This window comes from Serratia sp. PGPR-27 (assembly GCF_022678525.1).
GTDB classification, from domain to species: domain Bacteria; phylum Pseudomonadota; class Gammaproteobacteria; order Enterobacterales; family Enterobacteriaceae; genus Serratia; species Serratia nematodiphila.
The window spans coordinates 1-57,671 of the sequence record NZ_JALBYS010000009.1 but is presented as its reverse complement, the minus strand read 5'-3'; the positions used below and the strand labels follow the sequence as shown (position 1 = coordinate 57,671).

Annotated in this window: 43 protein-coding genes and 1 tRNA gene (1 of these 44 running past the window's edge); 36 read left to right on the top strand and 8 right to left on the bottom strand. The window is 60.5% G+C overall.

Features of this window, described 5'->3' with window-relative positions:
- Positions 1-484 carry the 3' end of an MFS transporter gene (locus MMS95_RS07250; RefSeq protein WP_004934092.1) on the top strand. It extends 683 nt beyond the left edge of the window, so the window shows 484 of its 1,167 coding nt (coding positions 684-1,167); the start codon falls outside the window, past its left edge; its stop codon occupies positions 482-484.
- Positions 485-518: 34 nt separating this feature from the next.
- Here MMS95_RS07250 and MMS95_RS07245 read toward each other — a convergent pair whose 3' ends face one another.
- Positions 519-1,268, bottom strand: coding sequence for an NAD(P)-dependent oxidoreductase (locus MMS95_RS07245; protein ID WP_033631453.1), 750 nt, complete (start codon positions 1,266-1,268; stop codon positions 519-521).
- 663 nt (positions 1,269-1,931) lie between these two features.
- On the opposite strand from MMS95_RS07245, the gene bglF reads away from it, so the two are divergent.
- The 3 genes from bglF (at position 1,932) to MMS95_RS07230 (ending at position 6,740) form a co-directional block, all read left to right on the top strand.
- On the top strand, positions 1,932-3,794 hold the full coding sequence (bglF, locus tag MMS95_RS07240) for a PTS beta-glucoside transporter subunit IIABC (protein ID WP_082997377.1): 1,863 nt from the start codon (positions 1,932-1,934) through the stop codon (positions 3,792-3,794).
- A gap of 14 nt (positions 3,795-3,808) precedes the next feature.
- Positions 3,809-5,212 (top strand): 6-phospho-beta-glucosidase, encoded by a 1,404-nt coding sequence (ascB, locus tag MMS95_RS07235; RefSeq protein WP_242141519.1) that lies wholly within the window; start codon positions 3,809-3,811, stop codon positions 5,210-5,212.
- Positions 5,213-5,339: 127 nt separating this feature from the next.
- Complete coding sequence (locus MMS95_RS07230; protein WP_242141543.1) at positions 5,340-6,740, top strand: carbohydrate porin; 1,401 nt, start codon at positions 5,340-5,342, stop codon at positions 6,738-6,740.
- On the opposite strand, the gene MMS95_RS07225 is transcribed toward MMS95_RS07230, so the two are convergent.
- On the bottom strand, positions 6,741-7,340 hold the full coding sequence (locus MMS95_RS07225; protein ID WP_015376230.1) for an HD domain-containing protein: 600 nt from the start codon (positions 7,338-7,340) through the stop codon (positions 6,741-6,743).
- A gap of 97 nt (positions 7,341-7,437) precedes the next feature.
- On the opposite strand from MMS95_RS07225, the gene MMS95_RS07220 reads away from it, so the two are divergent.
- The 13 genes from MMS95_RS07220 (at position 7,438) to dppF (ending at position 22,699) form a co-directional block, all read left to right on the top strand.
- A complete protein-coding gene (locus MMS95_RS07220) occupies positions 7,438-7,902 on the top strand; it encodes a MarR family transcriptional regulator (RefSeq protein WP_004934111.1) in 465 nt (154 codons plus the stop codon).
- 160 nt (positions 7,903-8,062) lie between these two features.
- The gene (locus MMS95_RS07215) at positions 8,063-8,488 is read left to right on the top strand and encodes an organic hydroperoxide resistance protein (protein WP_004934114.1); all 426 of its coding nucleotides are present in this window, start codon (positions 8,063-8,065) and stop codon (positions 8,486-8,488) included.
- A 225-nt stretch (positions 8,489-8,713) separates the two neighbouring features.
- Complete coding sequence (eptB, locus tag MMS95_RS07210; RefSeq protein WP_033631458.1) at positions 8,714-10,408, top strand: kdo(2)-lipid A phosphoethanolamine 7''-transferase; 1,695 nt, start codon at positions 8,714-8,716, stop codon at positions 10,406-10,408.
- 123 nt (positions 10,409-10,531) lie between these two features.
- Positions 10,532-11,122, top strand: a complete 591-nt coding sequence (gene uhpA / locus MMS95_RS07205; protein ID WP_004934117.1) for a transcriptional regulator UhpA — start codon at positions 10,532-10,534, stop codon at positions 11,120-11,122.
- Positions 11,119-12,663: a signal transduction histidine-protein kinase/phosphatase UhpB gene (uhpB, locus tag MMS95_RS07200; RefSeq protein WP_004934119.1), complete on the top strand. Its 1,545-nt coding sequence runs from the start codon at positions 11,119-11,121 to the stop codon at positions 12,661-12,663. Before uhpA ends, uhpB begins: the two co-directional genes overlap by 4 nt.
- A 96-nt stretch (positions 12,664-12,759) precedes the next feature.
- The gene (locus MMS95_RS07195; protein WP_015376232.1) at positions 12,760-14,091 is read left to right on the top strand and encodes an MFS transporter; all 1,332 of its coding nucleotides are present in this window, start codon (positions 12,760-12,762) and stop codon (positions 14,089-14,091) included.
- Positions 14,092-14,211: 120 nt separating this feature from the next.
- A tRNA-Pro gene (locus MMS95_RS07190) sits at positions 14,212-14,288 on the top strand.
- A 424-nt stretch (positions 14,289-14,712) separates the two neighbouring features.
- Complete coding sequence (locus tag MMS95_RS07185) at positions 14,713-16,404, top strand: glycosyl hydrolase family 18 protein (protein WP_004934124.1); 1,692 nt, start codon at positions 14,713-14,715, stop codon at positions 16,402-16,404.
- Positions 16,405-17,005: 601 nt separating this feature from the next.
- A complete protein-coding gene (gene dppA / locus MMS95_RS07180) occupies positions 17,006-18,613 on the top strand; it encodes a dipeptide ABC transporter periplasmic-binding protein DppA (RefSeq protein ID WP_004934126.1) in 1,608 nt (535 codons plus the stop codon).
- 170 nt (positions 18,614-18,783) lie between these two features.
- The gene (gene dppB, locus MMS95_RS07175) at positions 18,784-19,803 is read left to right on the top strand and encodes a dipeptide ABC transporter permease DppB (protein ID WP_004934128.1); all 1,020 of its coding nucleotides are present in this window, start codon (positions 18,784-18,786) and stop codon (positions 19,801-19,803) included.
- An 11-nt stretch (positions 19,804-19,814) separates the two neighbouring features.
- Positions 19,815-20,717 (top strand): dipeptide ABC transporter permease DppC, encoded by a 903-nt coding sequence (dppC, locus tag MMS95_RS07170; RefSeq protein ID WP_004934130.1) that lies wholly within the window; start codon positions 19,815-19,817, stop codon positions 20,715-20,717.
- A gap of 15 nt (positions 20,718-20,732) precedes the next feature.
- Positions 20,733-21,713, top strand: a complete 981-nt coding sequence (gene dppD, locus MMS95_RS07165) for a dipeptide ABC transporter ATP-binding protein (RefSeq protein ID WP_004934132.1) — start codon at positions 20,733-20,735, stop codon at positions 21,711-21,713.
- Positions 21,710-22,699 (top strand): dipeptide ABC transporter ATP-binding subunit DppF, encoded by a 990-nt coding sequence (gene dppF, locus MMS95_RS07160; protein WP_004934133.1) that lies wholly within the window; start codon positions 21,710-21,712, stop codon positions 22,697-22,699. Before dppD ends, dppF begins: the two co-directional genes overlap by 4 nt.
- 295 nt (positions 22,700-22,994) lie before the next feature.
- Here the strand turns inward: dppF and bcsG are convergent, their stop codons facing one another.
- Genes bcsG through bcsE form a run of 3 tightly spaced genes read right to left on the bottom strand, consistent with a single transcriptional unit; the run spans position 22,995 to position 26,405 of the window.
- Positions 22,995-24,650, bottom strand: a complete 1,656-nt coding sequence (gene bcsG / locus MMS95_RS07155) for a cellulose biosynthesis protein BcsG (protein WP_242141518.1) — start codon at positions 24,648-24,650, stop codon at positions 22,995-22,997.
- Positions 24,647-24,850 carry a cellulose biosynthesis protein BcsF gene (gene bcsF, locus MMS95_RS07150; protein ID WP_004934139.1) on the bottom strand — a complete coding sequence of 68 codons (204 nt, stop codon included), beginning with the start codon at positions 24,848-24,850 and terminating at the stop codon, positions 24,647-24,649. Before bcsF ends, bcsG begins: the two co-directional genes overlap by 4 nt.
- Positions 24,837-26,405: a cellulose biosynthesis protein BcsE gene (bcsE, locus tag MMS95_RS07145; protein WP_099982137.1), complete on the bottom strand. Its 1,569-nt coding sequence runs from the start codon at positions 26,403-26,405 to the stop codon at positions 24,837-24,839. The genes bcsF and bcsE overlap by 14 nt, the downstream gene beginning before the upstream one ends.
- Before the next feature lie 189 nt (positions 26,406-26,594).
- Between bcsE and bcsR the strand changes: the two genes are divergently transcribed.
- The 9 genes from bcsR (at position 26,595) to MMS95_RS07100 (ending at position 42,611) form a co-directional block, all read left to right on the top strand.
- Positions 26,595-26,786 carry a cellulose biosynthesis protein BcsR gene (gene bcsR, locus MMS95_RS07140; protein ID WP_004934148.1) on the top strand — a complete coding sequence of 64 codons (192 nt, stop codon included), beginning with the start codon at positions 26,595-26,597 and terminating at the stop codon, positions 26,784-26,786.
- A 3-nt stretch (positions 26,787-26,789) separates the two neighbouring features.
- Positions 26,790-27,530 (top strand): cellulose biosynthesis protein BcsQ, encoded by a 741-nt coding sequence (gene bcsQ, locus MMS95_RS07135; protein WP_171453137.1) that lies wholly within the window; start codon positions 26,790-26,792, stop codon positions 27,528-27,530.
- Positions 27,527-30,130, top strand: coding sequence for a UDP-forming cellulose synthase catalytic subunit (gene bcsA / locus MMS95_RS07130; RefSeq protein WP_242141517.1), 2,604 nt, complete (start codon positions 27,527-27,529; stop codon positions 30,128-30,130). Before bcsQ ends, bcsA begins: the two co-directional genes overlap by 4 nt.
- A 62-nt stretch (positions 30,131-30,192) precedes the next feature.
- The gene (bcsB, locus tag MMS95_RS07125) at positions 30,193-32,481 is read left to right on the top strand and encodes a cellulose biosynthesis cyclic di-GMP-binding regulatory protein BcsB (protein WP_166444731.1); all 2,289 of its coding nucleotides are present in this window, start codon (positions 30,193-30,195) and stop codon (positions 32,479-32,481) included.
- A 5-nt stretch (positions 32,482-32,486) separates the two neighbouring features.
- Complete coding sequence (gene bcsZ / locus MMS95_RS07120) at positions 32,487-33,599, top strand: cellulose synthase complex periplasmic endoglucanase BcsZ (protein WP_079007657.1); 1,113 nt, start codon at positions 32,487-32,489, stop codon at positions 33,597-33,599.
- Positions 33,581-37,054 carry a cellulose synthase complex outer membrane protein BcsC gene (gene bcsC, locus MMS95_RS07115; protein ID WP_242141516.1) on the top strand — a complete coding sequence of 1,158 codons (3,474 nt, stop codon included), beginning with the start codon at positions 33,581-33,583 and terminating at the stop codon, positions 37,052-37,054. The genes bcsZ and bcsC overlap by 19 nt, the downstream gene beginning before the upstream one ends.
- A 227-nt stretch (positions 37,055-37,281) precedes the next feature.
- Complete coding sequence (gene hmsP, locus MMS95_RS07110; RefSeq protein ID WP_242141515.1) at positions 37,282-39,288, top strand: biofilm formation regulator HmsP; 2,007 nt, start codon at positions 37,282-37,284, stop codon at positions 39,286-39,288.
- Between the two features lie 273 nt (positions 39,289-39,561).
- Positions 39,562-40,848 carry a dicarboxylate/amino acid:cation symporter gene (locus tag MMS95_RS07105; RefSeq protein WP_015376246.1) on the top strand — a complete coding sequence of 429 codons (1,287 nt, stop codon included), beginning with the start codon at positions 39,562-39,564 and terminating at the stop codon, positions 40,846-40,848.
- Between the two features lie 260 nt (positions 40,849-41,108).
- Positions 41,109-42,611 carry a pitrilysin family protein gene (locus tag MMS95_RS07100; RefSeq protein ID WP_031300297.1) on the top strand — a complete coding sequence of 501 codons (1,503 nt, stop codon included), beginning with the start codon at positions 41,109-41,111 and terminating at the stop codon, positions 42,609-42,611.
- A 25-nt stretch (positions 42,612-42,636) separates the two neighbouring features.
- On the opposite strand, the gene ppiC is transcribed toward MMS95_RS07100, so the two are convergent.
- A complete protein-coding gene (gene ppiC, locus MMS95_RS07095; RefSeq protein ID WP_004934175.1) occupies positions 42,637-42,918 on the bottom strand; it encodes a peptidylprolyl isomerase PpiC in 282 nt (93 codons plus the stop codon).
- Between the two features lie 109 nt (positions 42,919-43,027).
- Here ppiC and rep point away from each other — a divergent pair, with 109 nt between their 5' ends.
- Positions 43,028-45,052, top strand: a complete 2,025-nt coding sequence (gene rep, locus MMS95_RS07090) for a DNA helicase Rep (RefSeq protein ID WP_004934177.1) — start codon at positions 43,028-43,030, stop codon at positions 45,050-45,052.
- Between the two features lie 33 nt (positions 45,053-45,085).
- On the opposite strand, the gene ppx is transcribed toward rep, so the two are convergent.
- Positions 45,086-46,582 (bottom strand): exopolyphosphatase, encoded by a 1,497-nt coding sequence (gene ppx / locus MMS95_RS07085; RefSeq protein ID WP_242141514.1) that lies wholly within the window; start codon positions 46,580-46,582, stop codon positions 45,086-45,088.
- Between the two features lie 5 nt (positions 46,583-46,587).
- Entirely contained in the window at positions 46,588-47,874 is a 1,287-nt protein-coding gene (gene rhlB, locus MMS95_RS07080) for an ATP-dependent RNA helicase RhlB (RefSeq protein ID WP_015376249.1), read from the bottom strand.
- Between the two features lie 131 nt (positions 47,875-48,005).
- Here rhlB and trxA point away from each other — a divergent pair, with 131 nt between their 5' ends.
- From trxA to rffC, 9 genes are all read left to right on the top strand, one after another.
- Positions 48,006-48,332 (top strand): thioredoxin TrxA, encoded by a 327-nt coding sequence (trxA, locus tag MMS95_RS07075; protein WP_004934187.1) that lies wholly within the window; start codon positions 48,006-48,008, stop codon positions 48,330-48,332.
- 400 nt (positions 48,333-48,732) lie between these two features.
- Positions 48,733-49,992, top strand: coding sequence for a transcription termination factor Rho (rho, locus tag MMS95_RS07070; RefSeq protein ID WP_004934188.1), 1,260 nt, complete (start codon positions 48,733-48,735; stop codon positions 49,990-49,992).
- 296 nt (positions 49,993-50,288) lie between these two features.
- Entirely contained in the window at positions 50,289-51,386 is a 1,098-nt protein-coding gene (gene wecA / locus MMS95_RS07065; RefSeq protein WP_004934192.1) for a UDP-N-acetylglucosamine--undecaprenyl-phosphate N-acetylglucosaminephosphotransferase, read from the top strand.
- 20 nt (positions 51,387-51,406) lie between these two features.
- Entirely contained in the window at positions 51,407-52,459 is a 1,053-nt protein-coding gene (gene wzzE, locus MMS95_RS07060) for an ECA polysaccharide chain length modulation protein (RefSeq protein ID WP_021505188.1), read from the top strand.
- An 86-nt stretch (positions 52,460-52,545) separates the two neighbouring features.
- Positions 52,546-53,676, top strand: a complete 1,131-nt coding sequence (gene wecB / locus MMS95_RS07055) for a UDP-N-acetylglucosamine 2-epimerase (non-hydrolyzing) (protein WP_004934198.1) — start codon at positions 52,546-52,548, stop codon at positions 53,674-53,676.
- Positions 53,673-54,935 (top strand): UDP-N-acetyl-D-mannosamine dehydrogenase, encoded by a 1,263-nt coding sequence (gene wecC / locus MMS95_RS07050; RefSeq protein WP_015376252.1) that lies wholly within the window; start codon positions 53,673-53,675, stop codon positions 54,933-54,935. The genes wecB and wecC overlap by 4 nt, the downstream gene beginning before the upstream one ends.
- Entirely contained in the window at positions 54,932-55,999 is a 1,068-nt protein-coding gene (rffG, locus tag MMS95_RS07045; protein ID WP_015376253.1) for a dTDP-glucose 4,6-dehydratase, read from the top strand. Before wecC ends, rffG begins: the two co-directional genes overlap by 4 nt.
- Positions 56,000-56,047: 48 nt before the next feature.
- On the top strand, positions 56,048-56,929 hold the full coding sequence (rfbA, locus tag MMS95_RS07040) for a glucose-1-phosphate thymidylyltransferase RfbA (protein ID WP_242141513.1): 882 nt from the start codon (positions 56,048-56,050) through the stop codon (positions 56,927-56,929).
- Positions 56,907-57,635: a dTDP-4-amino-4,6-dideoxy-D-galactose acyltransferase gene (gene rffC / locus MMS95_RS07035; RefSeq protein ID WP_021505186.1), complete on the top strand. Its 729-nt coding sequence runs from the start codon at positions 56,907-56,909 to the stop codon at positions 57,633-57,635. The genes rfbA and rffC overlap by 23 nt, the downstream gene beginning before the upstream one ends.
- Positions 57,636-57,671: the final 36 nt, after the last annotated feature.

Here is a 57,671-nt window from a genome sequence, read left to right as displayed (position 1 = left end):
GCAGCACATCACCGATGCGACACCGCTGTTCGTGACGTCCATGCTGGTGTTGATCGGCGTCGGTTTCTCCATCGGCAACTACCTCGGCGGCAAGTTCGCCGACCGCTCCGAAAGCGCGACGCTGAAGGGTTTCCTGTTGCTGCTGGTGGTCATTATGCTGGTGATCCCGTTCCTGGCGCGTAGTGAAATCGGCGCCGCAGTCAGCATGGTGATTTGGGGCGCGGCGACCTTTGCCGTGGTGCCGCCGCTGCAGATGCGCGTGATGCGTGTCGCCAGTGAAGCGCCGGGGCTGTCGTCTTCGGTCAATATCGGTGCCTTTAACCTGGGCAATGCGCTGGGCGCCGCCGCCGGTGGCGCGGTAGTCTCCGCCGGGCTGGGATACAGCTTCGTACCGGTGATGGGGGCGATTATTGCCGGATTGGCGCTGCTGCTGGTGCTGTTCACCCACCGTCAGGCCGAAAAAGTGGCCTACGCCAACGGTTAAAAACGACAGCGTGCGGCGGGGTTCCCCGCCGCGCTCACTCAAAGCCGAGCAGGCTGAACGCATCGTCCTGCGGGGCGTAGCCGAGCAGGCGACGGGTCTCTTCCAGCGATAAACGCGTGTAGCGGTTATTGGAAACCCCGTGCACCACCGCATATTGCACCCCTTCGACACGAATGCAGCGCTCCAGCAGATCGGCGGCGTCGCGATGGCTGAGAAACGCGCTCATGTCGCGGGCGCTGAGCCGATCGCCCGGGCTGAGGGTGGTGAAGTTGGCGATGCGCACCGACAGGGCGGAAAGCCCTTCCTGATGGGCGAAGTAGGCGGCGATGCCTTCGCCGAACGCCTTGCTGGCGCCGTACAGGTTTTTCGGTTTCGGCGCGTCATCCGGGCGGATTTGGTAATCGAGCGGATAGCCTTCCACCGCCTGCGCGCTGCTGGCGAACACCACCCGGCGGCAGCCGGCGTCTTTCGCCGCGCGGAAGATATTGAAAGTGCCGAGAATGTTGTTGTCCATCAACGAACCGCAAAAGTCGGCATCGGGGGAGGGATCGGCCGCCAGGTGCAACACGGTGTCGATATTGGCGCAGGCCGCGCGGCAGGCGTCGAGATCGGCGATGTTGAAGCTGATGACTTCGTCGCCGGGCTGCAGATCGTGCAGCAGGCTGACATCCCTTTCCGCCAACCGCAGCGCGTAGCGATTGCCCATCGCCTGGCGAAACGCCGTGGCTACCCGGCCGCCGGCGCCGGTGATCAGAATCCGTCCCAACTCAGTCCGCAACGTCATGGTCGCTGTCATCCTTACAATCGATTACGCGTTGACCAGTAATAATCGCCCGCGTGACTTTTGTCCAGTCGTTTTAATTAGTCATTCTGATGTTTCTTTCACCATTATCAATTGCGCATGGTGATTTTTGCGCAGGTGAATATCGTGGAATGTTAACGATGTGCAATCAAGCTTGGCGATCTATTTGCCTTATTGATTGCCGATTGTGGCTAAAAAAGCGGGGATTGACAGTGGATGGACGAGCGCTTTGCTTTCGCTTGATAGTGAATTATTTGGTTAGTTAATCTTATGTTTTTTGGGCCTGAGGCGGGCGATATTCCGCCCCCTCTCTATTCCGCCTGCGCGATATATCACTGCTGTGCTGAAGCCGATAGAGGGCGACAGGCCTTATTTGATACCTCAGGTCGGTTTTGCCCGCCCGATCACAGTTCGGCAATTTGCCGACGCAAAGGCTTGCCCCGGCAAAATCCGCGGTGTTAACGTCATAACTCAACCGATTTAGGGTTGTTACTGCTACGGCAGGCAAAACCTAAACCTCGCGTTTCTGTTCCCCGATGGGGCAGAGGCCGCGAGGTTTAGGTTTTTTTTTGCGCCGAATTTCGCCTCAGCGCCAGGCCAGTGCGGGGCGGGGAGCGGCAGAACGCGAAGTCTAAGGATAACAGTATGAAATATGACACATTAGCCAGTGAGATTTTGGCCGGCGTCGGTGGCCGCGACAATGTGAAAAGCCTGGTGCATTGCGCTACCCGCCTGCGTTTCAAGCTGCGCGACGACAATCGCGCCAACGCGGCAGCGCTGAAGAAAAATCCGGGCGTTATCATGGTGGTGGAGAGCGGCGGTCAGTTCCAGGTGGTGGTGGGCAACCACGTGGCGGAGGTGTTCGACGCGGTCAATCGGGTCGGCGGGTTGGCCGAAGGCGCGCCGAGCGACGACGCGGGCGGCAAAAAAGACAACCTGCTCAGCCGCTTTATCGATCTGGTGTCCGGCATTTTTACCCCGCTGCTCGGGGTGATGGCCGCTTCGGGGATCCTGAAAGGCTTCCTGGCGCTGAGCCTGGCCTGCGGCTGGCTGCTGGAGAGCGGCGGCACCTTCAAAATGCTGTTCGCCGCCAGCGACGCGCTGTTCTACTTCTTCCCGATCATGCTCGGCTACACCGCCGGGAAAAAATTCGGCGGCAACCCGTTCGTCACCATGGCGATCGGCGGCGCGTTGACGCATCCGCTGATGATAGCGGCCTTCGAAGCGGCGCAGCAGCCGGGCGCGGTGCGCGAGTATTTCTTCGGCATTCCGCTGACCTTCATCAACTACAGCTCGTCGGTGATCCCGATCATCTTCGCGGCCTGGGTGTCCTGCCGCCTGGAGCCGCTGTTTAACCGGGTGATCCACAGCGCGCTGCGCAATTTCATCACGCCGCTGCTGTGCCTGGCGATCACCGTGCCGTTGACCTTCCTGCTGATCGGCCCGGCGGCAACCTGGCTCAGCCACCTGCTGGCCAACGGCTATCAGAGCATTTACGCCTTTAACCCGATCATCGCCGGCGCCTTTATGGGGGCGATGTGGCAGGTATGCGTGATCTTCGGCCTGCATTGGGGATTGGTGCCGTTGATGATCAACAACCTGAGCGTGCTGGGGCGCGACACCATGGTGCCGCTGCTGTTGCCGGCGGTGATGGGGCAGGTCGGCGCCACGCTGGGCGTGATGCTGCGCACCCGCGACGCCAAACTGCGGGCGCTGTCCGCTTCGGCCATCGGCGCCGGGATTTTCGGCATCACTGAGCCGGCGGTGTATGGCGTCACGCTGCCGAACAAACGCCCATTCATCTTCGGCTGCATCGGCGGCGCGCTGGGCGGCGCGGTGATCGGCTACTTCCATACTTCGGTTTACTCGTTCGGCCTGGTGAGCGTGTTCACCTTCGCGCAGATCATCCCCGGCGGCGGCATTGACGCCACGGTATGGGGCGCGATCGGTGGCACCCTGCTGTCGTTCGTGTTCGCCGCGCTGGCCAGCTATCTGTTCGGCGTTGCGCCGGCGGAAGACGCGGCGCAGCCTGAAGCCGCCGCGCCGCTTAACCGTAAGCAGGCCATCCTCAGCCCGATCGCCGGCGACATCGTGCCGCTGGATCAGGTGAACGACGCGACCTTCGCCAGCGGTCTGCTGGGGAAAGGCGTGGCGATCGCGCCGCAGCAGGGGCGCGTGGTGGCGCCGGTGAGCGGCAGCGTGGCGTCACTGTTCAAAACCAAACACGCCATCGGCATCGAATCGGACGACGGCGCGGAGATTCTTATTCACGTCGGCATCGATACCGTGAAGCTGGACGGGGCGCATTTCACCGCCCACGTGCGGGAAGGCGAGCGGGTCGCCCCGGGCGATCTGCTGATCGAGTTCGACCAGGCGGCGATCCAAGCCGCCGGCTATGACACCACCACGCCGATCATCATCAGCAACAGCGATGATTACGTGGACGTGTTGACCAGCGGCCTGTCTCCGGTGCAGGAACAGGCGCCGCTGCTGACTTTATTACGCTAATTGAGGAGCAAGCGATGAACGGCAAGTTTCCGCAACATTTTCTGTGGGGCGGCGCGGTAGCGGCGAACCAGGTTGAAGGCGCGTATCAGGCCGACGGCAAGGGGCTGTCGACTTCCGATCTGCAGCCGCAGGGCATCTTCGGCGCCATCACGCCGCGTACGGCGGGCGACAGCGGCATCAAGGACGTGGCGATCGATTTCTATCATCGCTATCCGGAAGACATCGCGCTGTTCGCCGAGATGGGCTTCAAATGCCTGCGCACCTCGATCGCCTGGACGCGCATTTTCCCGCAGGGCGACGAAGAGACGCCGAACGAAGCCGGGCTGGCGTTTTACGATCGGCTGTTCGACGAGATGGCGAAGTACGACATTCAGCCGCTGATCACGCTGTCGCACTATGAAATGCCTTACGGCCTGGTGAAACGCTACGGCGGCTGGGGCGATCGGCGCACCATCGACTTCTTCGAGCGCTACGCGCGCACGGTGTTCGAACGTTACAAGCACAAGGTCAAACACTGGCTGACCTTCAACGAGATCAACATGTCGCTGCACGCGCCTTTCACCGGCGTCGGTCTGCCGCCGGAGAGCGACAAGAGCGCCATCTATCAGGCGATCCACCATCAGCTGGTGGCCAGCGCCAAAGCGGTGAAGGCCTGTCACGAGATCGTGCCGGAGGGCAAAATCGGCAACATGCTGCTGGGCGGCATTCTGTATCCGCTGAGCTGCAAGCCGGAAGATCTGCTGGAAACCCAGCGGCAAAACCGCGACTGGCTGTTCTTCGGCGACGTGCAGGCGCGCGGCTATTACCCGGCCTATATGCAACGCTTCTTCCGTGAAAACGGCATTGAGGTGGCGATCACCGAGGAAGATCGGCGAACGCTGCGTGAAACCATCGATTTTATCTCGTTCAGCTATTACATGAGCGGCTGTGTCACCGCCGACCCGGAGCAGTATGAGACGGCGCGCGGCAACATTCTCGATATGGTGCCGAACCCGCATCTGGCCAGCTCGGAGTGGGGATGGCAAATCGACCCGATCGGGCTGCGCTACCTGCTCAACGTGCTGTACGACCGCTATCAGAAACCGCTGTTCATCGTCGAAAATGGGCTGGGCGCCAAAGACCGCGTCGAGGCCGACGGCAGCATCACCGACGATTACCGCATCAACTACCTCAATGATCATCTGGTGCAGGTGGCGGAAGCGATCGACGACGGCGTCGAGGTGATGGGCTACACCAGCTGGGGGCCGATCGATCTGGTCAGCGCTTCGAAGGCCGAAATGTCGAAGCGCTACGGCTTCATTCACGTCGACAGGGACGATGCCGGCAACGGTAGCCTCGAGCGCCGCCGCAAGAAGAGTTTCTATTGGTACCGCGATGTGATCCACAGCAACGGCGCCAGCCTGAAAGACCGACGCTAACCCTTCAGCCCGGCGGCAAGCGCCGGGCGTTAACCTAACGTTATTCGCTGCTGTTCATGATGGGAAATTCTCTCCCAGGGAATGCTGTTGCCCGCAGTCAGCCGTTATGCGGAGAAATATAATAATGATGAAAAGCTTATTACCTCGTTCCATGACCCTGGCGGCGCTGGCGCTGGCGCTGCTCTGTAGCCAGGCGCAGGCGGAAACGCTGCAAACCGGCAAGGACGTCGAAGCCCCCACCGCCAAATGGGAAGGGGTGGCGCTCGGCTTTGAGCCGCCGCAGCCCGGGCTGTTGGGGGATATGCTGGGGATCAGGCCGATCCTGGAGGATCACGGCTTCCACTATAATCTCGGCTACCTCAGCCAGCTGTCGTATAACGCCGGTGGCGGTTACAACCACGATAAACAGGCGTCGTATATCGACCAGTTTTCGCTGACCTTCAGCCAGGATTTGCAGGCGCTGACCGGCATTCCGGACGCGGCGATCGAAGGCAATATCGTCAACCGCAACCATGACAACAACCTGACCCGCGATCGCTTGCAGGATCCGCGCGTCGGCCTGACCGATCTGTCGCAGGAGAGCTTTGGCGGGCAGTCGATTACCCGGCTGGGTTGGTTGACCTTTAGCCGCTCCTTCCTCGATCGCCGGCTGCAGTGGCGCATCGGCATGATGAACAAGGTGCAGGATTTCGATCAGATCATCCCCTGCGATTTTCAGACGCTGACGCTGTGCGGCGGCAAGTCCGCCAACTCGTTGACCTGGTACAACTGGAACGTGCATTACTGGGGCACCACGCTGCAATACAAACTGACCGACGGCCTGACGCTCAAGGGCGGCGTGATGGAACAGAACCCGAGCGCCCCCAGCCGCAGCCACGCCTGGAGCTGGTCCACTAAGGGCAGCAAAGGCTTCCTGTTGCCGATGGAGCTGGAGCTGAAAACCCACGCCGTCAACCAGCTGCCGGGGGTGTATAACCTGGGCGTGCTGTTCACCAACGCGCGCCAGAGCGATCTTTATGAAGGGGTGTCCGGCGGGCCGGGCGCCAGCGATCCGCAGGGCTATCGCAGCCACGATCGCACCTGGTTCCTGTATACCGGTTTCAACCAGCAGGTGACGCGCCATGCGGACGACGTCAACCGCGGTCTGAGTGTGTTTTACAGCCTGGGGCTGGGAGATCAGCGCAGCAACTACCTGCATTGGTCTACCTCGACCGGCATCCGCTATCGCGGGCTGTTCGATGCGCGGCCGGACGACTGGCTGGGGCTCGGCGTCTCGGTGGTGAAGCTGAGCGACCGCTACAAAGACAATCAGCGTTATCTCAACCAGATGAGCAGCATCAGCGATTATCACGATCCGAACTATCGGCCGGTGCCGGGCCACTCGGTGACGGCGGAGCTCTATTATCGCGTTAACGTCACGCCGTGGCTGCAGCTGCAGCCGGGCCTGCAATACTGGCATCACCCGGCGGGCGTCAGCGAGACGCAGGACGCCTGGGTGACGGCGTTGAAAACGGTGGTGACCTTCTGATCAGGCCGCGTCGCTCTCGCGGTAGCGCCGGCGGGCGTGCTCAAACCAGCTGGCCGGCACGTTGTGCGGCGGCTGCTGCAATCTGAGCAGCCCCTGTTCGACGATATGGCTGGCCTGGCGCCACAGCGTCGGGTCGCCTTCGGTCAGCACTTCCAGCAGGCGCTGTTTCTCGATCAGATAGGTTTGGGCGAAGTGGCTGTCGTAGTCCAGCAGCGAGCGGGTGTTGTCGATCAGATCAGCCAGCTTGATGGTTTTGGCCTGCGGCGACGCGCCGGCGCTGTGGCGCCGATCGCGGTTTTTACGCTCGAAGCGGTTGCCGTCCTCGGCGCGGCTGACGTTGGTCAACATCCGCACCAGTTCCGCCACTTTTGGCCCAAAGTGGCTTTCGATATCGCCGAGGGTGGTGGGCGTATCTTCCACCGTGTCATGCAGCCAGGCGGCCGCCAGCATCTCTTCGGTGTGCGGCACGCTGCGCACCAGCTCCATCACCGCCTGTGGGTGGACGATGTACGGATCGTCGGTGTATTTGCGGCGCTGATCGATGGCCGCATGCGCCTTGGTGGCGTAGCGGCGCGCGCGTTCTGCAAGCGTATTCGTCATTTCCTTTCCCTCCGAGCATCCTCTGCATGAAAAAAAGGTAGCATATCTCACAAGAAATAGCTTGCGATTACATCGTGCGCTATCTATATTCACAATCATGAAAAGCACCGATACCGCACAACCCAACGCGAAGAATCTGCTGCAGCTCGATCAGCAGCTCTGTTTCGCGCTGTACTCCGCCAACCTGGCGCTGCACAAAGTCTACCGCAAGCTGTTGAATCAGCTCGAACTCACCTACCCGCAATACCTGGTGATGATGGTGCTGTGGGAGCGCGATCGGGTGACGGTATCGGATATCGGCGAACGGCTGTTCCTCGATTCCGCCACGCTGACGCCGCTGCTGAAGCGGCTGGAAACCGCCGGTTTGCTGGTGCGCTATCGCGCCACCACCGACGAGCGGCAGGTGATCATTGCCCTCACCGAAGCCGGCCGCGCGCTGCGTGAGCGGGCTCAATCGGTGCCCGAGGCGGTGATGTGCGCCACCGACTGCAGCCTGGACGAGATCGTCTCGCTCAAACAGCAGTTGGAAAAGCTGCGCGGCAGCCTGATCGATCAGATTTGATCCTCCAGCGCCGGACGCAAGAACGGCAGGGGTGGTCTACACTGGTTAATAAGCGTCAAAAATAAGTAGTGCGCGATTTAATCGCAAAAGATAAATATGTGACCGGCTTTACCTCGTGGAAGCCGTAGTCATCTCGCCAACCAGCAAGAAGGAATGAACGATGTCTATTGAGAAAGTGGTTTACCGCGCTCACGCCACCGCAACCGGCGGCCGCGACGGCCGTGCGACCTCCTCCGACGGCGTGTTGGACGTGAAACTGGGCGTGCCGAAAGAGATGGGCGGCGCCGGCGGCGAAGTCACCAACCCCGAACAGCTGTTCGCCGCCGGTTACTCGGCCTGCTTCCTCGGCGCGTTGAAGTTTGTCGCGGCGAAAGAAAAGGTCAAAATTCCGGCCGAAGCCAAGATCGACGGCACCGTCGGCATCGGTGAAATCCCGAATGGCTTCGGCATCGAAGTGCAGCTGGATATCTCGCTGCCGGGCATCGAGCGCAGCGTGGCGGAAGATCTGGTGAAAAAGGCGCATGTGGTGTGCCCATACTCCAACGCCACCCGTGGAAATATCGATGTAACTCTGAACGTTAAGTAAGATTTTTGCCGATATCTGGAAAAAATGGAGGGTTTATCCCTCCATTTTCTTGCGTGCCCTGTCTGAAAACCGCTCAAAAAAACGGTAAATTTTGTCCGTTTTGTGAGAATTCTCTTGATTATTACCCGCAAAATAACGCTTATTGCCGGTTGGCTGAACCAGAAGCCGCAATCAGTGTCTGACTGAGTCAGAACCGCTACACCGTCCCCGGAGCCACCGCGTTACATGAACAAAGTTAAATCGCTATCACAGCAGAATTTATCGTTATTGTTAGCGATCTATATCGGCATCTTTCTAAACCTGTCCGTTTTTTATCGCCGTTTTGATTCGCTGGCGCACGGCATTCAGGGAATTAAGCTTATTTCGGCGGTGACGGAAGTCATCGCTATCGTCCTGTTTACGTTCTTCATTATGCGGCTGGTATCGCTCGGCGGCCGGCTGTTTTATCGCATCGTCGCCTCGCTGCTGGTGTTGATTTCGGTTGCCGCCAGCTACTACATGACGTTTTTCAACGTGGTGATCGGCTACGGCATCGTGGTGTCGGTGATGACCACCGATATCGATCTGTCGAAAGAGGTGGTTGGCCTGCACTTCGTGCTGTGGATGGTGGCGCTCAGCGCCTTGCCGCTGCTGTTGATCTGGAAAAACAACCTGCGCTATACCCTGATAGAACAGCTGAAAACCCCTGGTCATCGCATCAAGCCGCTGCTGGTATTGCTGGCGGTGGTGGCGCTGGTCTGGCTGCCGCTGCGCATGCTGGACGACGAGCAGAGCGTGCAAGAGAAGCTTTCCAACGTCGATTTGCCGAGCTACGGCGGCGTGGTGGCGCACTCGTATCTGCCGTCCAACTGGCTGTCGGCGCTGGGGCTGTTTGCTTACACCCGCTATGACGAAAGCCAGGATCAGAGCACGATGTTCGATCCGGGCAAACACTTCACCTACGTACCGCCGGCGGACATCGACGACACCTACGTGGTGTTCATCATCGGCGAGACCACGCGCTGGGATCACATGGGCATGCTGGGCTACGAGCGCGATACCACGCCGCGGCTGTCTAAAGAGAAGAATCTGGTGGCGTTCCGCGGCGAGTCGTGCGATACCGCCACCAAGCTGTCGCTGCGCTGCATGTTCGTGCGTGAAGGCGGCACCGAAGACAATCCGCAGCGCACGCTGAAAGAGCAGAACGTGTTCGCGGTGCTGAAGGATCTGGGCTTCTCTTCCGAGCTGTTCGCCATGCAGAGCGAGGTGTGGTTCTACAACAACACCGAGGTGAACAACTATTCGTTCCGCGAGATGATCGCGTCCGAGAAGCGCAACGACGGCAAGGCGGTCGACGATATGCTGCTGGTGGACGAAATGAAGGAGTCGCTGGCGCGCTATCCGAAGGGCAAGCACCTGGTGATCCTGCATACCAAAGGCTCGCACTACCTGTACTCGCAGCGTTATCCGCGCAGCTATGCGCGTTATCAGCCGGAGTGCATGGGGGTGGACGATTCCTGCACCAAGGCGCAACTGATCAATGCGTTCGACAATACGGTGCTGTATACCGACAGCTTTATCGCCAATGTGATAGACCAGGTGCGCGACAAGAAAGCTATCGTGTTCTATGCCGCCGATCACGGCGAATCGATCGGCGAGAATACGCACCTGCATGGCACGCCGCGCGAAATGGCGCCGCCGGAGCAATTCCGCGTGCCGATGATCGTGTGGGCGTCGGACAAGTTCCTCGAAAACCCGCAGCACCTCAGCGCCTTTGAGCAGCTGCAGGCGCAGCAGCGCATCGGCAAAACGCATCGCCACGTCGAGCTGTTTGACACCATCCTCGGCTGCCTCGGCTACACCTCTCCTGATGGCGGCATCGTGGATAAAAACAACTGGTGCCATCTGCCGCAGGATAAAACGGCGCCTGCCCGCCTGTGATCCCTCTCGCCGGGTGCCTGCCTTGCGCACCCGGTAATTTCATCCAATACATTCTCTTCATCAATTATTCCGGTGTGCGCATACGGTATACTTGCGCACTTCCCCTGCTAACCGGAGATTTCCATGACCCTGCGCGTGGCGTTTATCGACGATCATGACATTGTGCGTTCGGGCTTTGTGCAACTGCTGTCGCTGGAGGCCGATATCCAGGTGGTGGGCGAGTTCAGCAGCGCGGCGCAGGCGCGCGCCGGCCTGCCGGGGCTGGAGGCGGAAATCTGCATTTGCGACATTTCGATGCCGGACGGCAGCGGGCTGGATCTGCTGGCGGACATTCCCTCCGGCATTCGCGTGGTGATGCTGTCGATGCACGATAACCCGGCGCTGGTGGAAATGGCGCTGGAACGCGGCGCCAGCGGCTTTCTCTCCAAGCGCTGCAAGCCGGAAGATCTGATCACCGCGGTGCGCACCGTCGCCGGCGGCGGCGTCTACCTGATGCCGGAAATCGCGCAGCAGCTGGCGCGGGTGAGGGTCGATCCGTTGACCCGCCGCGAGCGCGAGATCGCGCTATTGCTGGCGCAGGGCCAGGAGGTGCGTGAGATCGCCGCCGCCTTGGGGCTGTCGCCGAAAACGGTGCATGTGCACCGCGCCAACCTGTTCGCCAAGCTGGGCATCAACAACAACGTCGAACTGGCCAGACGGATGCTGAACCTGTGACGCAGCGCTTGATCACCCAGCTGGCGCTGTTTTTCATCTACGCCGCCAGCGCGTTTTGCCTGTGGGGCATCGGCACCGCGTTGATCGACCCCCCCTGGCAGGCGCTGCTGCTGTTTCCGTTCGGCCTGCGCATGGGCATTTTGCTGCAGAGCCCGTACCGTTTCTGGCCGGGGATCCTGCTGGCTGACCTGCTGCTGATGGCGTTGCTGGCGGATCAGTTCGGCTACGGCCCGGCGCTGTGGGCGTCGGTGGCGGTGCTGGTGTTGACGGTGCTGCTCAGCCTGCTGGCCTCGCCGTGGCTGTTGCGCCATCAGCAGAGCGACAGCGAATGGCGCTGGCCGCTGTTGCAGGGCGCGGTGGTCGCCATCGCCGCCTTGCTGCAGGCGTTGGTTTGGCAGCTGGTGAGCGGCGAAGGCGCCCGCGCGCTGCTGCTCGGCCTGACCGGCGGTTTCACCATCGCGCCAACCTGCCTGCTGTTGTGGCACTATCTGGCGCGCCAAATCTGGGTGCCGCTGGAGCCGGGGTTGATCCACAAGCCGGTGGAGCTGCGTCTGGGCCACCTGGCCAGCTATCTGTTGCTGTTTGCGTTCAGCATCTGGCTGCAGCAGCAGGTTAACGCCGCCGAGCTGCGCCGTTTCGCGCCGTTCTGTCTGGCGATCCCCATCGTGTTCATGTCTTATCGCTATGGCTGGCAGGGCGCGCTGTTGGCGACGCTGCTCAACGGCGTGGCGCTGATGGTCAACGAGCCGCCGCAGCCGGAGTCGCACCGCGATCTGCTGCTGTCGCTGCTGGCCCAAAGCCTGACCGGGCTGCTGCTGGGCGCCGGCATTCAGCGCCAGCGCGAACTGAATCAGCAACTGCGGCTGCGGCTGGCGGAGAATCGGCAGCTGGCGCGGGCGCTGGTGACGGCGGAAGAGCAAACCCGGCGCGAGGTGGCGCGCGAGCTGCACGATGAAGTGGGGCAGACCATCACCGTGATCCGCACTCAGGCCAGCATCGTCAAACGTCTGGCGCCGGAACCGGCGGTGATCGGCTGCGCCGACACCATCGATGCGCTGGCGCTGCGGGTCTACGACGGGGTGCACGATGTGCTGACCCAGCTGTGGCCGGCGGCGCTGAACAACCTGCCGCTGTCGGCGGCGGTGGCGGCGATGCTGCGGGAGTCGCTGCCGCAGGACGCGTCGCTGGTGAGCAGCATGCAGTGGCAGGTGCCCGACGAGCTGCTGGATGAAACGCTGAAAATCACGCTGTATCGGGTGTGTCAGGAAGGGGTGACCAATGTGTGCCGCCACGCCGGCGCCAGCCGCCTGGAGCTGGATGCGCGCCTGCAGCCGCGCAAAGGCGCCGCGCCGCAGATCGCCCTGACCATCCGCGACAACGGCGTGGGCTTCGATGCGGAAAACCATCAGCCGGGGTACGGCCTGCGCGGCATGCAGGAGCGCATCAGCGCCCTCGGCGGCAGCCTGCGGTTCACCGCTGAGCGGGGCGCCTGTTTGAGTGTGATCTTGCCCACAGTTTCACCGGCGCAAACGCAAAACTAGGAAAAACTCCTAACCGCCTCGAGAATCCGGCGTAAGCCCCCTGCGCGCGCGAGGAGCATCATAGCGGCACTTTAATTCAATCCTCTGAGGTTCCACATGTGGTCTTTCCTTAAAAGCCGCCCGGATGCGCCGCAGGTCACCGATCAACGGCAGATCGACGCCAGCTACAAATACTGGCGCATTCAGCTGATGTGCACCATGTACATCGGTTATGCCGCGTTTTACTTCACGCGCAAAAGCTTCAACTTCATCATGCCGGCGATGCTGAGCGATCTGGGTCTGACGATGTCCGACGTCGGCATCCTCGGCACGCTGTTCTACATCACCTACGGCTGCTCGAAATTCATTTCCGGCATGATCAGCGATCGCTCCAACCCGCGTTACTTTATGGGGCTGGGCCTGATCATGACCGGGGTGCTGAATATCTTCTTCGGTCTCAGCTCGTCGTTGATGATGCTGGGCACGCTGTGGATCCTCAACGCCTTCTTCCAGGGCTGGGGTTGGCCGCCGTGCTCCAAAATCCTCACCAGCTGGTATTCGCGCTCCGAGCGCGGCAGCTGGTGGGCGATCTGGAACACTTCGCACAACGTCGGCGGCGCGCTGATCCCGCTGCTGGTGGGCTTTATCTCGCTGCACTTCAGCTGGCGTTACGGCATGATCATTCCCGGCATCATCGGCGTGGTGCTCGGCCTGCTGATGTGCTGGCGCCTGCGTGACAAGCCATCCACCCTGGGGCTGCCGAGCGTCGGCAAATGGCGCAACGACGCCATGGAGCTGGTGCAGGAATCGGAAGGCCAGGGGCTGAGCAACCGCGAGATCATCAAGCGCTACGTGCTGACCAACAAGTACATCTGGCTGCTGGCGGTCTCTTACGTGCTGGTGTACATCGTGCGCACCGCGATCAACGACTGGGGCAACCTCTACCTGACGCAGGAAAAGGGCTATTCGCTGATGACCGCCAACTCGGCCATCTCGCTGTTTGAAGTGGGCGGCTTCATCGGTTCACTGGTGGCCGGTTGGGGTTCCGACAAGCTGTTCCGCGGCAACCGCGGCCCGATGAACCTGATCTTCGCCATCGGCATCTTCCTGTCGGTGGCGGCGCTGTGGCTGATGCCGGGCGTCACCTACCTGCTGCAGGCCTGCTGTTTCTTCGCCATCGGCTTCTTTATCTTCGGTCCGCAGATGCTGATCGGCATGGCGGCGGCGGAGTGCTCGCACAAGGATGCGGCGGGCGCCGCGACCGGTTTCGTCGGCCTGTTCGCCTACCTGGGCGCGGCGCTGTCCGGCTACCCGATCGCGCGGGTGATGGAGATCTGGCACTGGAACGGCTTCTTCGTGGTGATTTCCATCGCCGCCTGCCTGTCGGCGCTGTTCCTGCTGCCATTCCTGCGCGCGCAGACGCCGGCGCTGAAACCGGCCAACGCCTGAGTAAAATACGCTGCGCAACCCCCGGCGCAGCGTATTATGGCGCTTTTATCACCACTTGAAATGCAGGGGCAAAAAAGTGATTGACGCCTATAACCGCCAGCAGTAAGATGCGCCCCGCATCGGCGAGTAGCGCAGCTTGGTAGCGCAACTGGTTTGGGACCAGTGGGTCGGAGGTTCGAATCCTCTCTCGCCGACCACCATTCGAAAAACCTGCTTTTTAAAGCAGGTTTTTTTTTGTCTGCAGTTTATGAGGATGAGTACCTCCTCCGATACGGTCGGCTTCGCTTTATGGCGTGCGTCAATCCACCGTCCTCGTGAAATATATTTATCCTTTACGCTTAATTAATTCACACTCCTTATTCCCATTGGGCTCTTTTTCTCATATTTAAATAAATTCATGCTTGCCGAATAAAACCCGGTTTATAGCGCTCTTGTTTTCACATTTTTTTTACCTATAGTCTGAATGGACAACGCGGGATATGTTATTCCCGCTGCGTGGAAAATATCGTGATTATTTATTAACGTTAATCTTCGAGGATTATTGCGGGATTTTTCGCTTCGGCAATGCATCGCGACGATTAACTCTTTTATGTTTATCCTCTCGGAATAAAGGAATCAGTTATGCGCAAATTTAATAAACCGCTATTGGCGCTGTTGATCGGCAGCACGCTGTGTTCCGCGGCGCAGGCCGCCGCGCCGGGCAAGCCGACCATCGCCTGGGGCAACACCAAGTTCGCCATCGTTGAAGTTGACCAGGCGGCTACCGCTTATAATAATTTGGTGAAGGTAAAAAATGCCGCCGATGTTTCGGTCTCCTGGAATTTATGGAATGGCGACACCGGTACGACGGCAAAAGTTTTATTAAATGGCAAAGAGGCGTGGAGCGGCCCGTCAACCGGTTCTTCCGGTACGGCGAATTTTAAAGTCAATAAAGGCGGCCGTTATCAAATGCAGGTGGCATTGTGCAATGCCGACGGCTGCAGCGCCAGCGACGCCACCGAAATTGTGGTGGCCGACACCGACGGCAGCCATTTGGCGCCGTTGAAAGAGCCGCTGCTGGAAAAGAATAAACCGTATAAACAGAACTCCGGCAAAGTGGTGGGTTCTTATTTCGTCGAGTGGGGCGTTTACGGGCGCAATTTCACCGTCGACAAGATCCCGGCGCAGAACCTGACCCACCTGCTGTACGGCTTTATCCCGATCTGCGGCGGCAACGGCATCAACGACAGCCTGAAAGAGATCGAAGGCAGCTTCCAGGCGCTGCAGCGCTCCTGCCAGGGCCGCGAGGACTTCAAAGTCTCGATCCACGATCCGTTCGCCGCGCTGCAAAAAGCGCAGAAGGGCGTTACCGCCTGGGATGACCCCTACAAGGGCAACTTCGGCCAGCTGATGGCGCTGAAACAGGCGCATCCTGACCTGAAAATTCTGCCGTCGATCGGCGGCTGGACGCTGTCCGACCCGTTCTTCTTCATGGGCGATAAGGTGAAGCGCGATCGCTTCGTCGGTTCGGTGAAAGAGTTCCTGCAGACCTGGAAGTTCTTCGATGGCGTGGATATCGACTGGGAGTTCCCGGGCGGCAAAGGCGCCAACCCGAACCTGGGCAGCCCGCAGGACGGGGAAACCTATGTGCTGCTGATGAAGGAGCTGCGGGCGATGCTGGATCAGCTGTCGGCGGAAACCGGCCGCAAATATGAACTGACCTCCGCCATCAGCGCCGGCAAGGACAAGATCGACAAGGTGGCTTACAACGTTGCGCAGAACTCGATGGATCACATTTTCCTGATGAGCTACGACTTCTATGGCGCCTTCGATCTGAAGAACCTGGGGCATCAGACCGCGCTGAATGCGCCGGCCTGGAAGCCGGACACCGCTTACACCACGGTGAACGGCGTCAATGCGCTGCTGGCGCAGGGCGTCAAGCCGGGCAAAATCGTGGTCGGCACCGCCATGTATGGCCGCGGCTGGACCGGGGTGAACGGCTACCAGAACAACATTCCGTTCACCGGTACCGCCACCGGGCCGGTTAAAGGCACCTGGGAGAACGGCATCGTGGACTACCGCCAAATCGCCGGCCAGTTCATGAGCGGCGAGTGGCAGTACACCTACGACGCCACGGCAGAAGCGCCATACGTGTTCAAGCCTTCCACCGGCGATCTGATCACCTTCGACGATGCCCGCTCGGTGCAGGCCAAAGGCAAGTACGTGCTGGATAAGCAGCTGGGCGGCTTGTTCTCTTGGGAGATCGACGCGGATAACGGCGATATTCTCAACAGCATGAACGCCAGCCTGGGCAACAGCGCCGGCGTTCAATAATCGGTTGCAGTGCGTTGCCGGGGGATATCCTTTCGCCCCCGGCTTTTTCGCCGCCGAAAGTTTTTTTACGCCGCACAGATTGTGGCTCTGCCCGGTGCAAAACGCGCTCATCGGACTCACCCTTTTGGGTAATCCTTCAGCATTTCCTCCTGTCTTTAACGGCGATCACAAAAATAACCGTTCAGATATTCATCATTCAGCAACAAAGTTTTGGCGTTTTTTAACGGAGTTAAAAACCAGTAAGTTTGTGAGGGTCAGACCAATGCGCTAAAAATGGCCGCTTAGCATAAATTTTCATGCTGGAACTGTTAACAAAAGGTTTTTTTTATGTTTGTTTGCTGTTTCTCACAGTCTGCGTAAATCCCCACTGGTTATATTGACGACACCCCAAACAGTTGGCAACTTGATAGCCTCAGGGGTAAGAGCGAGAGTTGTTTGAGTGAATTCCACGCGCTCAGACGTCCCCGCCGCGATGCGTTCCATCCGGCATTCTCTCCTCGTACGCCTTCTGCCTTCGGGCGCCGATCGCACAGGCCACGCAATAAAAAATACAGGTCTGGCGGCAATTACACACATCACATCACACAATGGAGCACTAACGATGACACGTTCCTTGGGTAAATCGGGGATTCTGAAATTCGGTATTGGGCTGATCGCGCTGACCGTGGCGGCCAGCGTACAGGCCAAGACGTTGGTTTACTGTTCTGAAGGTTCCCCGGAAGGGTTCAACCCGCAGCTGTTTACCTCCGGCACCACCTATGACGCCAGCTCGGTACCAATCTACAACCGGCTGGTCGAATTCAAGACCGGCACCACCGAGCTGCAGCCGGGGCTGGCTGAGAAGTGGGACGTCAGCGAAGACGGCAAAACCTACACCTTCCACCTGCGCAAAGGCGTGAAGTGGCAGAGCAGCAAGGACTTCAAACCGACGCGCGATTTCAACGCCGACGACGTGGTGTTCTCCTTTGAACGCCAGTTGGATGCGAACAACGCCTATCACAAAGTGTCCGGCGGCAGTTACGAATACTTTGAAGGCATGGACATGCCAAAGCTGATCGCCAAGATCGAAAAAGTGGACGACAACACCGTGCGTTTCGTGCTGAACCGCCCGGAGGCGCCGTTCCTGGCTGACCTGGGCATGGACTTCGCGTCCATTCTGTCCGCCGAATACGCTGACGTGATGATGAAAGCCGGCACGCCGGAGAAAGTCGATCTGAATCCGATCGGCACCGGCCCATTCCAGCTGCTGCAATACCAGAAAGACTCCAAGATCCTGTACAAGGCGTTCGACGGTTTCTGGGGCACCAAGCCGAAGATCGATCGCCTGGTGTTTTCCATCACGCCTGACGCCTCCGTGCGCTACGCCAAACTGCAGAAAAACGAATGCCAGGTGATGCCGTATCCGAACCCGGCCGATATCGCCCGCATGAAGCAGGACAAGTCCATCAACCTGATGGAACAGCCGGGCCTGAATGTGGGCTATCTGTCGTTCAACGTCGAGAAAAAGCCGCTGGATAACCTGAAGGTGCGTCAGGCGTTGACCATGGCGGTCAACAAGCAGGCGATCATCGACGCGGTCTATCAGGGCGCGGGCCAGGCGGCCAAGAACCTGATCCCGCCGACCATGTGGGGCTATAACGACGCGGTGCAGGATTACGCTTACGATCCGGCCAAGGCGAAAGAGCTGCTGAAAGAAGCGGGCATGGCCGACGGTTTCAGCATCGATCTGTGGGCGATGCCGGTACAGCGTCCTTACAACCCGAACGCGCGCCGCATGGCGGAAATGATCCAGGCCGACTGGGCCAAGATCGGCGTGAAAGCCAAAATCGTGACCTATGAGTGGGGTGAATACCTCAAGCGCGCCAAAGCGGGCGAGCACCAGACGGTGATGATGGGCTGGACCGGCGACAACGGGGATCCGGACAACTTCTTCGCCACGCTGTTCAGCTGCGCGGCGGCGAAAGACGGCTCCAACTACTCCCGCTGGTGCTACAAGCCGTTTGAAGATCTGATTCAACCGGCGCGCGCCGAATCCAACCACGACAAGCGTATCGAACTGTACAAACAGGCGCAGGTGGTGATGCACGATCAGGCTCCGGCGCTGATTGTCGCACACTCCACCGTGTATGAGCCTGTGCGTAAGGAAGTGAAAGGCTACGTCGTGGATCCGCTCGGTAAGCATCACTTCGAGAATGTCTCTGTAGACTGATTTCGACCGCTTTACCGGAGACGCACGAATGGACTTGCAGGGGCGCAACAGGTTTGCGCCTCTGCTGACCAGTCTCCGGCGTATGGCCGTCGAATCGTTCAAAGGCATGTGAGCGTTAATAAGCCTGGCGGACGATGAGCTGCCGGGCATTGATACAGAGAGTTCGGGATATGTTGCAGTTCATACTCCGACGTTTGGGGTTAGTTATCCCAACGTTTATCGGCATTACGTTGCTGACTTTTGCATTCGTCCATATGATCCCCGGCGACCCGGTGACCATCATGGCCGGGGAACGCGGTATCTCCGCCGAGCGCCACGCGCAGCTGATGGCGGAAATGGGGCTGGACAAGCCGCTCTATCAACAATATTTCTCCTACGTGTCCAACGTGCTGCACGGCGATCTGGGCACCTCACTCAAAAGCCGCATCTCCGTCTGGAGCGAGTTCGTTCCGCGCTTCCAGGCCACGCTGGAGCTGGGTTTCTGCGCGATGCTGTTCGCGGTGCTGGTGGGCATCCCGGTCGGGGTGCTGGCGGCGGTCAAACGCGGTTCGGTCTTCGATCACACCGCGGTGGGCATCTCGCTGACCGGCTATTCGATGCCGATTTTCTGGTGGGGCATGATGCTGATCATGCTGGTGTCGGTGCAGCTTAACCTGACGCCGGTGTCGGGGCGCATCAGCGACACGGTATTCCTCGACGACAGCCAGCCGCTGACCGGCTTCATGCTGATAGACACCCTGATCTGGGGCGAGCCTGGCGACTTCGTCGACGCGGTGATGCACATGATCCTGCCGGCCATCGTACTGGGAACCATCCCGCTGGCGGTGATCGTGCGCATGACCCGTTCCTCGATGCTGGAAGTGTTGGGCGAAGACTATATCCGCACCGCGCGCGCCAAGGGCGTGAGCCGCATGCGAGTGATCGTCGTCCACGCGCTGCGCAACGCGCTGCTGCCGGTGGTGACGGTGATCGGGCTGCAGGTTGGCACCATGCTGGCCGGCGCTATTCTGACGGAAACCATCTTCTCCTGGCCGGGGCTGGGCCGCTGGCTGATCGACGCGCTGCAGCGCCGCGATTACCCGGTGGTGCAGGGCGGGGTATTGCTGGTCGCCTGTATGATCATTCTGGTTAACCTGCTGGTAGACGTGCTCTACGGCGTGGTCAACCCGCGTATTCGCCACAAGAAATAAGGGGCGCTCTCATGTCTCAAATCACTGAGTCTGCAGTTAAAGGTGCGCCGAAGCCGATGACCCCGTTTCAGGAGTTTTGGCACTATTTCAAGCGCAATAAAGGGGCCGTGGTCGGCCTGGTGTATATCGTTCTGATGCTTGTGATCGCGCTCGGCGCCGGCGTGCTGGCGCCGCATGCGCCGGCGGACCAGTTCCGCGACGCGCTGCTCAAGCCGCCGGTGTGGCAAGAAGGCGGCAGCTGGCAATATATCCTCGGCACCGACGACGTGGGTCGCGACGTGCTGTCGCGCCTGATGTACGGCGCGCGCCTGTCGCTGTTGGTCGGCTGTCTGGTGGTGGTGCTGTCGCTGATCATGGGCGTGATATTCGGCCTGCTGGCCGGTTACTTCGGCGGCGTGGTGGACGCGATTATCATGCGCATCGTCGACATCATGCTGGCTCTGCCGAGCCTGTTGCTGGCGCTGGTGCTGGTGGCGGTATTCGGGCCGTCGATCGTCAACGCCTCGCTGGCGCTGACCTTCGTCGCCCTGCCGCACTATGTGCGTCTGACGCGCGCGGCGGTGCTGGTGGAGGTCAACCGCGACTACGTCACCGCTTCGCGGGTGGCGGGCGCCGGCGCGCTGCGCCAGATGTTCGTCAATATTCTGCCTAACTGCCTGGCGCCTTTGATCGTGCAGGCTTCTCTCGGTTTCTCGAACGCCATTCTGGACATGGCCGCTCTCGGCTTTCTGGGCATGGGCGCGCAACCGCCGACGCCGGAGTGGGGCACCATGCTCTCCGACGTGCTGCAGTTCGCGCAAAGCGCCTGGTGGGTGGTGACCTTCCCCGGCCTGGCGATCCTGCTGACGGTGCTGGCATTTAACCTGATGGGGGACGGTTTGCGTGACGCTCTCGACCCCAAACTCAAGCAGTAACAGAGGACGAGAGAGATGGCGTTATTGAATGTAGACAAGCTTTCGGTGCACTTCGGTGACGAAGGCACCCCGTTCCGCGCGGTAGACCGCATCAGTTACAGCGTGGAGCAAGGTCAGGTGGTCGGCATCGTCGGTGAATCCGGCTCCGGAAAATCCGTCAGCTCGCTGGCGATCATGGGCCTGATTGATTTCCCCGGCAAGGTGATGGCCGACAAGCTGGAGTTCAACGGCCAGGATCTGCGCAAGATCTCCGAAAAAGAGCGCCGCCAGCTGGTGGGCTCCGAAGTGGCGATGATCTTCCAGGATCCGATGACCAGCCTGAACCCGTGCTATACCGTCGGTTACCAAATCATGGAGGCGCTGAAGGTGCATCAGGGCGGCAACCGCCGCACCCGCCGCCAGCGCGCTATCGACCTGCTGACCCAGGTGGGCATCCCCGATCCGGCCTCGCGGCTGGACGTCTACCCGCACCAGCTTTCCGGCGGCATGAGCCAGCGCGTGATGATCGCCATGGCCATCGCCTGTCGGCCGAAGCTGCTGATCGCCGACGAGCCGACGACCGCGCTCGATGTGACTATCCAGGCGCAGATCATCGAACTGCTGCTGGACCTGCAGCAGCGCGAAAACATGGCGCTGCTGTTGATCACTCACGATCTGGCGCTGGTGGCGGAAGCGGCGCATCACATCATCGTGATGTACGCCGGCCAGGTGGTGGAATCCGGCAAGGCGGCGGAGATTTTCCGCGCGCCGCGCCACCCGTACACCCAGGCGCTGCTGCGCGCGCTGCCGGAGTTCGCCGCCGACAAGGCGCGGCTGGCTTCGCTGCCGGGCGTGGTGCCGGGCAAATACGATCGCCCGACCGGTTGCCTGCTCAACCCGCGTTGTCCGTACGCCAACGAACGCTGCCGTAACGAGGAGCCGGAACTGCGCAGCATTCCCGGCCGTCAGGTTAAATGTCACACACCGCTGGATGATGCGGGGAGGCCGACCGTATGAGCCAGAATCAACCTTTACTGCAGGCGATTGACCTGAAGAAGCATTACCCGGTGAAAAAGGGCCTGTTCGCGCCGGAGCGGCTGGTCAAGGCGCTGGACGGCGTGTCGTTCACTCTGGAGCGCGGTAAAACGCTGGCGGTAGTCGGTGAGTCGGGCTGCGGCAAATCAACGCTCGGCCGCCTGCTGACGATGATTGAAGTGCCGACCGGCGGCGAGCTGTATTACCAGGGGCAGGATCTGCTGAAGCCGGACGTCTCGGCCGAGAAACTGCGGCGCCAGAAGATCCAAATCGTGTTCCAGAATCCTTACGGATCGCTCAACCCGCGCAAGAAGGTCGGGCAGATCCTTGAGGAGCCGCTGTTGATCAACACGTCGCTCAGCGCCGCCGAACGGCGGGAAAAAGCGCTGGAGATGATGGCGAAGGTCGGCCTGAAGACCGAGCATTATGACCGCTACCCGCACATGTTCTCCGGCGGCCAGCGCCAGCGTATCGCTATCGCCCGCGGGCTGATGTTGAATCCGGACGTGGTGATCGCCGATGAACCGGTGTCGGCATTGGACGTGTCGGTGCGCGCGCAGGTGCTGAATCTGATGATGGATCTGCAGCAGGAGCTGGGGCTGTCCTATGTGTTCATCTCGCACGATCTGTCGGTGGTGGAACACATCGCCGACGAGGTGATGGTGATGTACCTCGGCCGCTGCGTGGAAAAGGGCAGCAAAGAGGCGATCTTCAACAACCCGCGCCATCCGTACACCCAGGCGCTGCTGTCGGCGACGCCACGGTTGAACCCGGATATGCGCCGCGAGCGCATCAAGCTGACCGGCGAACTGCCCAGCCCGATGAATCCGCCGCCGGGCTGTGCGTTCAATGCCCGCTGCCGCCGCGCTTTCGGCACCTGCGTGCAGCTGCAGCCGCAGCTCAAACAGTACGGTGAGCAGATGGTGGCCTGCTTTGCGGTCGATCAGGACGAACATCCGGGGACGTAAAGCGTCGAACGTCATCGCTTAAATTCACGCCGGCATCACGCCGGCGTTTTTTATTACTTAATCAAAGGGTTAATAAGTAGAAAACTACCACTGTCCGCCATTTTAATTATCTCCCTAATTAAGTTCTGATAAGAGTTATTTTTCTAAGAATCTTCGCATGAGAATAATAATCGAATTATGGAATTCAACGGGTTGTTGTTAACAACATTATATCGGCCTATCGGCTTCACCATTTTTGTTATAAAAGCCCAAAAAAAACGCGCCGGCGGCGCGCTTTAGGTTGATGAGGCCGCGCTTATTGCGGATAAGGCACCCAGTCGCCGCCGTTCAGGCGAATGTAAGGTTTCCCCTGATATTGCATCACGATGGCGTTGTCGTTTTCGGAGATGACCGGGGTCTGCGGCAGCCCCTGGGTCAGCGCCTGCCAGTCGACGCTGGATTCGCTGAAGACCTTGCCGTCCACCAGACGTGATACCAGCTCCGACAGCGCCAGATAGCTGCTCGGCGTTTTGATCTGCAGCGGGCTGCCCTGATGCGGCGCCTTCATGCCCACCAGTTTGATGCCGACCGGCGTATGGGTGATGTTCGGGCTGGGGATATCGCGCAGGCCGGACATTTGCATCTTGTCACCCACCAACGCTGCGCCGTGCTCCGGCACGATCACCACCACCACTTTGCGGCCGGATTTTTCCAGCTGATCGAGGAAGGTGTTCAGCTGATCGAACAGCTTCTGCGCGCGCGGCTGATAGTCGGCGCTCTTGTTGGAGCCGACGAAGCGGTTGCCGTCGTGCAGCGGGATGACGTTGAAGAAGGTGGCGGTGCGGGCGTCTCCGGCTTTTTGCTGCTGATCCAGCCAGCGGGTCAGCAATTCCAGATCGTTATAAATCGGCTCACCGTCGAACGACGTCAGCTCGTTGCCGATGCCGGCCTGCGACATTAACGGCGCCTGCATGTCGCCCTGTTCACGCAGTTCTTTCAGGTAGTTGCCGAACACTCCGGAGTGATCGAGCATCAGCTGTTGCTTGAAGCCGAGCTTCGCCAGGTTGTCGAACAGGTAACACTGCTGGTTCACCGGCTGGTACAAATCATGATGCGAAAGCTGGCCGCAGCTGGCGCGCAGCAACCGTATCGAGGCCGGGCCGCTGTAGGCGGTGGCCGAGTTGAAGCTGTCGAACATGATGTCCATCTTCGACCACAGCGGATGATTCTGCAGGTTGGCCGCCTCCATATCGGCCCAGGCCAGCGAACAGATGTTGATCACCAGCAGATCGAACGGTTGGGCGTCGGCGGGCAAAGTGGCCGGGAACGCGGTGGCGCGGCCTTTTTCCCGCTCGTAGAACTGGTTCAGGTAGGCCGTCAGGTTGGCGCTGGTCGGCGGCAGGCTGTCTGCCGGCGCAGCGTCCCCCGCCGCCGGCGCTGATGTGGCCGGGGTATTGGCGCCGCCGGCGGCAGCCGTGGAAGTGGCGGGCAGCAGTGAAACCGCCGGCCCGGCGATGTTGACGATATTGAGCCACGCCAGCGCCGCCACGGTGAACACCGTGACGCGCACCCACTGTGCGACGAACAGGTAGGCGATAAACAGCACGAAGGCCGCGCCGATCATCTGCCAGTTGATAAAGCGGTTGATCAGCTCCAACAGATACTGGGCGCTGAAGCCAGCCAGCTGCGAGCCCTGGCTGAGGATGCTGTTGATGCCCGGCAGCCAGGTGTCGTGGTAGAACAGCGCGATGCCGATCGGGATAGCGAGGTAATGGCGCCAGCGATGCAGGCGTTGCGAAGGGATCGGCATCAGCAGAAACGCCATGAACACCAGGTTCGGCAGCGCGTGGAAATTCAGGTAGCCGAACCACAGCAGGGCGAATTTGGCCAGAAAGTAGAGGTTCCAGCCGCCCAGCCCGCGCCAGTAGCGCCACAGAGCGTTATCGGATTGCGTCTTCGAGTTTGGATTCATGGCTGCTTCTTACGTTTAATCTGAGATGAGGAGCCTGTGCGCACCCATAAACCGGCGGATTTCAAATAGCGCGGCGATAACAACAGGTTTTGCCAGTATTGACGCAAATGCGGAAAACGCCGGTGAAAGGCGTAGCCCAGCGGAATGAAGATCAGCGCGCACAGCAGGATCAGTTGCACGATGTCGTTAAGGTTCAGCATGCGGTTCCTCCTGCGGGCCAAGCGGCAGCGTGAAGGCGACCGGCTGCCGCCGTTCCGCGGGCACCTCGGCCGCCGCCACGCGGGGGCGCGGCGCGGCACCGGCGGTGCCGGTGGCCGAAATCTGCCAGCGCCCCTGGGCCATGCGTTTGATTTCCGAAATGATATCGACGTCCTGGTGCCACACCACCCGGTTGCTGAAGGCTTCATCCACCGGCAGGCGGAAGATGAACTTCAGCGCGGTATCCAGATCGTTGATGCGGCAGGTGGAAAGGAACAGCACCAGCCGCCCCTGCACCACGGTCATCACGTCGCCGAACCGCCGCAGGTGGCACAGGGTCATCGCCTGTTCGGCGCGCAGACCGGTGGCCGGGCGCAACGCCACCATCACGCCTTTGCCGTCCTCAGGCAGCAGCGTGTTGCTCATCAGTGAAAGCACCGCTTGGCTGAACGCTTCCGGCCGCATGTAACCTTTGAGCTGCAGCGGACGCAGCCCGGCCAGCAGCGCATCGATGTCGGCGGGCACATGCCGTGAGAAGCGCTGCCCCTGGATGCCCTCGAGCATGGTCAGAAAACGCGACAGCGGCGCGACGTGCGGCACGATCAGGTTGGCGCCGCAGGCCAGCAGCAGCCGTTCGTCGCTGTAGCGCAGGCTGGCGCTCATCTCGCGCACCGCGATTTTCAGGCCGTTGCCGCGGCTGCGGCGCAGGGTGTGGATCTGGTGCGCCAGATGATCGATTTGGTCGCTTTGATACAACGCGAAAATCAACGTCGCCGAGAGTCTCAGCATGCCGTGCTGCGCCAGTTCGTCGTTGCTCTCCAGCAGTTGCCAATTGGCGGACAGCGGCGGCGCGCCTTCCAGGATGCTGCGCTCGGCCAGATACTGGCTTTCGTCGCTGCGTAAGGCGGTGGGGGAGGGTTGGCTATTTTCATCCTCGCCCTGCCAGCCGCCTTCCGCCGCATACAAGGTCAGCAGCTGGTTGGCGTTGATGCCGTTTTCGGTGCTCCACCAGTTCACCAGGTATTGCGCGCTGTCCTGCTGCCATTGCAGGCTGGACAGGCCGTTCAGGATGCGGTGCTGTGCGCTGAGCTGCCCTTTGAGCTTATTGATGCCGCCGCCGTGGCTGAGGATCAATAGCGTACAGCCCTGCCGCCGCAGCCAGGCGGCGAGGGTGCGCGTCCACTCGCGCAGCTCTTCGGTGGTGAAGGTTTGCCACAGGCTGGCGTGGGCCAGCAGGATAAGTAAGCGATTTTGCGGCCGCAGGGCGCGCATCAGATCGTCGTTCAACTGTGTCAGCGCGGCTTTTTTCTCCGGTAATTGATACAGCGGCAGCTTCTGCAACGCGGGTGCAGCCAGCTCGGCCAGCAGGCGCTCGGGTTTGTCTCCGCTGCAGATCAGGGCGGCTTTGTGGGTGGCCGGTTGAGCGGCGATGACCTGGCGACACAGCAGCGCGGCGTCGCTTTGCCTGTCGATATTGATCCAATAAAGACCGGGGGCCTGCATCACCGACAGCTCTTCCCAAATCTGCCGAATGCCTAGAGAAAAAGAGTGCGCCATAGGATGTGTTCTACTTTCGTTGAAAGCCGACTAAAGGCGTTTATATTTAAAGATAGCCATTTTTACGCTGGCAATAACAAATCTCCGACGCTCTTAAACAATATTTGTTGAGAATCATCTTATTGCCTCTCTCTTTTTGTATCGTTGCTATAGTTAATTAACATAGCCTATTTTCGCCAAGGCGGAAGAATGAATAACGCACCCACCCATTTTCGTGCAGCGGCGCCTGGGGAGAGCCAGGATGACCTGCAGGCGCTCAGCCAGGCTTTTTCATTGCCGAAATTACGCTATGTCGATATTTCGCGGCAGGAGCGGTTAACGCAAATGATGACGCGCTGGCCACTGTTGGCCGAACTGGCGCAGACCACGGGGAGCCACTGATCTATGCCGGTGCTCGCGCTGCAAGGGTTGCGGGGTGGAATGGGGACGACCTCGGTCACGGCGGCGCTCGCCTGGGCGTTGCAGCAGCTGGGTGAGTCGGTGCTGGCGATCGACTTCACGCCGGATAATCTGCTGCGCTTGCATTTCAACACCCCGTTCGAGCTGGCGCGCGGCTGGGCCCGCGCGGAGCAGGATGGCGGCGTTTGGCAGGAAGGCGCGCTGCGTTATTGTGAAAACCTCGACTTTCTGCCTTTTGGCCGCCTGAATGGGGCGGAACGGCTGGAAGTGCAGCACCAGTGTCGGCAACAGCCGGAACGCTGGCGCGACAACCTGCGCCAACTGATCGCCGGCGATCCGCAGCGCTGGATCCTGCTGGATGTCCCGGTCGGGGACGGCGTGCTGGCGCAGCAGGCGCTGCAGCTTGCCGACAGCGTGTTCGTGCTGTTGAACCCCGATGCCAACTGTCAGGTGCGGCTCCATCAACAGACGCTGCCGAATGACTGCCGTTTCCTGGTCAATCACTACTCCTCCGCCAGCCAGCTGCAGCAGGATCTGCATCAGCTGTGGCTGCAAACCCTGAGCGGCCTGCTGCCGGTGGTGATCCACCGCGACGAAGCGTTGGCGGAAGCGCTGGCGGTCAAACAGCCGTTGGGCGAGTATCGCCCCGAGAGCCTGGCGGCGGATGAAGTGCTGACGCTGGCCAACTGGTGCCTGATCAACCTCAAACGGGGCGTTGCCCCATGAGCCGGGTGCTGAGCCTGCTGCTGGTACCGCCGGTGCGTCAGGCGGTGCAGGCGCGCTACCGCGGCTATCGCCGCAACGGCGCGTCGGCGCTGACCGCCTTTTTCGCCACGCTGTTGGTGGCGCTGGGGTGGATGCTGCTGCGCTTCGAGTCACCGGCCTGGCAGCGCGTGCGCGTCGGCCGCGCTTACTGGTTCCCGCATCTGTCCGCCGAACGCCCGCGCCCGGCGGATGCGCTGCGCTATCTGCTGCAGGGCCTGTGGCTGCTGCTGTTTCGCAGCGGTCGCGCGCCGGTGCCGCGCGACTATTTCGCCGGGTGGCGGCGGCTGCAGCAGCGCTACGCCGATTGGCTGCATAGCCTGCCGCAACGGCTGAAAAACGCCGGCGTGGAACAGCGTTCGGTAGAGCGCCTCGGCCGCATGAACCGCGGCATGCGACGCGCGCTGTTTATTCTGGTCGGCGTGCTGGCGGCGATCCTCGCCATACTGTGCATTTCGCAGCCGTTCGATCTGTCGGCGCAGTTCGTGTTCGTCGTGCTGCTGTGGGGGATCGCGATGGTGGTGCGCCGGGTGCCGGGGCGTTTGCCTGCGCTGATGCTGATCGTGCTGTCGCTGACCGTGTCCTGTCGTTACCTGTGGTGGCGTTATACCGCCACGCTGAACTGGGACGATCCGCTCAGCCTGGTGTGCGGCCTGTTGCTGCTGGTGGCGGAAACCTACGCCTGGGTGGTGCTGGTGCTGGGCTATTTCCAGACCATCTGGCCGCTTAACCGCCAGCCGGTGCCGTTGCCCGAAGACAGCGCCACCTGGCCGACCATCGATCTGATGGTGCCGACCTACAACGAAGACCTCGGGGTGGTGAAGCCCACCCTCTATGCGGCGTTGGGCATCGACTGGCCGAAAGAGAAAGTGAACATCTATATCCTCGACGACGGCAATCGCCCCGAATTCCGGGCGTTCGCCGCCGAAGTGGGGGTGAAATACATCGCCAGGCCGACCCACGAACACGCCAAGGCCGGCAACATCAACAATGCGCTGAAGCAGGCCACCGGCGAGTTCGTGGCGATTTTCGACTGCGACCACGTGCCGACGCGCTCCTTCCTGCAGCTGACCATGGGCTGGTTCTTCAAAGACAAAAAGCTGGCGATGCTGCAGACCCCGCACCACTTCTTCTCGCCGGATCCGTTCGAGCGCAACCTCGGCCGCTTCCGCCAGACGCCCAACGAAGGCACTTTGTTCTACGGGCTGGTGCAGGACGGCAACGACATGTGGGACGCCACCTTCTTCTGCGGCTCTTGCGCCATTCTGCGCCGCAGCGCGCTGGACGAGATCGGCGGCATCGCGGTGGAAACCGTCACCGAAGATGCCCATACCTCGCTGCGTTTGCACCGGCGCGGGCACACCTCGGCCTATATCCGCATTCCGCAGGCCGCCGGGCTGGCGACCGAAAGCCTGTCGGCGCACATCGGCCAGCGCATTCGCTGGGCGCGCGGCATGGTGCAGATCTTCCGGCTCGACAACCCGCTGCTGGGCAAGGGGCTGAAACTGGCGCAGCGCCTGTGCTACGCCAACGCCATGCTGCACTTCCTGTCGGGCATTCCGCGGCTGATCTTCCTCACCGCGCCGTTGGCGTTTTTACTGCTGCATGCCTACATCATCTTCGCGCCAGCGCTGGCGATCGCGCTTTATGTGCTGCCGCACATGATCCACGCCAGCCTGACCAACTCGCGCATCCAGGGGAAATACCGCCATTCGTTCTGGAGCGAGATCTATGAAACGGTGCTGGCCTGGTATATCGCGCGGCCGACGACGGTAGCGCTGTTCAATCCGCACAAGGGCAAATTCAACGTCACCGCCAAAGGCGGCCTGGTGGAAGAGGAGCACGTAGACTGGGTGATCACCCGGCCTTACATGTTCCTGGTGGTGCTTAACCTGGCTGGGCTGGCGTTCGGCGCCTGGCGGCTGGCCTATGGCCCGACGGACGAGGTGATGACGGTGATCATCAGCCTGGTGTGGGTGCTGTACAACATGACCATTCTCGGCGGCGCGGTGGCGGTGGCGGTGGAGGCCAAGCAGGTGCGCCAGGCGCACCGCGTGGAGATCGCCATGCCGGCGGCGATCGCGCGTGCCGATGGCCACCTCTACCCCTGCACGCTGCGCGATTACTCCGACGGCGGCGTGGGCATTGAGATGCGAGTGGAAAACGCGTTGAAAGACGGCGACAAGGCCTCGCTGTTGCTCAAGCGCGGCCAGCAGGAGTACAGCTTCCCCTGTGTGGTGACGCGCGCCTTCGGCAACAAGGTGGGGGTGCGTCTGGTCAGTCTCTCCACCCGTGAACACATCGATTTCATTCAGTGCACCTTCGCCCGCGCCGATACCTGGGCGCTGTGGCAGGACGGGTTCCCTGAAGACCGGCCGATCGAAAGCCTGCGCGACGTGCTGGCGTTGGGCTTCCGCGGCTATGTGCGCATGGCGGACTACGCGCCGCCGCTGGTGCGCGGCCTGCTGGTCGGGGTCACTTCGCTGACCGCCTGGGTAGTGTCGTTTATTCCGCGCGGCGTCGGCAGGGATCCGACCTTGGGTCAACAAGAAACCGTGGGTTAGCTGCGAGTTCAACCGCCCGCTCACTCGCCCGGTGAACAGGCTCCAACATTGATGATGATACGATGACGAGAAAAATAACCTGGTTAACTGCTCTGGCCTTAGGCATCAGCACCCTGTCGCAGGCCGAAACCGCCACCGCGCCGACCGTGGCGGCCCAGCCGCCGATCGCCGCGGCGGCCGATACGGCGACCGCGCCGCAGGATCCGAATGCGCCGGTGCGCGACGTGTCGCTGCCGTTCGCGCAGATAGCGCCGCCGCCGGGCACCTTTGTTCTGCGCGGCACCCGGCCGGACGGGCAGATCGAATTCGGCGTGCGCAGCGATGAGGTGGTCTCGCAGGCGATGCTCGACCTGGAATTTACGCCGTCGCCGGCGCTGATCCCGGTCGAGTCGCACGTCAAAATCTATCTGAACGACGAATTGATGGGCGTGACCACGATCGCCAAGGAGCAGTTGGGCAAGCCCAATCGCATCCAGATGGCGATCGATCCGCGCTATATCACCGATTTTAACCGCGTCCGGCTGGTGTTTGTCGGCCATTATCAGAACATCTGCGAAAACCCGGCCAGCACTTCGCTGTGGCTCGACGTCAGCAAGTCCAGCGCGCTGAAGCTGCGTTTCCAGACGCTGCCGGTGAAAAACGAGCTGTCGCACTTCCCTGAGCCGTTCTTCGACAGCCGCGACAATCGGCCGCTGACGCTGCCGATGGTATTCGCCGGCCAGCCTGATCTCGCCCAGCAGCGCGCGGCGGGTATTCTGGCCTCCTGGTTCGGCAGCAAGGCGCAGTGGCGCGGGCAATCCTTCCCGACGCTGTATAACGCGCTGCCGGCGCAGCACGCGGTGGTGTTCGCCACCAACTCGCAGCGCCCGGATTTCCTGCTCGATTATCCGGCGGTCAACGGCCCGACGGTGGAGATGATCAGCCACCCCGACAATCCGTACGTCAAACTGCTGTTGATTCAGGGGCGTGACGACAACGATTTGATCACCGCGGTGAAGGGCATCGCGCAGGGTAACATCCTGTTCCGCGGCCAGAACGTGACGGTGGACAAGGTGGAACAGCTCGCGGCGCGCCAGCCTTACGACGCGCCGAACTGGGTGCGCACCGATCGGCCGATGACCTTCGCCGAGCTGCAGCAATATGCCGAACAGCTGCAAACCAGCGGCATCGAACCCGGCCCGATTTCGCTGACCATGAACCTGCCGCCGGATCTGTTCCTGATCCGCAGCACCGGCATCGACATGCACCTGAAATACCGTTATACCGCGCCGCGCATTCAGGACGGTTCGCGGCTGAGCGTCAGCCTGAACAACCAGTTCGTGCAGGCTTACTCGCTGGTGCCGGAACACGAGCAGGGCGCGCAGCTGCTGCGCCTGCCGCTGACGCAGGGGCTGCTCGACTCCGACAGGAACGTCAGCATCCCGGCGTTGCGGCTGGGCGCCACCAACCAGCTGCGCTTTGACTTTGACTACACCACGCTGCTGGCCAGCGGCGCGGAAGGGCGCTGCGAAACCTACTCCTTCACGCAAAACCACGCGGTGATCGACGGCGCGTCCACCATCGATTTCTCCGGCTATCGCCACTTTATGGCGATGCCGGATTTGCGCGCCTTCGCCAACGCCGGCTTCCCGTTCAGCCGCCTGGCGGATCTGTCGCAAACGCTGGTGTTGGTGAACCAGAAACCGCAGCCGGCGCAGGTCAGCGCGCTGCTGAACGCGCTCGGCGTGATCGGCGCGCAAACCGGCTACCCGGCGCTGGCCTTTACGCTGAGCGACGACTGGTCGCAGGCCAAGGATCGTGACGACGATATCCTGATGATCGGCACCATTCCGCCGGCGTTGCGCGACGACAAGAAAATCAGCCTGCTGGTGGACGCCACTCAAAGCTGGGTGAAGCAGCCGACGCGCCAACCGCCGTTGCCGAGCGCGGAATTGCTGGCGGAGGACGCCAAGCCGGACAGCAAGACCACCGTCAGCTCCGAGGGCGCAATGTCGGCGATCATCGGTGTGCAATCGCCGTTCAACGATCAGCGCAGCATCGTGGCGCTGCTGGCGGACAGCCCGCGCGGCTATGAGTTGCTGAACAATGCCCTGCTGGACAGCGGCAAACGTGCCGCGGTGTTCGGCTCGGTGGCGGTGATCCGCGAATCGGGGGTCAACAGCTTGCGCGTCGGCGATGTTTACTATGTCGGCCACCTGCCGTGGTGGGAGCGGCTGTGGTATGCCCTCTCCACCCACCCTGTTCTGTTGGCGGTGCTCGCGGTGGTGCTGGTGGTGATCCTGGGGCTGATGCTGTGGCGCGGCCTGAAGGCCTTCAGCCGGCGGCGTCTGGCGCCTGAAGATCGGGATTGACGGCGGTGAACGCGATGCTGCAACGCCTGTCGCTCGGCATGCTGCTGCTGTGCGCTTTCAGCGCGGCGGCGGCCTGCGAGTGGCCGGGCTGGCAACAGTACAAGCAGTTCTACATCAGCCCGCAGGGGCGGGTGATCGATCCGAGCAGCCCGAACAAAATCACCACCTCCGAGGGGCAGAGTTACGGCCTGTTTTTCGCCCTGGTGGCCAACGACCGGCCGGCCTTCGATCTGTTGTTGACCTGGACGGAGAACAATCTGGCGGCGGGCGATCTCAGCGCCCGTTTGCCCGCCTGGCTGTGGGGCGAGAGCGACGATAAGCAGTGGAAGGTGCTGGACGCCAACTCGGCGTCGGACGCCGATCTGTGGATCGCTTACAACCTGCTCGAAGCCGGCCGCCTGTGGAAAAGCCGGCGTTATCAAACCCTGGGGACGCTGCTGCTGCAACGCATCGGCCGCGAGGAAGTGGCCGACATTCCCGGCCTGGGCCTGATGCTGCTGCCGGGCAAAGTCGGGTTCGTGGCGGAAGATCGCTGGCGGCTGAATCCCAGCTACCTGCCACCGCAGCTGTTGGCGCGTTTTGCGGCGCTGAACGGCCCATGGCGCGCGATGCGCGAGGTCAATCAACGGCTGTGGCTGGACACCGCGCCGCACGGTTTCTCACCGGATTGGGTGGTGTGGCGGGTCGGCGCCGGTTGGCAGCCGGACACCGTCAAGCCGAACGTCGGCAGCTACGACGCCATTCGGGTTTATCTGTGGGCCGGCATGCTGGCGGACGACGATGAGCACAAGGCGGCGCTGCTTGAACGCTTCCAGCCGATGGCGCAGCTCACTGCCAAACAGGGCGTTCCGCCGGAGAAAACCGATACCGCCAGCGGCAAAACCACCGGCGATGGCCCGGTCGGTTTCTCCGCTTCTGTGCTGCCGATGCTGGCGACGCAGGCTGAAGCGCTGGCGGTGCAGCGGCAGCGCATCAGCGAGCACCCGCCGGGTGACGACGCCTATTTCAGCGCTTCGCTGACGCTGTTCGGTCAGGGATGGGATCAACAACGTTATCGCTTTAATCGTCAGGGTGAATTGCAACCCTCGTGGGACGGCCAATGCACAACTTCAAAATAAACTGGCTGAGTTTGATTCCGCTGAGCCTGGCGATGCTGCCGCAGGCGCGCGCTGCGGAGGCCGTGGCCCCGGAACAGTGGCTGCTGGAACAGGTGCGCATTGGTGAGGCCGGCAACAAGGACGATCTGGTGCGCCAGTCGCTGTACCGGCTCGAGCTGATGGATCCGAACAACCCGGACGTGATCGCCGCGCGCATGCGTTTGGCGCTGCGGCAGGGCAACATGGCGCTGGCGCAGCAGCAGCTGGACAAGCTGAAAACCCTCGCGCCGCAGTCCAGCGCCTATCGCCAGGCGCAAATGAACATGCTGCTGACCCAGCCGGAAACCCGGCAAAAGCTGCAGCAGGCGCGCCTGATGGCGACCGCCGGCCGGTTGCCGGAGGCCAAGGCGCAGTACGATGCGTTGTTTCACGGCGAGCCGCCGACGCTCGATCTGGCGGTCGAATACTGGCGGCTGGTGGCGCGTTTGCCGGGGCAGGAGGCGAAGGCGTTAAAGCAGCTGCAGGCGCTGGATCAGCAATATTCAGGCAATGTGGCGCTGCGCATGTCGCTGGCGCGCATGCTGTTCAGTCAGAATCAGGACGCGCAGGCCTATGAACTGCTGCAGAAGATCGCCGCCGATCCGGCCGGGCGCGGCGATGCCGCCGATCTGTGGCTGGACAAGGTCAAAGCGATGCCGGTCAGCGCGCAAAGCGTGGCGGCGCTCAACCGCTTCCTCGGCGTGTTCGACACCGGCGATCAGGCGACCAGCGCCCGCGAAGAGCTGGCCAGACAGCAGAAGCTGCTGGCCGATCCGGCCTATCAGGCGCGGGTGCGCGGCCTGGCGCAGGTGGATAAAGGCGGCAGCCGGGCGGCTATTCCTGAATTGCAAAAGGCGCTGGCGGCGGCGCCGAACGACGCCGAGGTGCTGGGCGCGCTCGGCCAGGCCTATTCGCGCGCCGGCAATCGCCCACAGGCGCTGAAGCTGTTTCGCCAGGCGCTGGCGGCCGACAAGAACGGCTACGACAGCGGCAAATGGCAGAGCCTGATCAAGAGCACCGGCTACTGGCTGGCGATCGACGAGGGCGACAAGGCGCTGAAGGCCGGCAATCTCTCGCTGGCCCGGCAGAAATATCAGCAGGCGCGTCAGCTCGACGACAGCGACGGCGATGCGTTCATCGGCCTGGGCGATGTGGCGGTGGCGAGCAAGGATGACGCCGCGGCGGAAGGGTTTTATCAGCAGGCGTTGCGACGCGATCCCGGCAACGGCAGCGCGCTGCGCGGCCTGGTGAATATCTATCAGCGCCAGTCGCCGGAAAAAGCGCTGGCCTACCTCAACGGCCTGCCGCGCAGCCAACAGGCCAAGCTGCGCAGCACCCTCGACGGACTGCGGCTCGATATGTTGAAGCAGCAGGCGGAGACGCTGGCGGCACAGCAGCAGTGGCAGCAGGCGGCGGAAATCTATCGCCGCGCTCAGCCGATGGATCCCGACGACGTCTGGCTGACCTATCGCTATGCGCAGGCGCTGCGTCAGGCCGGGCAGCCGCAGCAGGCAGACGCTCTGTTCCGGCAGCTGGCGCAGCGCCAACATGCCAATCCGCAGCTGACCTACGCCTATGCGCTCTATCTTTCCGGCAGCGATCGCGACAGGCAGGCGCTGGCACAACTCAATACGCTGCCTGCGGCACAGTGGAACGACAACATGCGCGAGCTGGCGCAGCGGCTGAAAATGCAGGCGGTAATCGAGCATGCCGAACGGCTGCGGGCGGCCGGTGACGAACCGGCGGCGGAAGCCTATCTGCGCCGGCAGCCGGCGGACACGCGCATCGATTTGCTGCTGGCCGACTGGGCACTGGCGCGCGGGGAGTATGCGGCGGCGCTGGACGACTATCAGCGGGTGAAACGGCGTGAGCCGAACAACCCGGATGCGCAGCTGGGCGAGATCGAAGCCTATGTAGCGCAGGGGGATCTGGACGCGGCGCGTCAACGGCTTAAAACCGAACCGCAGCCACAAGACGCTTCGCTCAACAGCCAGCGGCGAGTCGCCAACGCCTGGGGGGCGGTCGGCGATCCGCAGCAGGCCGAAGCTATCTTCGACCGACTGAAAACGGCGGCGGCTTCGGAGCCCGTCGGACAGACCAAGGCGCTAGTTTACCGTGATGCCGCCCGGCTGGAGCGGACTCAGCAACAGCCTGAACGGGCGCAGCAGGATTACCGCCAGGCGATGGTGGCCAGCGGCATCACGCCGACGCTGCCGCAGGATAATGACAGCTACACCTATTTGACGCGCAATAATCCGAGCGACGACTGGCTGAAACGCGGCATCCGCTCCGACGCCGCGGATCTGTATCGACAGCAAGACGTGAACGTCACGCTCGATCACGATTACTGGCGCTCGAGCGGCACCGGCGGCATCTCCGACTTCAACGCGCACGATACCATGCTGCAGGTGGACATGCCGCTGCATGACGGGCGCGCCTTCTTGCGCACCGACACCGTGCAGCTGGATGCCGGCCGCTTCTCGACCGACGGCAGCGGCAAATACTACGAAACCTTCGGCACCTGCCACACACAAGGGTGCCGCGGCGATGAACACCAGAAAACCACCGGCACCAGCGTGGCGGCCGGCTGGAAAAACGATCGCTGGGCCGCCGACATCGGCACGACGCCGATGGGTTTTGAGGTGGTCGACTGGACCGGCGGCCTGGCCTACAGCGGTGACTGGAACCACATCGGCTGGACGCTGGCGGCCTCGCGACGGCCGATCTCCAGCTCGCTGCTGGCGTTCGGCGGCGCCAAAGACCCGAATACCGGCATCACCTGGGGCGGCGTGCGCGCTACCGGCGTCAGCCTGAGCGCCAGCTACGATCGCGGCGAGGCGAACGGCGTCTGGGCCGATCTCAGCGCGCACCAGATTACCGGCAAGAACGTGGCGGACAACCAGCGGCAGCGGTTGATGGCCGGTTACTACTACAAGCTGATCAACGAAGACAATCGCCGCCTGAGCGTCGGGCTCAATACCATGCTGTGGCACTACCAGAAGGATTTGAGCGGCTATTCGCTGGGGCAGGGCGGCTATTACAGCCCGCAGCAATATCTGTCGCTGTCGCTGCCGGTCAACTACCGCCAGCGCACCGAAAACTGGTCGTGGGAGCTGGGCGGTTCGGTTTCGCTGTCCCATTCGAAGACCGACAGCCAGCGCCGCTATCCGCTGCAGGGGCTGATCCCGGATTCGTTGCCCGATAAGTTCGCCGTCGAGGACGGCAGCTCTTCGAGCGGCGTCGGTTATACCCTGCGGGCGATCGTCGAACGCCGTCTCAGTTCGCACTGGACGCTCGGCGCCGGCATCGATATCCAACAGGCGAAGGACTATACGCCGAGCCACGCGTTGATTTATCTGCGTTATTCCCTGGCCGGCTGGCAAGGGGATCTCGATTTGCCGCCGCAGCCGCTGACGCCATACGCCGACTTCAAGTAGCCGGGAGGGGAAGATTCGGAGTGTCGGACACCGGGGAGTTTTGTTACCCTGTGTCCGGGTCGCGTTTGTCCGCTTTAGGAAAAGACTGAAACCCGCGATTTTCTTGGTTTTGCCTGCGGCATAGCCAGATAAAAACAGCCGATGATCGAGTATACTCAGCCCGGTTCGAGGGGGCGGGTGAGAGTCAGCCCCCTTTTTGTTTCAGCCCGATTTTACGGAGAGCAGGTTTGCGGGTCAGGCGTTCGTTAACGATTAAGCAGATGGCGACGGTGTCCGGCGTGGCGCTGGTCACGATCTGCATTTTTATCGTGATCCAGTTATTCCACTTTGTGCAGCAGCGCAGGGATGACTACGCCCAGCAACTGGAGAATATCGCTCATTCCGTGCGCCAGCCGCTGGCGGAAGCGGTGCTGCGCATGGACGTGCCGGAAGCCAAAAAGATGCTGAACACGCTGTTGCCGGTCGGCATTCTCAGCCGGGCGGATATCGTGTTGCCGAACGAGTTTCAGGCGCTGCACGCCAATTTCCCGCCGGAGCGGCCGGTGCCGACGCTGATCGCCCGGCTGTTTGAACTGCCTATCCAAATTTCCGTGCCGCTCTATTCGCTGGAGCGGGTGCCCGCCAACCAGCAGCCGCTGGCCTATCTGGTGCTGCAGGCCGATTCGTTCCGCATGTACCAGTTTATTCTCAGCATTTTGTCGACCATGCTGTCGACCTACCTGCTGCTGGCGCTGATCCTGTCGGTGGCCATCACCTGGTGCATGAACCGGCTGATGGTGCATCCGCTGCGCGCGATGGCCAAAGAGCTGGAGAACATCTCGCAGGACGAAGCGCCCTATCACCAGCTGATGCTGCCGGCGCTGCACCAGGACGACGAGCTCGGCCTGCTGGTGCGCAATTACAACCGCAATCAACAGACGCTGGCCAAGGCGCATGCCGATATGAGCCGCCTGAGCACCCGCCACCCGGTGACCGAACTGCCGAATCCTGCATTGCTGAACGCGTTGCTGGAACAGCATATCGCCTCCAGTCTGCGCCCTGAGCGTTTTAACCTGCTGGTGATCGGCATCGAGACGCTGCATGAAGCGTCTGGCGTGATGAGCCCGGCGATGCGTGAAGCGCTGCTGCTGGCGCTGGCGAAGAAGCTGCGCGGCTGCATCGACGAAAACGGCGTGCTGGCGCAGCTGAGCAATACCGAATTCGCCATTCTGGCCAAGGGCATTGAGCGGCCGTTCCACGCCATGCAGCTGGCGCGGCGCATCATGGCGGAGATCAATGCGCCGTTGACGCTGGAAGGTCTGGCGCTGCGGCCCAACGCCAGCATCGGCATCGCGCACTACCTCAATCAGGGGGAGAGCGCGGAACAGCTGCTGCGCAGCGCCACCTCGGCAATGATGTCCGCGCACCGCGAAGGAAAAAATCAGATCCTGTTCTTCGAACCCAGCCTGACGGAACGCACGCAGAAGCGGCTGACGCAGGAGAGCGAGATCCTGCACGGCATCGAGCAGCGGCATTTCACGCTGTTCCTGCAGCCGCAGATCGACATGCAGTCCAACGAGGTGATCGGCGCCGAAGCGCTGCTGCGTTGGCAACAGTATGACGGCAGCTATACCCTGCCGGCCGACGTTATCCCGCTCGCGGAAGAGCTGGGCGTGATCGTGCCTCTCGGCAACTGGGTGCTGGAAGAGTCTTGCCGTATCCTGGCGGACTGGCAGCAACGCGGCATTGCGCTGCCGCTGGCGGTTAACGTTTCCGGTATTCAGATGCAGGATGAAGCGTTCGTCCCGCATCTGAAAAACCTGCTGGCGCAGTATCGGATCGATCCGCGCAAGCTGCTGCTGGAGATCACCGAGACGGTACGCATCGACGATCTCGATCGCGCCCTGGCGCTGCTGCGCGAGTTGCACGACCTGGGGCTGTCGATCGCGCTGGACGACTTCGGCATGGGCTACTCCAGCCTGGAGTACCTCAACCGCTTGAAATCCCTGCCGATCGATTTGATTAAGATCGACCGCAGTTTCATTCAGGGGCTGCCGGGCGACGATGCGATGGTGCGCATCGTCAGTTCGATCTCCGAAGTGCTGGCGTTGCCGGTGATGGCCGAAGGCGTGGAAAACGCCGAACAGCGCGACTGGCTGCTGCAGCACGGCATTCGCAGTGGGCAAGGATTCCTGTTCGCTCGGCCGCTGCCGCGCGAAGCGTTCGAAGCCGAGTTTTGCCGCGCGGCGCCGTGAGCGTCGCGATACCTTTCCGGTACTTTTCCTCGTCCGAAAATCGCCATTCTTTATCTACCTCTTTTGCGTTAGTGCAAACAAAGGCTTACGCAATTTTCAGCTTTGCACCCCGACTGACGCGTTTCAGCTCTTAAATTCACATCAACCCCACACGGTGGGTGCAACAAATTATTTCCATGTTGTTAAGTGGGTGTTATTTTCCGCGCAAGCGATGAACAGGCTGGATTTTTAGACTGCTGCCTGGTGCGTGTCTTCCCCCCATAGGATGTTCATATGAAAACAACGATCTTTAAGAGCCTCTATTTTCAGGTGCTGACGGCGATCACGCTGGGTATCCTGCTTGGCCATTTCTACCCTGACCTTGGCGCCGAGATGAAACCTCTGGGCGATGGCTTCGTCAAACTGATCAAGATGATCATCGCGCCGGTGATCTTCTGCACCGTGGTGACCGGCATCGCCGGCATGGAAAGCATGAAGGCGGTGGGGCGCACCGGCGCCATCGCGCTGCTGTATTTTGAAATCGTCAGCACCATTGCGCTGATTATCGGCCTGGTGATCGTCAACCTGGTGCAACCGGGCGCCGGCATGAACGTCGATCCCGGCACGCTGGACGCCAAAGCGGTGGCGATCTACGCCGAGCAGGCGCAGCAGCAGGGCATCATTCCGTTCCTGCTGGACATCATCCCCGGCAGCGTGATCGGCGCGTTCGCCAGCGGCAACATTCTTCAGGTGCTGCTGTTCGCGGTACTGTTCGGCTTCGCCCTGCATCGTCTGGGCGACAAAGGGCAGCTGATCTACAACGTGATCGACAGCTTCTCGCGGGTGATTTTCGGCATCATCAACATGATCATGCGCCTGGCGCCGCTGGGGGCCTTCGGCGCCATGGCGTTTACCATCGGTAAATACGGCGTCGGCACGCTGGTGCAACTCGGCCAGCTGATAGTGTGCTTCTATATCACCTGCATCCTGTTCGTGGTGGTGGTGTTGGGCAGCATCGCCCGCGCCAACGGCTTCAGCATCTTCAAATTCGTCAACTACATCAAAGAAGAGCTGCTGATCGTGCTGGGAACCTCGTCGTCCGAATCCGCGCTGCCGCGCATGCTGGATAAAATGGAGAAGTTGGGCTGCAAGAAATCGGTGGTGGGTCTGGTGATCCCGACCGGATACTCCTTCAACCTGGATGGCACCTCTATCTACCTGACCATGGCTGCGGTGTTTATCGCTCAGGCGACCAACACCCACATGGATATCATGCATCAGATTACCCTGCTGGTGGTGTTGCTGCTCTCCTCCAAAGGGGCGGCGGGCGTGACCGGCAGCGGCTTTATCGTTTTGGCCGCCACCATCTCCGCCGTAGGCCACCTGCCGCTGGCCGGCCTGGCGCTGATCCTCGGCATCGACCGCTTTATGTCGGAAGCCCGCGCGCTGACCAACCTGGTGGGCAATGGCGTGGCGACCGTGGTCGTGGCCAAATGGTGTAATCAGCTGGATGAGAAACAGCTGAAAGACACCCTGAACAACAAAAATACCGGCGCGGACAAAACGCTGCCTTCCGCCTGATTTCGGCGGTAAATCACCGGCCGCAGCCGCGGCCGGTGAGCTTCTTCCCCTGCCTCGTAACGATTTTTTGCATTAAAAACCCCGCAATCTATTATTTTTCACTCTAATGAGTGACATCCGCAAAGGCGCGCGGTCTAACACGATGGTACACTTTCTGCTTTCCGCCCCACTGTGAAACTCAGGGCGTATTTTTATGATTCCATTGAATGGAATACACGCATTTGCATAAGAAATTGGATAGTCATTAAGTAGGGGTTCACATGCAGGGCACCAGAATTCATCTTATAGTTGGTGGGCTGCTACTGGCGGCAGCCAGTAGCAGCGTGCAGGCTGAAGCACTACAACCCGATCCTGCCTGGCAGCAGGGGGCGCTGGCCAACGGGTTTTCATGGCAGATTCTCGATACGCCGCAGCGGCCAAGCGACCGCGTGGAACTGCGGCTGATCGTCAATACCGGCTCTCTGGTGGAGTCTTCGCAGCAGACCGGTTTCGCCCATCTGCTGCCGCGGCTGGCGTTGGCGCGCAGCGAAAGCTTTACCGCGCCGCAGCTGCGCGCCCTGTGGCAACAGAGCGTGGATAACGAGCGGCCGCTGCCGCCGGCGATCATCTCGTATGATTTCACCATGTATAACCTCAGCCTGCCGAACAACCGGCCCGACCTGCTGAAAGAAGCGCTGGCCTGGCTGGCGGACACCACCGGCAAACTGGCGATCGACGAGCATACGGTGCACGCGGTGATGAATTCCAGCATCAATCCGGTCGGCACTTTCCCGCCCAATACCCAAGATGCCTGGTGGCGTTACCGCCTGAAAGGCTCGACGCTGCTGGCGCACGATCCGGCGCAGCCGGCGAAACGGCCGGTCAACCTCGAGCAGCTGAAGAAATTCTATCAGCAGTGGTATACCCCGGACGCCATGACGCTGTTCGTGGTCGGCAAGGTCGACAGCCGCAGCCTGGGCGAGCAGATCAACAAGGCGTTCTCGCCGCTGCAGGGTAAACGTGAAACCCCGGCCCCGATGCCGACCCTGACGCCGCTGCCGCAGCAGCCGGTGAGCCTGATCAGCGAGCAGGTGAAACAGGATACGCTGTCGATCATGTGGGATTCGCCGTGGCACCCGATTCGCGATTCGCAGAGCCTGCTCCGTTACTGGCGTGGCGATCTCGCCCGCGAGGCGCTGTTCTGGCATCTTCAGCAGACGCTGGAAAAAAGCGACCAGAAGAGCCTGCATCTGGGCTTTGACTGCCGCGTGCAGTACCAGCGTGGGCAGTGCGCCATCCATCTGGATACGCCGAACAACAATCTGAACGGCAGCCTGGGCTTTATCGCCCGCGAGCTGGCCAACGTGCGTGATAACGGTCTGTCGAAAGAGGAATTCGATGCGCTGCTGGCGCAGAAAAACGATCAGCTGAGCAAGCTGTTCGCCACCTACGCCCGCACCGACACCGATGTGCTGATGAGCCAGCGCCTGCGTTCGCAGCAGAGCGGGGTGGTGGATATCGCGCCAGAGCTGTATCAGAAATTGCGCCAGGAATTCCTGGCCAGCCTGACGCTGGAGACGCTGAATCAGGCGCTGAAGCTGCAGCTGTCTCAGGAGGCGACCCTGGTGCTGATGCAGCCGAAGGGCGAGCCGGAAATGAGCATGAAGCAGCTGCAGGAAACCTATGACGGCATCATGATGCCGGCGCCGGCGGTGGTGACGGAAGAAGCCAAACCGGCCGACACCGCGGTGGCTGCGCCGGCGACGGACGCCGGCGCGCAGTAATTCGCAGCAGGGGGCGCAGGCCCCCTCAGTTGCGGTACAGCACCTTGATGATGTGGTAACCGAACTGGGTTTTGACCGGGCCGTAAGGTTTGAGCAGCGGTATGCTGAACACCGCTTTATCGAACGCCGGCACCATCGCGCCCTTGTTGAATTCGCCCAGCGAGCCGCCGTTGCGTTTTGACGGGCAGCTCGAATATTTGCGTGCCAGCGTGTCGAAGCTGACGCCGCGCTTCAGCTTGGCCAGCAGCTCGTTGGCCAGCTTTTCATTGTCTACCAGAATGTGCAGGGCGCACGCCGTTTTTGCCATGGTATTGCCTTTGTCGATGCGAAAATTGCGCTGATTATACCCGCTAAATCTCATCGGCGCTTTCTGCTACAATTCCCTTCCACGTTTTACAGTTGAGCAAGCCAGCACCATGCGATTAAACCCCAGCCAACAACAAGCCGTCGAATTCGTTACCGGGCCCTGCCTGGTGTTGGCCGGCGCCGGTTCCGGCAAGACGCGCGTTATCACCAACAAGATAGCCCACCTGATCCACCACTGCGGCTATCAGGCGCGGCACATCGCCGCCGTGACCTTTACCAACAAGGCCGCACGCGAGATGAAAGAGCGCGTGTCGCAAACCCTGGGGCGCAAAGAGGCGCGCGGGCTGATGATTTCCACCTTCCATACCCTGGGGCTGGAGATCATCAAGCGGGAATACGTGGCGTTGGGGATGAAGTCCAACTTCTCGCTGTTCGACGATCAGGATCAGCTGGCGCTGTTGAAAGAGCTGACCGAAAAGTGGCTGGAAAGCGACAAAACGCTGGTGGCGCAGCTGATTTCGACCATCTCCAACTGGAAAAACGACCTGATCGATCCCCAGCGGGCGGCAGAGTTGGCGCGCTCGGAACGCGACAAGCTGTTCGCCCACTGCTACGGTCTTTACCACGCCCATATGCGGGCGTGCAATGTGCTGGACTTCGATGACCTGATCCTGCTGCCGACGCTGCTGTTGCAACGCAACGAAGAGGTGCGCGAACGCTGGCAGCAGCGCATCCGCTATCTGCTGGTGGATGAGTATCAGGATACCAACACCAGCCAATACGAGCTGGTGAAGCTGCTGGTGGGCAACCGCGCGCGCTTTACCGTGGTGGGCGACGACGACCAGTCGATCTACTCCTGGCGCGGCGCGCGGCCGCAGAACCTGGTGTTGCTGAAGGAAGATTTCCCGGCGCTGCAGGTGATCAAGCTGGAGCAAAACTACCGTTCCAGCGAGCGCATTTTGAAGGCGGCCAACATTCTGATCGCCAATAACCCACACGTGTTTGAAAAGCGGCTGTTTTCTGAGCTGGGGTATGGCGAAGAGCTGAAGGTAGTGACCGCCAACAATGAGGATCACGAAGCCGAGCGGGTGGTAGGGGAGCTTATCGCCCACCACTTCGTGAAAAAGACCAATTACGGCGACTATGCGATCCTGTACCGTGGCAATCACCAGTCGCGGGTGTTTGAAAAGATGCTGATGCAGAACCGTATCCCGTACAAGATTTCCGGCGGCACCTCGTTCTTCTCGCGCCCCGAGATCAAGGATCTGCTGGCTTACCTGCGCGTGCTGACCAACCCGGAAGACGACAGCGCCTTTCTGCGCATCGTCAATACCCCCAAGCGCGAGATCGGCCCGGCAACGCTGCAGAAGCTTGGCGAGTGGGCCAACCAGCGCAACAAAAGTTTGTTCCATGCCAGCTTCGATCTGGGGCTGAGCCAGCACTTGACCGGACGCGGGCTGGAATCGCTGCAGCGCTTCACCCATTGGCTGGGCGGCATCGCCCAGCAGGCGGAACGTGAGCCGGTGGCGGCGGTGCGCGATCTGATCCGCGGCGTGGATTATGAGAGCTGGCTGTTTGAAACCTCGACCAGCCCGAAGGCCGCCGAAATGCGGATGAAAAACGTCAACACGCTGTTCGGTTGGATGACGGAAATGCTGGAAGGCAACGATCTGGACGAGCCGATGACGCTGACCCAGGTCGTGACGCGCTTCACCCTGCGTGACATGATGGAACGCGGCGAAAGTGAAGAGGAGCTGGATCAGGTGCAGCTGATGACGCTGCACGCCTCAAAGGGACTGGAGTTCCCTTACGTGTTCCTGGTGGGCATGGAAGAGGGGCTGCTGCCGCACCAGAGCAGCATCGACGAAGACAATGTCGATGAAGAGCGGCGTCTGGCCTATGTAGGGATCACCCGCGCGCAAAAAGAGCTGATTTTCACCCTGTGCCGCGAGCGCCGTCAGTACGGCGAGCTGGTGCGGCCGGAGCCGAGCCGGTTCCTGCTGGAGCTGCCGCAGGACGATTTGGCGTGGGAAACCGAACGCAAAGTGGTGAGCCCGCAGGAGCGGATGCAGAAGGGGCAGAGCCATCTGGCCAATATCCGCGCCCAGCTGGCCAAGGCCAAAGGCGGGAATTAAAAAAGAAAGGGCGCGATTCGCGCCCTGGTCATGTCAACGTTGTTCTTCCAACCGCAGCGTCCAGTGGACGTAGCTCTGCCAGTGGCTTTCCTGCTCCAGCGCCTCGGCGCGCAGCGGATGCTGTTCCAGCCAGCCCGGCGGCAAGATCACCGTCAGTTCATCGTCCTGATTGGCGCGTAACCGCACCGCCGGCAGCGTGTCGTCGCGGCGGCGGCTGGCGAAGATGATAGCCAGGCGCAAAATGCGGCACAGGCGCTGCGCAGTGCGCGGCGGCAGGGCGTTTTGCTGGTTCAACAGCGACAGGTCGAGGGTGTTGCTCTGATTTTGCAGCAGGGTGGCCAGCAGTTTTTTCTGCGCCGGGGTAAAGCCGGGTAAGTCCAGGTGGCGGATCAGGTAGGCGGCGTGTTGCGGCGCCTGCTTGAAATCGACGCTGAGGCCGAGTTCGTGGATCAGGCTGGCGCTGTGCAACAGCTCGCGACATCGTGCATCCAGCTGCCACTCGTTGGCGACCTGCTGGGAGAAGTTGGCGGCGAGCTGGCTGACGCGTTCGGCCTGCTCGGTGTCGATCAGGTAGCGGCGCTGCAGGTTGCGGATGGTGCGGATGCGAATATCCTGCTCCACCGGCAGATGCAGCATGCCGTAAACCAGACCTTCACGCAGCGCCCCGCCGGCCAGCATCATGCTCTCGATGCCCAGCTCCTGGAAGATGGCCAACAGGATGGACAGGCCGCTCGGGAACACCAGCGCGCGCTCCAGCGTCAACCCTTCGATCTCCAGCTCTTCCAGCTTGCCGCACTGAATGGCGCGCTGTTTCAGCTGGCGCAGTTTGGGCAGGGTGATGCGCTCATCCATGCCCTGCGCCACCATGATCTCCTGCAGCGCTTGCACGGTGCCGGAAGCGCCGACGCAGATCTGCCAACCTTGCTGGCGCAATTGCGGTGCGATCGGCCGCACCATGTCGCGCGCGGCCTGTTCGGCGCGCTCGAAGTTTTCTTGCCCGAGGTTGCGATCGCTGAAGTAGCGTTCCAGCCAGGTGACGCAGCCCATCGACAGGCTATACAGCTGCGTTGCCTGTGCGCCGCTGCCGGTGACCAGTTCGGTGCTGCCGCCGCCGATGTCGACGACCAGCCGACGATCCGGCCCGCCGGTGGTGTGCGCGACGCCGTGATAGATCAGCCGTGCCTCTTCTTCGCCGCTGATCACCTGTACCGGGCAGCCGAGGATTTGCTCGGCTGCCTGCAGGAACTCATCGGCGTTGGACGCCAGACGCAGCGTGGCGGTGGCAACGACGCGGATCTGCTCGCGCGGGATGTCCTGCAGGCGTTCGGAGAACAGCCGCAGGCACTGCCAGCCGCGTTGCATGGCCTCATGCGACAGGTGATTGTTCTGATCCAGCCCGGCCGCCAGGCGCACTTTGCGCTTGATCCGCGCCAGAGTCTGAATGCTGCCGGCCACCTCGCGCACTACCAACATGTGGAAGCTGTTGGAGCCGAGATCGATGGCAGCATAAAGCGTGCTGGAGCTGAGCATGGCGATCAGCTCGAACGTTTACGGTTGTTGCGCGGCGCGCCGCCGCGACGTGGCGCGGAGTTGCGACGTGGGCCGTTGCCGCCGCGCGGACGCGACAGGCGCTTCGGCGCCGGCAAATCGGTCAGCAGCGCATCGCTGTTGTACTTGCTCACCGGAATGCTGTGGTCGATATAGGTCTCGATCGCCGGCAGGTTGAGCGCGTACTCTTCACACGCCAGGCTGATGGAGTGGCCGCTGGCGCCTGCTCGGCCGGTACGGCCGATGCGGTGCACGTAGTCTTCGCAGTCGTCAGGCAGATCGTAGTTGAAGACGTGCGTGACGGAAGGGATGTGCAGACCGCGCGCGGCGACGTCGGTGGCGACCAGAATATCGAGATTGCCTTTGGTGAAGTCGTCGAGGATGCGCAGGCGTTTTTTCTGCGCCACGTCACCGGTCAGCAGGCCGACGCGGTGACCGTCGGCGGCCAGGTGGCCCCAGATGTCTTCGCAGCGGTGCTTGGTGTTGGCGAAGATGATGGCGCGATCCGGCCACTCTTCTTCGATCAGTGTCTGCAGCAGACGCATTTTTTCTTCGTTGGACGGGTAGAACAGCTCTTCTTTAATGCGGTGGCCGGTTTTCTGTTCCGGTTCCACTTCAACATATTCGGCGTTGTTCATCTGCTCGAAGGCCAGTTCGCGTACGCGATAGGACAGGGTAGCGGAGAACAGCATGTTCAGGCGTTGATCGGCCGCAGGCATGCGGCGGAACAGCCAACGGATGTCTTTGATAAAGCCAAGATCGTACATGCGATCGGCTTCATCCAGCACGACGACCTGCATCGCGCCGAGATCGACATAGTTCTGTTTGGTGTAATCGATTAAACGGCCGGTGGTGCCAATCAGAATGTCCACGCCGCTTTCCAGCACTTTCAGCTGTTTGTCGTAGCCGTCGCCGCCGTAGGCCAGGCCCAGTTTCAGGCCGGTGCTCTGGGAGAGCGCTTCCGCATCGGAGTGGATTTGCACCGCCAGTTCACGCGTAGGCGCCATGATCAAGGCGCGCGGCTGATTGGTCTGGCGATCCTGTTTCGCCGGGTGAGTCAGCAAATAGTGAAAAGTAGACGCCAAAAACGCCAGCGTCTTTCCGGTACCGGTTTGCGCCTGACCTGCAACGTCACGCCCGGAGAGCGTGAGCGGCAATGCTAACGCCTGGATGGGCGTGCAATTGTGAAACCCTTTTTTCTCAAGGGCTTCAAGGACTAACGGGTGCAGGGCGAAGTCGGAAAACTTCTGTTCGGTCAAGTGTGTTTTGCTCATAGTGTGGTAGAATATCAGCTAACTATTGCTTTACGAAAGCACATCCGTTGAAATAAACGCGGTGCAATAAAATCACCTTGAGTTGGTTAATGCTACACCAACAAGGTAGACATAATCCTGTGGAGTAGAACATGAGCGATAAAATTATTCACCTGACTGACAGCAGCTTCGAAGCTGACGTGCTGAAAGCGGAAGGGCCGATCCTGGTCGATTTCTGGGCTGAATGGTGTGGGCCGTGCAAGATGATTGCTCCGATTCTGGATGAGATTGCCGAAGAGTTCGAAGGCAAACTGACCATCACCAAGCTGAATATCGATCAGAACCCGGCTACCGCGCCTAAGTACGGTATCCGTGGCATCCCTACGCTGTTGCTGTTCAAGAACGGTGAAGTGGCCGCGACCAAGGTTGGCGCGTTGTCCAAAGGTCAGCTCAAAGATTTCCTGAACGCGAATCTGTAATCGGGCGGGAAGCCCAGTATCAGGCGCCTGGCGGTGATGTTCAATTCACCGCTAGACGCCTGCCAAGAAGCGTGTTAAGTTTAACCACACTGCATATAGAACTTGCCCGAAGTTTTAAATCTAAAGAGTTTGAATCTAAAGCTATACTCTGTGTCGAATCACTGGCGTTGAAAGTAAACTGAACTCAGCCCGTGTTTTGGCAATCAAACGGTTTTGCAAAAATCATTTTTAAGGTACCTTCGATCTTCAACCGTCAATGCGTGCGCCCGATGTAAGCCATTTCTTACCGCGACGGCTCTGCGCCCGGTGATCGAACGTCCAGTAAACAGGCACGCATTTCGCTGCCATACCATTCACGATACAAGTTCGAGACATACCCCGAGTTTAAGAACCCACCACTATGAATCTTACCGAATTAAAGAATACGCCGGTTTCTGAGCTGATTACTCTCGGCGAAAATATGGGGCTGGAAAACCTTGCCCGTATGCGCAAGCAGGACATTATCTTCTCCATTCTGAAGCAACATGCGAAAAGCGGAGAAGATATCTTCGGCGACGGCGTGCTCGAGATATTGCAGGATGGATTCGGTTTCCTCCGCTCTGGAGACAGTTCCTACCTCGCCGGTCCCGACGACATCTACGTATCCCCTAGCCAAATCCGCCGCTTCAACCTCCGCACTGGTGACACCATTTCCGGTAAGATTCGTCCGCCAAAAGAAGGCGAGCGCTATTTTGCCCTGTTGAAAGTCAACGAAGTCAACTACGACAAGCCGGAAAACGCCCGCAGCAAGATCCTGTTCGAGAACTTGACGCCGCTGCACGCCAATTCCCGTCTGCGGATGGAGCGCGGCAACGGCTCGACCGAAGACCTGACGGCGCGCGTACTGGATCTGGCGGCGCCTATTGGCCGCGGCCAGCGTGGCCTGATCGTGGCACCGCCGAAAGCCGGTAAAACCATGCTGCTGCAGAATATTGCGCAGAGCATTGCCTACAACCACCCAGACTGCGTGCTGATGGTGCTGCTGATCGACGAACGTCCGGAAGAAGTGACCGAGATGCAGCGCCTGGTGAAAGGCGAAGTGATCGCCTCGACCTTCGACGAGCCGGCTTCGCGTCACGTGCAAGTGGCCGAAATGGTGATCGAGAAGGCCAAGCGCCTGGTTGAGCACAAGAAAGACGTGATCATTCTGCTCGACTCCATCACCCGTCTGGCGCGTGCCTACAACACCGTGGTACCGGCCTCTGGCAAGGTGCTGACCGGTGGTGTGGACGCCAACGCCCTGCATCGTCCGAAGCGTTTCTTCGGTGCGGCGCGTAACGTGGAAGAGGGCGGCAGCCTGACCATCATCGCGACCGCGCTGGTTGATACCGGTTCGAAGATGGACGAAGTGATCTACGAAGAATTTAAAGGTACCGGCAACATGGAATTGCATCTGGCGCGTAAAATCGCCGAGAAACGCGTATTCCCTGCGATCGATTACAACCGCTCCGGTACCCGTAAAGAAGAGCTGCTCACCACTTCCGAAGAGCTGCAGAAAATGTGGATCCTGCGCAAAATCATTCACCCGATGGGTGAGATTGACGCGATGGAGTTCCTCATTAATAAGTTGGCGATGACCAAAACCAACGATGAATTCTTCGATATGATGAAACGCTCATAATTCGTTAAAAAATTCGCTGAACGCCACGCCTAGTCGTGGCGTTTTTCGCTTTTGGCGGATACGATAAGTAGCAGTAATGGAAAAGTAAGTTGTTTCCTCGACTTATTGAGAATTCATCTTGTTTGTCGGTCGGCCCGGTGCCGGTCGGCTTTGCTGCTGTCGTTTTGTCAGCCGATGCGAAGAAAATAGGCATGAATCACCGTTGTCATAGGAAATGACCGAAAGGTGGCGGGGGTCGATGGCACAAGCTATTGCCCGTGGTAAGCTGCCTTATCTTCTACAGAGATCTGTTAACTGTGAACTTACTCACTATGAGTACTGAAATTCTATTTGTTTTCCTGTTTTCTTTGGCTTTTCTCTTTGTTGCCCGCAAGGCGGCAAAACGTATTGGTCTGGTAGATAAACCCAATTATCGCAAACGCCATCAGGGGTTGATTCCGCTGGTCGGCGGTATTTCCGTTTATGCCGGGTTGTGCTTCGCGTTTTGGATTTCCGAACAACCTATCGCGCACGCCAAGCTTTATCTCACCTGCGCCGGCATTCTGGTGTTTGTGGGCGCGCTCGACGATCGTTTCGATATCAGCGTTAAAATCCGCGCCCTGGTGCAGGCGCTGGTCGGCATCGCCATGATGGTGTTCGCCGGTCTGTATCTGCGCAGCTTCGGCCATGTGCTGGGTGACTGGGAGATGCTGCTGGGGCCGTTCGGCTATCTGGTGACGCTGTTCGCGGTATGGGCGGCGATCAACGCCTTCAACATGGTCGACGGCATTGATGGCCTGCTGGGTGGGCTGTCGTGCGTTTCCTTCGGGGCGCTGGGCCTGCTGCTGTACCTGAGCGGCCATCATGAGCTGGCGTTCTGGTGCTTTGCGATGATCGCCACCATCGTTCCCTATATTTTGCTCAACCTCGGCATCCTCGGCCGCCGTTATAAGGTGTTTATGGGGGACGCCGGCAGCACCCTGATCGGCTTTACTGCCATTTGGCTGCTGCTGCAAAGCTCGCAGGGTAAGGCTCACTCGATCAACCCGGTGACCGCGCTGTGGATCATCGCTATTCCGCTGATGGACATGATAGCAATCATGTACCGTCGTTTACGCAAGGGGATGAGCCCCTTCTCTCCCGATCGTCAACATATTCACCACCTGATCATGCGCGCCGGCTTTACGCCGCGGCAGGCTTTCGTGTTGATCACCCTGGCGGCCGCATTGCTGGCGGCGGTGGGCGTGATCGGCGAACGCCTGACTTTTATCCCTGAGTGGGTTATGTTGGCATTATTTTTGCTTGCTTTCTTCCTGTACGGTTACTGCATCAAGCGCGCCTGGCGGGTTGCGCGGTACATTAAGCGTATCAAGCGCCGGCTGCGGCGTTCGAGCGATAACAAGCAAGTATCTTAACCAGAGGCTTTTTGGCTGTGATGAATCCAGAAACAACGTCTGACAAGCATACCCCGGCGGTGGATAACGAACTCGATATCCGCGGCCTGTGCTGCACCCTGTGGCGCGGCAAACCGTGGATTATCGGCATTGCGGTGCTGTTCGCGGCGGTCGCGCTGATCGTTTCTTACCTGGTTAAGCAAGAGTGGAGCGCGACCGCAATCACCGACAAACCCACGGTGAATGCGCTGGGTGGTTACTATTCCCAGCAGCAGTTCCTGCGCAATCTGGACGTGCGCACGCTGCCGGCGATGGCCGGCGATCAGCCGAGCATCGCGGATGAAGCGTACAATGAGTTCATCATGCAGCTGGCGGCTTACGACACGCGTCGCGATTTCTGGCTGCAGAGCGATTACTACAAACAGCGTCAGGAAGGGGATGCCCGCGCCGATGCGGCATTGCTCGACGAGTTGATCAATAACATCCTGTTCACGCCGCGCGACGACAAAAAAGTCCCGAACGACGGCGTGAAGCTGACGGCGGAAACCGCCGCAGACGCCAACCGCCTGCTGCGCCAATATGTGGCCTTCGCCAGCCACCGCGCTGCCCTGCATCTGAACGAAGAGATTCAGGGGGCGTGGGCCGCTCGCACTACTTCGATGAAGGCACAGGTCAAGCGCCAGGAAGCGGTGGCGGAGTCGGTTTACAAGCGCGAGCTGAACACCACGCAGCAGGCGTTGAAAATCGCCGAAAGCCAGGGGATCAGCCGCACGCAAACCGACACCCCGGCAGAACAGTTGCCGGATTCGGATCTGTTCCTGCTGGGCCGGCCAATGCTGCAGGCGCGTCTGGAAGGCCTGCAGGCCTCCGGCCCGACCTACGATCTGGATTACGATCAGAATCGCGCAATGTTGGCGACGCTGAACGTTGGCCCGACGTTGGATGAGAAGTTCCAGACCTATCGTTATTTGCGCACGCCGGAAGAGCCGGTAAAACGCGACAGCCCGCGCCGTGTATTCTGGCTGATTCTGTGGGGCGCGATGGGCGCTTTGGTTGGCGCGGGTGTTGCCCTGGCGCGTCGGCCGCGTAGTTAAAAAATAATATAATAATCTGATGCAGGGCGCGTGAGCGCCCCATTCGCAGGCGGGGCCTGCGATTAACCGACCAAAAGAGATTCGCTGTGAAAGTGTTGACTGTTTTCGGCACCAGACCTGAAGCCATTAAAATGGCACCGCTGGTACATGCACTGGCCCAGGATGAGGCCTTTGAAGCAAGAGTCTGCGTAACGGCACAGCATCGTGAGATGTTGGATCAGGTATTGCGGTTGTTCGAGATCACGCCGGATTACGACCTGAACATCATGAAACCCGGCCAGGGGCTAACGGAAATCACCTGTCGCATCCTGGAAGGGCTGAAAGGGGTGCTGGAAGACTTCAAACCGGACGTGGTGCTGGTGCACGGCGATACCACCACCACGCTGGCGACCAGTCTGGCAGCGTTCTATCAACGCATCCCCGTCGGGCATGTCGAGGCCGGGCTGCGTACCGGCAATCTGTATTCTCCCTGGCCGGAAGAGGCCAACCGAAAACTGACCGGCCATCTGGCGATGTACCACTTCGCGCCGACCGAGAACTCGCGCCAAAACCTGCTGCGCGAGCTGCTGCCGGACAACCGTATTTTTGTGACCGGCAATACGGTGATCGACGCGCTGTTCTGGGTGCGCGATCGCGTGATGAGCGATGCTGCGCTGCGCGCCAGCCTGGCGCAGCGTTACCCGTTCCTCGATGCCGACAAAAAACTGATTCTGGTCACCGGCCATCGCCGGGAAAGTTTTGGCGGCGGTTTTGAGCGGATTTGCAGTGCGCTGGCGGAGATCGCCCGCAGCCACCCGGAAGTGCAGGTGGTGTACCCGGTGCATCTCAATCCGAATGTCAGCGAGCCGGTGAATCGCATTTTGAAAGGCATCGACAACGTCATGCTGATCGAGCCGCAGGATTATTTGCCGTTTGTCTATTTGATGACCCACGCTTACATGATCCTGACCGACTCCGGCGGCATTCAGGAAGAGGCGCCCTCGTTAGGCAAGCCGGTGCTGGTGATGCGCGACACCACCGAGCGCCCGGAAGCGGTAGATGCGGGCACGGTGCGCCTGGTCGGCACCGATGTGGCCAAAATTGTTGAAGCGGTGACCCGGCTGTTGACGGACGAAAGCGAATATCACGCGATGAGCCGGGCGCATAACCCATACGGCGACGGGCATGCCTGTCAGCGTATCCTCGAAGCTTTAAAGAATCATCAGGTGACACTATGAGTTTTGACACTATTTCGGTTATCGGCCTGGGTTATATCGGCTTGCCAACGGCGGCGGCGTTTGCTTCCCGCAAGAAAAAAGTGGTGGGCGTAGATGTTAACCAACATGCGGTAGATACCATTAACCGCGGCGCGATCCATATCGTCGAGCCGGATCTGGACAAAGTGGTCAAGGACGCCGTCGACGGCGGTTTCCTGCGGGCGGTGACCAAACCGCTGGCGGCCGATGCGTTCCTGATCGCGGTACCTACGCCGTTCAAGGGCGATCACGAGCCGGATCTGGCTTATGTCGAAGCAGCGGCGAAATCGCTGGCGCCGGTGCTGAAAAAAGGCGATCTGGTGATCCTGGAGTCCACCTCGCCGGTGGGCGCCACTGAACAAATGGCGGACTGGTTGGCGCAGGCGCGCAGCGATCTCAGCTTCCCGCAGCAAGCGGGCGAAGCGGCGGACGTGAATATCGCCTACTGTCCGGAGCGCGTGTTGCCGGGGCAGGTGATGGTAGAGCTGATTCAAAACGACCGAGTGATCGGCGGCATGACGCCGAAGTGCTCGGAACGAGCCAGCGCGCTGTACAAGATTTTCCTCGAGGGGGAATGCGTAGTCACCAACTCACGCACTGCCGAGATGTGCAAGCTGACGGAAAACAGCTTCCGCGACGTGAATATCGCCTTTGCCAACGAACTGTCGTTGATTTGCGCCGAACAGGGGATCAACGTCTGGGAACTGATCCGCCTGGCGAACCGCCATCCGCGGGTGAATATTCTGCAGCCGGGGCCGGGCGTAGGCGGTCACTGCATCGCCGTCGATCCGTGGTTTATCGTGGCGCAAAACCCGCAGCAGGCGCGTTTGATTCACACCGCACGCCTGGTGAACGACGGCAAACCGCTGTGGGTGGTCGACCGGGTGAAAGCGGCGGTGGCCGATTGCCTGGCCGCCACCGACAAGCGCGCGTCCGAGGTGAAAATCGCCTGCTTCGGCCTGGCCTTCAAACCGAATATCGACGATTTGCGTGAAAGCCCGGCGGTGGAAGTGGCGCACCTGATCGCCGAATGGCACGTCGGCGAAACGCTGGCGGTGGAACCGAACGTCGAACAGTTGCCGAAGTCGCTGGCGGGCCATGTGACGTTGACGCCAATCGCTGAGGCGTTGCAGCAGGCCGATGTGATTGTGATGTTGGTCGATCACCAACAGTTCAAGGCCATCCGGCCGGAAGAGATCAAGCAAAGCTGGGTGGTGGATACCAAGGGAGTCTGGCGTTGAAGCGTATCTTAGTCACCGGCGGCGCCGGTTTCATTGGTTCCGCAGTGGTGCGGCACATCATCGAGGCCACCGGCGACAGCGTGGTGGTAGTGGATAAGCTGACCTATGCCGGTAACCTCGAGTCGCTGGCGGTGGTGGCCGACAGCGAGCGCTATGCTTTCGAGCAGGTCGACATCTGCGATCGTGCCGAGCTGGACCGGGTATTTGCACGCTATCAGCCGGACGTGGTGATGCACCTGGCGGCGGAAAGCCACGTCGATCGTTCTATCGACGGCCCGGCGGCGTTTATCGAGACCAACGTGGTTGGCACTTACACGATGCTGGAAGCGGCGCGCCATTACTGGCAGCCGTTGGCGGCGGAGAAGAAGCAGTCTTTCCGCTTCCATCATATCTCCACCGACGAAGTGTACGGCGACCTGCACGGCACCGACGATCTGTTCACCGAAACCACGCCGTATGCGCCGAGCAGTCCGTATTCCGCCTCCAAGGCATCGAGCGATCACCTGGTGCGTGCCTGGTTGCGCACCTACGGTTTGCCGACCCTCGTGACCAACTGTTCGAACAACTACGGCCCTTATCACTTCCCAGAGAAGTTGATTCCGTTGGTGATCCTGAATGCGGTAGCCGGCAAACCGCTGCCGGTATACGGCAACGGCGCGCAGGTGCGTGACTGGTTGTATGTTGAAGATCACGCGCGCGCGCTCTATCAGGTCGTGACCGAAGGCGTGGTAGGCGAAACTTACAATATTGGTGGCCATAACGAGCGCAAGAATATCGAAGTGGTGCAGACCATTTGCGATCTGCTGGAAGAATTGGCGCCAAATAAACCGCAGGGCGTGACGAACTACCGCGATCTGATCACTTACGTGAAGGATCGCCCAGGCCACGATATGCGTTACGCCATCGACGCCGGCAAAATCGATCGCGAGTTGGGCTGGCGGCCGCAGGAAACGTTTGAAAGCGGCATTCGCAAGACGGTCGCCTGGTATTTGGCTAACGAAACCTGGTGGCGCCGGGTGCAAGACGGTTCTTATGCCGGTGAGCGTTTGGGGTTGTCAGATTAATTTAACGCCGCGTCGCTTTGCGGCGGTGCGGCGGGTTTTGGAGTAAGTATGAAAGGTATTGTGCTGGCTGGCGGTTCCGGTACGCGTCTGCATCCGATCACGCGCGGCGTGTCCAAGCAACTGCTGCCGATTTATGACAAGCCGATGATCTATTACCCGCTGTCGGTACTGATGTTGGCGGGGATCCGCGACATTTTGATCATCTCCACGCCGGAAGATCTGCCTTCTTTCAAGCGTTTGTTGGGCAGCGGCGAAGCGTTTGGCATCAATCTCAGCTATGCCGAGCAGCCTAGCCCCGATGGCCTGGCTCAGGCATTTCTGATTGGCGAAGAATTCTTGGCCGGCGAGCCGAGCTGCCTGGTGTTGGGCGATAATATTTACTTTGGTCAGGGGTTCAGTCCCAAGCTGAGAAGCGTTGCGGCGCGCACCGCCGGTGCCACTGTATTTGGCTATCAGGTGATGGATCCCGAGCGTTTCGGCGTGGTGGAGTTTGACGACCACTTCCGCGCGCTGTCGATCGAAGAAAAGCCGGTTAAACCGAAGTCCAATTGGGCGGTGACCGGATTATATTTTTATGATGCTCAGGTGGTGGAGTTCGCCAAGCAGATCAAGCCGTCAGCTCGGGGAGAATTGGAGATCACCAGCATCAACCAGATGTATCTGGAGCGTGGCGAGCTGACCGTCGAGCTGCTGGGGCGCGGTTTTGCCTGGCTGGACACCGGGACTCACGACAGCCTGCTGGAAGCCAGTAGCTTCGTGCAGACGGTAGAGAAACGTCAGGGCTTTAAAATCGCCTGTCTTGAAGAGATCGCCTGGCGCAATGGCTGGCTGGATGATGAGGGCGTGAAACGCGCGGCTCAGACGCTGGCCAAAACAGGTTACGGCAAATACTTACTGGATTTATTGCATGCACGTCCACGCCAGTATTGAACCGCTGAATTGGGAGAGCGACTTCTTCCAATTGAAGAGCGCCAAGTTGCATTTCGACGACTCTGCGGCCCCCGTGAGCAACGCTGATTTGGATGCTTATGCGTTGGTGCAGGCTAAAATCCCCGCTTACCGATTGGAGTGGGCCGATGCACTGTCGGCGCTGGGCTTCCGGCTGGTCGAAGGCGAAGTGGATCTGGCCGTGAACATTGCAACTGGACGCGAGACGGTCGATACCGCTGCGGCCGGGGTGCGCATGGCCGTGCCCGAGGACATCCCGTCGTTGCGGGCTGCCGCCGGTGACGTGTTCGCCGCCAGCCGATTTCGCGCACCGTGGTACGAGCGCACCGATAGCGGGCGATTCTATGCGGCCTGGATCGAAAAAGCGGTGCTGGGCACCTTCGATCATCAATGCTTGCTGGTATTGGGTAACCAGGGGCAACCTGAAGGCTTTGTCAGCCTGCGCGACATTGGCGGCCAGGAAATGCGTATCGGCTTGCTGGCGGCCTACCCCGGCGCATCAGGCCGGGGCATTGGTTCCAGACTGATGGCGGCGGCGCTGGCCGAATGTCGGCGGCAGGGGATGCAACGCCTGCGGGTTGCGACCCAGGTAGGCAATATCGCCGCATTACGACTCTATCAACGACAGGGTGCCGTGATTGAAAGCACCGCGTACTGGTTATACAGAGGTAGACATGATTCCATTTAACGCTCCACCGGTTGTTGGCACTGAACTGGAATATAT

What these genes read in the sequence shown, in the direction of transcription:
- bcsR (WP_004934148.1), top strand. Translation starts at nt 26,595, where the DNA reads ATGAATAACGCACCCACCCATTTTCGTGCAGCGGCGCCTGGGGAGAGC.
- ppiC (WP_004934175.1), bottom strand. Translation starts at nt 42,918, where the DNA reads ATGGCAAAAACGGCGTGCGCCCTGCACATTCTGGTAGACAATGAAAAG.
- MMS95_RS07100 (WP_031300297.1), top strand. Translation starts at nt 41,109, where the DNA reads ATGCAGGGCACCAGAATTCATCTTATAGTTGGTGGGCTGCTACTGGCG.
- ascB (WP_242141519.1), top strand. Translation starts at nt 3,809, where the DNA reads ATGAACGGCAAGTTTCCGCAACATTTTCTGTGGGGCGGCGCGGTAGCG.
- dppD (WP_004934132.1), top strand. Translation starts at nt 20,733, where the DNA reads ATGGCGTTATTGAATGTAGACAAGCTTTCGGTGCACTTCGGTGACGAA.
- MMS95_RS07185 (WP_004934124.1), top strand. Translation starts at nt 14,713, where the DNA reads ATGCGCAAATTTAATAAACCGCTATTGGCGCTGTTGATCGGCAGCACG.
- MMS95_RS07245 (WP_033631453.1), bottom strand. Translation starts at nt 1,268, where the DNA reads ATGACGTTGCGGACTGAGTTGGGACGGATTCTGATCACCGGCGCCGGC.
- bcsA (WP_242141517.1), top strand. Translation starts at nt 27,527, where the DNA reads ATGAGCCGGGTGCTGAGCCTGCTGCTGGTACCGCCGGTGCGTCAGGCG.
- dppB (WP_004934128.1), top strand. Translation starts at nt 18,784, where the DNA reads ATGTTGCAGTTCATACTCCGACGTTTGGGGTTAGTTATCCCAACGTTT.
- rho (WP_004934188.1), top strand. Translation starts at nt 48,733, where the DNA reads ATGAATCTTACCGAATTAAAGAATACGCCGGTTTCTGAGCTGATTACT.
- bcsE (WP_099982137.1), bottom strand. Translation starts at nt 26,405, where the DNA reads ATGGCGCACTCTTTTTCTCTAGGCATTCGGCAGATTTGGGAAGAGCTG.
- dppC (WP_004934130.1), top strand. Translation starts at nt 19,815, where the DNA reads ATGTCTCAAATCACTGAGTCTGCAGTTAAAGGTGCGCCGAAGCCGATG.
- rhlB (WP_015376249.1), bottom strand. Translation starts at nt 47,874, where the DNA reads ATGAGCAAAACACACTTGACCGAACAGAAGTTTTCCGACTTCGCCCTG.
- MMS95_RS07105 (WP_015376246.1), top strand. Translation starts at nt 39,562, where the DNA reads ATGAAAACAACGATCTTTAAGAGCCTCTATTTTCAGGTGCTGACGGCG.
- MMS95_RS07225 (WP_015376230.1), bottom strand. Translation starts at nt 7,340, where the DNA reads ATGACGAATACGCTTGCAGAACGCGCGCGCCGCTACGCCACCAAGGCG.
- trxA (WP_004934187.1), top strand. Translation starts at nt 48,006, where the DNA reads ATGAGCGATAAAATTATTCACCTGACTGACAGCAGCTTCGAAGCTGAC.
- dppA (WP_004934126.1), top strand. Translation starts at nt 17,006, where the DNA reads ATGACACGTTCCTTGGGTAAATCGGGGATTCTGAAATTCGGTATTGGG.
- bcsB (WP_166444731.1), top strand. Translation starts at nt 30,193, where the DNA reads ATGACGAGAAAAATAACCTGGTTAACTGCTCTGGCCTTAGGCATCAGC.
- dppF (WP_004934133.1), top strand. Translation starts at nt 21,710, where the DNA reads ATGAGCCAGAATCAACCTTTACTGCAGGCGATTGACCTGAAGAAGCAT.
- bcsG (WP_242141518.1), bottom strand. Translation starts at nt 24,650, where the DNA reads ATGAATCCAAACTCGAAGACGCAATCCGATAACGCTCTGTGGCGCTAC.
- ppx (WP_242141514.1), bottom strand. Translation starts at nt 46,582, where the DNA reads ATGCTCAGCTCCAGCACGCTTTATGCTGCCATCGATCTCGGCTCCAAC.
- bcsQ (WP_171453137.1), top strand. Translation starts at nt 26,790, where the DNA reads ATGCCGGTGCTCGCGCTGCAAGGGTTGCGGGGTGGAATGGGGACGACC.
- MMS95_RS07230 (WP_242141543.1), top strand. Translation starts at nt 5,340, where the DNA reads ATGAAAAGCTTATTACCTCGTTCCATGACCCTGGCGGCGCTGGCGCTG.
- rffC (WP_021505186.1), top strand. Translation starts at nt 56,907, where the DNA reads ATGCACGTCCACGCCAGTATTGAACCGCTGAATTGGGAGAGCGACTTC.
- bglF (WP_082997377.1), top strand. Translation starts at nt 1,932, where the DNA reads ATGAAATATGACACATTAGCCAGTGAGATTTTGGCCGGCGTCGGTGGC.
- MMS95_RS07215 (WP_004934114.1), top strand. Translation starts at nt 8,063, where the DNA reads ATGTCTATTGAGAAAGTGGTTTACCGCGCTCACGCCACCGCAACCGGC.
- eptB (WP_033631458.1), top strand. Translation starts at nt 8,714, where the DNA reads ATGAACAAAGTTAAATCGCTATCACAGCAGAATTTATCGTTATTGTTA.
- uhpA (WP_004934117.1), top strand. Translation starts at nt 10,532, where the DNA reads ATGACCCTGCGCGTGGCGTTTATCGACGATCATGACATTGTGCGTTCG.
- rep (WP_004934177.1), top strand. Translation starts at nt 43,028, where the DNA reads ATGCGATTAAACCCCAGCCAACAACAAGCCGTCGAATTCGTTACCGGG.
- rfbA (WP_242141513.1), top strand. Translation starts at nt 56,048, where the DNA reads ATGAAAGGTATTGTGCTGGCTGGCGGTTCCGGTACGCGTCTGCATCCG.
- MMS95_RS07220 (WP_004934111.1), top strand. Translation starts at nt 7,438, where the DNA reads ATGAAAAGCACCGATACCGCACAACCCAACGCGAAGAATCTGCTGCAG.
- wzzE (WP_021505188.1), top strand. Translation starts at nt 51,407, where the DNA reads ATGAATCCAGAAACAACGTCTGACAAGCATACCCCGGCGGTGGATAAC.
- bcsF (WP_004934139.1), bottom strand. Translation starts at nt 24,850, where the DNA reads ATGCTGAACCTTAACGACATCGTGCAACTGATCCTGCTGTGCGCGCTG.
- wecC (WP_015376252.1), top strand. Translation starts at nt 53,673, where the DNA reads ATGAGTTTTGACACTATTTCGGTTATCGGCCTGGGTTATATCGGCTTG.
- bcsC (WP_242141516.1), top strand. Translation starts at nt 33,581, where the DNA reads ATGCACAACTTCAAAATAAACTGGCTGAGTTTGATTCCGCTGAGCCTG.
- MMS95_RS07195 (WP_015376232.1), top strand. Translation starts at nt 12,760, where the DNA reads ATGTGGTCTTTCCTTAAAAGCCGCCCGGATGCGCCGCAGGTCACCGAT.